At 68.6% G+C, this 54,417-nt stretch carries 56 protein-coding genes, 1 other RNA gene and 1 other annotated feature (2 of these 58 only partly in view); of the genes, 33 read left to right on the forward strand and 24 right to left on the reverse strand.

Features of this window, described 5'->3' with window-relative positions:
- A protein-coding gene (locus O5O54_RS00265; RefSeq protein ID WP_279477598.1) for a 3'-5' exonuclease crosses the window boundary here: on the forward strand, positions 1-219 show its end. The gene continues 639 nt to the left of window position 1, outside the view; the window shows 219 of its 858 coding nt (coding positions 640-858); its start codon lies beyond the left edge, outside the window; the stop codon is at positions 217-219.
- A 68-nt stretch (positions 220-287) separates the two neighbouring features.
- On the opposite strand, the gene O5O54_RS00270 is transcribed toward O5O54_RS00265, so the two are convergent.
- The 5 genes from O5O54_RS00270 to O5O54_RS00290 all read right to left on the reverse strand — a co-directional run bounded on the left by O5O54_RS00270 (position 288) and on the right by O5O54_RS00290 (position 5,116).
- Entirely contained in the window at positions 288-1,286 is a 999-nt protein-coding gene (locus O5O54_RS00270; RefSeq protein WP_279477600.1) for a TIM44-like domain-containing protein, read from the reverse strand.
- A 138-nt stretch (positions 1,287-1,424) separates the two neighbouring features.
- Positions 1,425-2,963, reverse strand: a complete 1,539-nt coding sequence (locus O5O54_RS00275) for a hypothetical protein (protein ID WP_279477602.1) — start codon at positions 2,961-2,963, stop codon at positions 1,425-1,427.
- A gap of 10 nt (positions 2,964-2,973) precedes the next feature.
- Positions 2,974-3,381: a GtrA family protein gene (locus O5O54_RS00280; RefSeq protein ID WP_279477604.1), complete on the reverse strand. Its 408-nt coding sequence runs from the start codon at positions 3,379-3,381 to the stop codon at positions 2,974-2,976.
- A complete protein-coding gene (locus O5O54_RS00285) occupies positions 3,378-4,376 on the reverse strand; it encodes a glycosyltransferase family 2 protein (protein ID WP_279477606.1) in 999 nt (332 codons plus the stop codon). The genes O5O54_RS00280 and O5O54_RS00285 overlap by 4 nt, the downstream gene beginning before the upstream one ends.
- An 86-nt stretch (positions 4,377-4,462) precedes the next feature.
- Entirely contained in the window at positions 4,463-5,116 is a 654-nt protein-coding gene (locus O5O54_RS00290; protein ID WP_279477608.1) for a DapH/DapD/GlmU-related protein, read from the reverse strand.
- 126 nt (positions 5,117-5,242) lie between these two features.
- Between O5O54_RS00290 and O5O54_RS00295 the strand changes: the two genes are divergently transcribed.
- Both O5O54_RS00295 and O5O54_RS00300 read left to right on the forward strand, forming a co-directional pair.
- On the forward strand, positions 5,243-5,833 hold the full coding sequence (locus O5O54_RS00295; RefSeq protein WP_407061644.1) for an SCO family protein: 591 nt from the start codon (positions 5,243-5,245) through the stop codon (positions 5,831-5,833).
- A 56-nt stretch (positions 5,834-5,889) separates the two neighbouring features.
- On the forward strand, positions 5,890-6,768 hold the full coding sequence (locus tag O5O54_RS00300) for a 50S ribosomal protein L11 methyltransferase (protein WP_279477612.1): 879 nt from the start codon (positions 5,890-5,892) through the stop codon (positions 6,766-6,768).
- Positions 6,769-6,866: 98 nt separating this feature from the next.
- On the opposite strand, the gene O5O54_RS00305 is transcribed toward O5O54_RS00300, so the two are convergent.
- Together O5O54_RS00305 and O5O54_RS00310 are read right to left on the reverse strand one after the other, a co-directional pair.
- On the reverse strand, positions 6,867-7,124 hold the full coding sequence (locus O5O54_RS00305; protein ID WP_279477613.1) for a hypothetical protein: 258 nt from the start codon (positions 7,122-7,124) through the stop codon (positions 6,867-6,869).
- A 118-nt stretch (positions 7,125-7,242) separates the two neighbouring features.
- Positions 7,243-7,725 carry a MerR family DNA-binding transcriptional regulator gene (locus tag O5O54_RS00310; protein WP_279477614.1) on the reverse strand — a complete coding sequence of 161 codons (483 nt, stop codon included), beginning with the start codon at positions 7,723-7,725 and terminating at the stop codon, positions 7,243-7,245.
- 267 nt (positions 7,726-7,992) lie between these two features.
- Here O5O54_RS00310 and O5O54_RS00315 point away from each other — a divergent pair, with 267 nt between their 5' ends.
- The 5 genes from O5O54_RS00315 (at position 7,993) to O5O54_RS00335 (ending at position 15,975) form a co-directional block, all read left to right on the forward strand.
- Positions 7,993-11,985, forward strand: coding sequence for a peptidoglycan-binding protein (locus O5O54_RS00315; RefSeq protein ID WP_279477616.1), 3,993 nt, complete (start codon positions 7,993-7,995; stop codon positions 11,983-11,985).
- Between the two features lie 97 nt (positions 11,986-12,082).
- Positions 12,083-13,015, forward strand: a complete 933-nt coding sequence (locus tag O5O54_RS00320) for a sulfite exporter TauE/SafE family protein (RefSeq protein ID WP_279477619.1) — start codon at positions 12,083-12,085, stop codon at positions 13,013-13,015.
- Positions 13,012-13,809, forward strand: coding sequence for a TIGR02186 family protein (locus O5O54_RS00325; RefSeq protein WP_279477621.1), 798 nt, complete (start codon positions 13,012-13,014; stop codon positions 13,807-13,809). The genes O5O54_RS00320 and O5O54_RS00325 overlap by 4 nt, the downstream gene beginning before the upstream one ends.
- A gap of 6 nt (positions 13,810-13,815) precedes the next feature.
- Positions 13,816-14,310 carry a DUF3429 domain-containing protein gene (locus tag O5O54_RS00330; protein WP_279477623.1) on the forward strand — a complete coding sequence of 165 codons (495 nt, stop codon included), beginning with the start codon at positions 13,816-13,818 and terminating at the stop codon, positions 14,308-14,310.
- Between the two features lie 120 nt (positions 14,311-14,430).
- Positions 14,431-15,975 carry a PAS domain-containing methyl-accepting chemotaxis protein gene (locus O5O54_RS00335; RefSeq protein ID WP_407061631.1) on the forward strand — a complete coding sequence of 515 codons (1,545 nt, stop codon included), beginning with the start codon at positions 14,431-14,433 and terminating at the stop codon, positions 15,973-15,975.
- Positions 15,976-16,018: 43 nt separating this feature from the next.
- On the opposite strand, the gene pdeM is transcribed toward O5O54_RS00335, so the two are convergent.
- Positions 16,019-16,732, reverse strand: a complete 714-nt coding sequence (gene pdeM, locus O5O54_RS00340; RefSeq protein WP_407061645.1) for a ligase-associated DNA damage response endonuclease PdeM — start codon at positions 16,730-16,732, stop codon at positions 16,019-16,021.
- Positions 16,733-16,864: 132 nt separating this feature from the next.
- Positions 16,865-16,917, forward strand: a sequence feature (sul1 is cis-regulatory element that is thought to sense ions involved in sulfur or methionine metabolism; They are found in Alphaproteobacteria).
- Positions 16,918-16,996: 79 nt separating this feature from the next.
- On the opposite strand from pdeM, the gene O5O54_RS00345 reads away from it, so the two are divergent.
- The 3 genes from O5O54_RS00345 (at position 16,997) to O5O54_RS00355 (ending at position 20,878) form a co-directional block, all read left to right on the forward strand.
- Positions 16,997-18,481 carry a SulP family inorganic anion transporter gene (locus O5O54_RS00345; RefSeq protein WP_279477625.1) on the forward strand — a complete coding sequence of 495 codons (1,485 nt, stop codon included), beginning with the start codon at positions 16,997-16,999 and terminating at the stop codon, positions 18,479-18,481.
- Between the two features lie 118 nt (positions 18,482-18,599).
- Entirely contained in the window at positions 18,600-19,169 is a 570-nt protein-coding gene (locus tag O5O54_RS00350) for a DedA family protein (RefSeq protein ID WP_279477627.1), read from the forward strand.
- Between the two features lie 167 nt (positions 19,170-19,336).
- Positions 19,337-20,878: a cryptochrome/photolyase family protein gene (locus O5O54_RS00355; RefSeq protein WP_279477628.1), complete on the forward strand. Its 1,542-nt coding sequence runs from the start codon at positions 19,337-19,339 to the stop codon at positions 20,876-20,878.
- An 837-nt stretch (positions 20,879-21,715) separates the two neighbouring features.
- Here the strand turns inward: O5O54_RS00355 and O5O54_RS00360 are convergent.
- From O5O54_RS00360 to O5O54_RS00370, 3 genes are all read right to left on the reverse strand, one after another.
- Positions 21,716-24,277 (reverse strand): ligase-associated DNA damage response DEXH box helicase, encoded by a 2,562-nt coding sequence (locus O5O54_RS00360; protein ID WP_279477630.1) that lies wholly within the window; start codon positions 24,275-24,277, stop codon positions 21,716-21,718.
- Between the two features lie 39 nt (positions 24,278-24,316).
- Complete coding sequence (locus tag O5O54_RS00365; RefSeq protein WP_279477632.1) at positions 24,317-24,994, reverse strand: YitT family protein; 678 nt, start codon at positions 24,992-24,994, stop codon at positions 24,317-24,319.
- Between the two features lie 85 nt (positions 24,995-25,079).
- Positions 25,080-26,024: a class I SAM-dependent methyltransferase gene (locus O5O54_RS00370; RefSeq protein ID WP_279477634.1), complete on the reverse strand. Its 945-nt coding sequence runs from the start codon at positions 26,022-26,024 to the stop codon at positions 25,080-25,082.
- A gap of 67 nt (positions 26,025-26,091) precedes the next feature.
- On the opposite strand from O5O54_RS00370, the gene O5O54_RS00375 reads away from it, so the two are divergent.
- Entirely contained in the window at positions 26,092-27,123 is a 1,032-nt protein-coding gene (locus O5O54_RS00375; RefSeq protein WP_279477635.1) for a ligase-associated DNA damage response exonuclease, read from the forward strand.
- Here O5O54_RS00375 and O5O54_RS00380 read toward each other — a convergent pair.
- The 3 genes from O5O54_RS00380 to O5O54_RS00390 are packed head-to-tail and all read right to left on the reverse strand — an operon-like array spanning position 27,102 to position 28,407.
- Entirely contained in the window at positions 27,102-27,596 is a 495-nt protein-coding gene (locus tag O5O54_RS00380) for a VOC family protein (protein WP_279477637.1), read from the reverse strand. The two genes, O5O54_RS00375 and O5O54_RS00380, sit on opposite strands and share 22 nt — an antisense overlap.
- A gap of 4 nt (positions 27,597-27,600) precedes the next feature.
- Positions 27,601-27,960 carry a DUF1428 domain-containing protein gene (locus O5O54_RS00385; RefSeq protein ID WP_279477640.1) on the reverse strand — a complete coding sequence of 120 codons (360 nt, stop codon included), beginning with the start codon at positions 27,958-27,960 and terminating at the stop codon, positions 27,601-27,603.
- An 18-nt stretch (positions 27,961-27,978) separates the two neighbouring features.
- A complete protein-coding gene (locus O5O54_RS00390) occupies positions 27,979-28,407 on the reverse strand; it encodes a VOC family protein (protein ID WP_279477642.1) in 429 nt (142 codons plus the stop codon).
- An 80-nt stretch (positions 28,408-28,487) separates the two neighbouring features.
- On the opposite strand from O5O54_RS00390, the gene O5O54_RS00395 reads away from it, so the two are divergent.
- Positions 28,488-29,255, forward strand: coding sequence for a winged helix-turn-helix transcriptional regulator (locus O5O54_RS00395; RefSeq protein WP_279477644.1), 768 nt, complete (start codon positions 28,488-28,490; stop codon positions 29,253-29,255).
- A 126-nt stretch (positions 29,256-29,381) separates the two neighbouring features.
- Here O5O54_RS00395 and O5O54_RS00400 read toward each other — a convergent pair whose 3' ends face one another.
- The 5 genes from O5O54_RS00400 to gap all read right to left on the reverse strand — a co-directional run bounded on the left by O5O54_RS00400 (position 29,382) and on the right by gap (position 34,928).
- On the reverse strand, positions 29,382-31,172 hold the full coding sequence (locus O5O54_RS00400; protein ID WP_279477645.1) for a glucan ABC transporter ATP-binding protein/ permease: 1,791 nt from the start codon (positions 31,170-31,172) through the stop codon (positions 29,382-29,384).
- Positions 31,173-31,368: 196 nt separating this feature from the next.
- Positions 31,369-32,097 carry an SGNH/GDSL hydrolase family protein gene (locus O5O54_RS00405; protein ID WP_279477648.1) on the reverse strand — a complete coding sequence of 243 codons (729 nt, stop codon included), beginning with the start codon at positions 32,095-32,097 and terminating at the stop codon, positions 31,369-31,371.
- 19 nt (positions 32,098-32,116) lie between these two features.
- Positions 32,117-33,310 carry a phosphoglycerate kinase gene (locus O5O54_RS00410; protein ID WP_279477649.1) on the reverse strand — a complete coding sequence of 398 codons (1,194 nt, stop codon included), beginning with the start codon at positions 33,308-33,310 and terminating at the stop codon, positions 32,117-32,119.
- A gap of 38 nt (positions 33,311-33,348) precedes the next feature.
- Positions 33,349-33,909 (reverse strand): putative glycolipid-binding domain-containing protein, encoded by a 561-nt coding sequence (locus tag O5O54_RS00415; RefSeq protein WP_279477651.1) that lies wholly within the window; start codon positions 33,907-33,909, stop codon positions 33,349-33,351.
- Between the two features lie 5 nt (positions 33,910-33,914).
- Positions 33,915-34,928: a type I glyceraldehyde-3-phosphate dehydrogenase gene (gene gap, locus O5O54_RS00420; RefSeq protein WP_279477653.1), complete on the reverse strand. Its 1,014-nt coding sequence runs from the start codon at positions 34,926-34,928 to the stop codon at positions 33,915-33,917.
- Between the two features lie 426 nt (positions 34,929-35,354).
- On the opposite strand from gap, the gene O5O54_RS00425 reads away from it, so the two are divergent.
- The 4 genes from O5O54_RS00425 (at position 35,355) to O5O54_RS00440 (ending at position 36,889) form a co-directional block, all read left to right on the forward strand.
- Positions 35,355-35,636 carry a DUF4164 domain-containing protein gene (locus O5O54_RS00425; protein WP_279478675.1) on the forward strand — a complete coding sequence of 94 codons (282 nt, stop codon included), beginning with the start codon at positions 35,355-35,357 and terminating at the stop codon, positions 35,634-35,636.
- Between the two features lie 25 nt (positions 35,637-35,661).
- A complete protein-coding gene (locus O5O54_RS00430) occupies positions 35,662-36,027 on the forward strand; it encodes a cell division protein ZapA (protein ID WP_279477655.1) in 366 nt (121 codons plus the stop codon).
- Between the two features lie 57 nt (positions 36,028-36,084).
- A non-coding RNA gene (ssrS, locus tag O5O54_RS00435) (6S RNA) lies at positions 36,085-36,243 on the forward strand.
- Positions 36,244-36,304: 61 nt separating this feature from the next.
- Positions 36,305-36,889, forward strand: a complete 585-nt coding sequence (locus O5O54_RS00440) for a 5-formyltetrahydrofolate cyclo-ligase (protein WP_279478677.1) — start codon at positions 36,305-36,307, stop codon at positions 36,887-36,889.
- Here O5O54_RS00440 and O5O54_RS00445 read toward each other — a convergent pair.
- A complete protein-coding gene (locus O5O54_RS00445) occupies positions 36,840-37,382 on the reverse strand; it encodes a CAP domain-containing protein (protein WP_279477657.1) in 543 nt (180 codons plus the stop codon). The two genes, O5O54_RS00440 and O5O54_RS00445, sit on opposite strands and share 50 nt — an antisense overlap.
- Positions 37,383-37,472: 90 nt before the next feature.
- Between O5O54_RS00445 and O5O54_RS00450 the strand changes: the two genes are divergently transcribed.
- The 3 genes from O5O54_RS00450 (at position 37,473) to O5O54_RS00460 (ending at position 39,194) form a co-directional block, all read left to right on the forward strand.
- On the forward strand, positions 37,473-38,093 hold the full coding sequence (locus O5O54_RS00450) for a glutathione S-transferase family protein (protein ID WP_279477660.1): 621 nt from the start codon (positions 37,473-37,475) through the stop codon (positions 38,091-38,093).
- Positions 38,090-38,911, forward strand: coding sequence for a TIGR00282 family metallophosphoesterase (locus tag O5O54_RS00455; protein ID WP_279477662.1), 822 nt, complete (start codon positions 38,090-38,092; stop codon positions 38,909-38,911). Before O5O54_RS00450 ends, O5O54_RS00455 begins: the two co-directional genes overlap by 4 nt.
- 70 nt (positions 38,912-38,981) lie before the next feature.
- Positions 38,982-39,194, forward strand: a complete 213-nt coding sequence (locus tag O5O54_RS00460) for a hypothetical protein (protein WP_279477664.1) — start codon at positions 38,982-38,984, stop codon at positions 39,192-39,194.
- A 3-nt stretch (positions 39,195-39,197) separates the two neighbouring features.
- Here O5O54_RS00460 and O5O54_RS00465 read toward each other — a convergent pair whose 3' ends face one another.
- Positions 39,198-40,010 (reverse strand): MBL fold metallo-hydrolase, encoded by an 813-nt coding sequence (locus O5O54_RS00465; protein ID WP_279477667.1) that lies wholly within the window; start codon positions 40,008-40,010, stop codon positions 39,198-39,200.
- Positions 40,011-40,183: 173 nt separating this feature from the next.
- On the opposite strand from O5O54_RS00465, the gene O5O54_RS00470 reads away from it, so the two are divergent.
- Positions 40,184-40,933 carry a YebC/PmpR family DNA-binding transcriptional regulator gene (locus tag O5O54_RS00470; protein WP_279477668.1) on the forward strand — a complete coding sequence of 250 codons (750 nt, stop codon included), beginning with the start codon at positions 40,184-40,186 and terminating at the stop codon, positions 40,931-40,933.
- Positions 40,934-41,004: 71 nt separating this feature from the next.
- Here the strand turns inward: O5O54_RS00470 and O5O54_RS00475 are convergent, their stop codons facing one another.
- On the reverse strand, positions 41,005-41,376 hold the full coding sequence (locus tag O5O54_RS00475; RefSeq protein WP_279477669.1) for a hypothetical protein: 372 nt from the start codon (positions 41,374-41,376) through the stop codon (positions 41,005-41,007).
- An 869-nt stretch (positions 41,377-42,245) separates the two neighbouring features.
- Positions 42,246-43,322 (reverse strand): serine hydrolase, encoded by a 1,077-nt coding sequence (locus O5O54_RS00480; RefSeq protein WP_279478680.1) that lies wholly within the window; start codon positions 43,320-43,322, stop codon positions 42,246-42,248.
- A 154-nt stretch (positions 43,323-43,476) separates the two neighbouring features.
- Between O5O54_RS00480 and ruvC the strand changes: the two genes are divergently transcribed.
- From ruvC to ruvB, 5 genes are all read left to right on the forward strand, one after another.
- Positions 43,477-43,995: a crossover junction endodeoxyribonuclease RuvC gene (gene ruvC, locus O5O54_RS00485; protein WP_279477671.1), complete on the forward strand. Its 519-nt coding sequence runs from the start codon at positions 43,477-43,479 to the stop codon at positions 43,993-43,995.
- A 66-nt stretch (positions 43,996-44,061) separates the two neighbouring features.
- On the forward strand, positions 44,062-44,331 hold the full coding sequence (locus O5O54_RS00490) for an AbrB/MazE/SpoVT family DNA-binding domain-containing protein (RefSeq protein WP_279477673.1): 270 nt from the start codon (positions 44,062-44,064) through the stop codon (positions 44,329-44,331).
- Positions 44,309-44,725, forward strand: coding sequence for a type II toxin-antitoxin system VapC family toxin (locus O5O54_RS00495; RefSeq protein WP_279477675.1), 417 nt, complete (start codon positions 44,309-44,311; stop codon positions 44,723-44,725). The genes O5O54_RS00490 and O5O54_RS00495 overlap by 23 nt, the downstream gene beginning before the upstream one ends.
- Entirely contained in the window at positions 44,722-45,342 is a 621-nt protein-coding gene (gene ruvA / locus O5O54_RS00500) for a Holliday junction branch migration protein RuvA (RefSeq protein ID WP_279477677.1), read from the forward strand. Before O5O54_RS00495 ends, ruvA begins: the two co-directional genes overlap by 4 nt.
- Positions 45,343-45,353: 11 nt before the next feature.
- Positions 45,354-46,397, forward strand: coding sequence for a Holliday junction branch migration DNA helicase RuvB (ruvB, locus tag O5O54_RS00505; RefSeq protein ID WP_279477679.1), 1,044 nt, complete (start codon positions 45,354-45,356; stop codon positions 46,395-46,397).
- 249 nt (positions 46,398-46,646) lie between these two features.
- Here the strand turns inward: ruvB and O5O54_RS00510 are convergent, their stop codons facing one another.
- Positions 46,647-48,851 carry an esterase-like activity of phytase family protein gene (locus O5O54_RS00510; protein WP_279477681.1) on the reverse strand — a complete coding sequence of 735 codons (2,205 nt, stop codon included), beginning with the start codon at positions 48,849-48,851 and terminating at the stop codon, positions 46,647-46,649.
- Between the two features lie 141 nt (positions 48,852-48,992).
- Here O5O54_RS00510 and ybgC point away from each other — a divergent pair, with 141 nt between their 5' ends.
- From ybgC to ybgF, 7 genes are all read left to right on the forward strand, one after another.
- On the forward strand, positions 48,993-49,460 hold the full coding sequence (gene ybgC, locus O5O54_RS00515) for a tol-pal system-associated acyl-CoA thioesterase (protein WP_279477684.1): 468 nt from the start codon (positions 48,993-48,995) through the stop codon (positions 49,458-49,460).
- A gap of 237 nt (positions 49,461-49,697) precedes the next feature.
- Positions 49,698-50,414, forward strand: a complete 717-nt coding sequence (tolQ, locus tag O5O54_RS00520) for a protein TolQ (protein ID WP_279477686.1) — start codon at positions 49,698-49,700, stop codon at positions 50,412-50,414.
- A 41-nt stretch (positions 50,415-50,455) separates the two neighbouring features.
- Positions 50,456-50,908 (forward strand): protein TolR, encoded by a 453-nt coding sequence (gene tolR / locus O5O54_RS00525; protein ID WP_279477688.1) that lies wholly within the window; start codon positions 50,456-50,458, stop codon positions 50,906-50,908.
- A gap of 10 nt (positions 50,909-50,918) precedes the next feature.
- A complete protein-coding gene (locus tag O5O54_RS00530; protein ID WP_279477690.1) occupies positions 50,919-52,040 on the forward strand; it encodes a hypothetical protein in 1,122 nt (373 codons plus the stop codon).
- A gap of 118 nt (positions 52,041-52,158) precedes the next feature.
- Positions 52,159-53,463, forward strand: coding sequence for a Tol-Pal system beta propeller repeat protein TolB (tolB, locus tag O5O54_RS00535; protein ID WP_279477692.1), 1,305 nt, complete (start codon positions 52,159-52,161; stop codon positions 53,461-53,463).
- Positions 53,464-53,559: 96 nt separating this feature from the next.
- Positions 53,560-54,108, forward strand: coding sequence for a peptidoglycan-associated lipoprotein Pal (gene pal, locus O5O54_RS00540; protein WP_279477694.1), 549 nt, complete (start codon positions 53,560-53,562; stop codon positions 54,106-54,108).
- A 202-nt stretch (positions 54,109-54,310) separates the two neighbouring features.
- A protein-coding gene (ybgF, locus tag O5O54_RS00545) for a tol-pal system protein YbgF (protein WP_279477697.1) crosses the window boundary here: on the forward strand, positions 54,311-54,417 show its 5' portion. The gene runs 832 nt beyond the window's last position; the window shows 107 of its 939 coding nt (coding positions 1-107); its start codon is at positions 54,311-54,313; its stop codon lies beyond the right edge, outside the window.

Here is a 54,417-nt window from a genome sequence, read left to right on the forward strand (position 1 = left end):
GCCGGCAGCCGGGGCACGCCCTACGAGATCGAGGCGGTGCGCGGCGCGCGGGGCGACATGCGTCTCGCCTGCACCTGCCCGGCGTCGCGCTTTCGGGCCGATTGCAAGCACCGTGCGGCGCTGCGGCTCGGCGATCTCAGCGCCGTGGTCGGGCTGACGCCGGACATCGAGGAAGTCCTCGGACGGCTCTTCCGCGCTCCGGTTCGCGGCGCGGCCTGAACAAACGAAAAGGCCCGCCGATCCTCTGGGATCGACGGGCCGATGGTGTGCCGTTCGGGGGAAGGCGATCAGGCTTCCTGGATCGCCGAGAGCTTCCATTCGTCCTTGAAGTCGCGCAGGAAGGTCCAGACCTCGGTGGATTCCACCGGCGCCGTGCCGCCTTCCTTGATCTCGCCGGTCTCGCGATCGCGGACGGTCTCGACCATCGAGTAGCGCATGGCGACGGTCGCATATTCGCGCGAGCCTTCCTTCCAGCTCTCGGCGACGTCGCCCTGAAGCAAGGTCACATCGCGCGCCTCGACGCGGATGCCCTTGGAAGCGTTGGTCGCCAGTTCCTCGGACAGGTAGGAGGCGACTTCCGGCGTCGTGATCTCGCGGAGCTTGGCGTAGTCCTCGCGGCTGAACGCGTCCTGCAGCGTCTGGAGGCGGTTCTCGAAGATGTCGAGGTCGGCCGCCGTGATGCGAAGCTGGTCGACGCCGGCCGCCGTCGGGGCGGCCGCGGCCTGCGGGCCGGTGTAGCCGCGCGCGCTGGCCGCCTGGCCGGCCTGCGGGCCGCGTTGGCCGAGGCCCTCGTACATCGTCCGGTTGCCGCCCTCGTTCGGACGCCCGCCGGCCATGGCCGTCTGCCCTTCCGAGCGGCGACGGAACATGCGGATCACGAACCACACCAGGAGACCGATCAACAGGCCCTGGACGAGGAGGCCGAGCATGCCCGCTAGTCCACCGAAGCCCGTGCCCATGAGGAGGCCGAAGAGGCCGCCGATCAGGAGACCGCGCATCAGTGCGCCGCCGAAGCCGCCGCCGAAGAGGCCGGAGCGTGCGCCGGGGCGCGCGGCGGCCGCGGCGCCGGCCGCCGGTGCGGCCGTGCTCGGCGAGGTCATGGAACGCTGCACGGGCGCCGCTGCGGGGGCCGTGTTCGTCGGCGGCGCGGACTGGTAGGTGCGCGCGCCGCGGCTTCCGAAGCTGCCACCGCGGCGCGCCTCGGCGTAGTCCACCGCTGCCAGCGAGAAGGTCAGCGCCAGCACGCTCATTAGAGCGAGGCCGCGCGTCTTGGCGGAGGTGCCCATGGGTTCGATCCTTCCGGAATGCCGCTTTTCGTCGGACCTCATATAGGAGGGCGCCGGTACGGCATGGAAGGATTCGACCCCGATCCGGACGGGCAGGGCGATCACAAGTTCGACAGGCTATCGTGCGGCGAGGCGCTCTCAGACGGGCGGGCAGGCCAGGGGGCCGGGACCCGCGCCCGCGATGCGGACCTCCGGCTTGCCGAAGAAGCGGGCGAGGTAGCGCGCATTGGGCGGCATGTCGGGACCGAGGACATAGGTGCCGTCCACCATGATGTGCTGCCAGCAGACGAAGCGCCCCGTCATCGGCACGAAGACCATGGAGGAACCGGGCGCCAGGCCCGCGTCCCAATTGGCCTCGGTCTGCGCGAGGCGCGCGCCGTAGGTCCTGTAGTCTTCCGCCAAGGCGTCGAAGGTCTTGGCGCCGTTGAGGCCGGCAGCCGAGGCGAGAGCCACGGGGGCGGCGAGCGTCCAGCGGCTTGCGCGCCGGCCGGTCGGCTCGTGGCGCCGCCAGCCCGCGGCGATCCAGGCGAGGCAGACCACGGCGAGCGCGACCATCGGATAGCGCGTCGCCGCATGGCGGCTGCAGCAATCTGCACCGAACTGGTAGAAGCCGGCAAAGAGCGACAGGAAGGCCGCGCCGACCAGCGCGACGGCGATGGCCGCGACGCGCACCGGCATCTCCGGGGCACGCGAGCGCCCGATCGCGCGGAAGATGCCGAAGGCGCCAAGCGCCAGCAGCGGCAGGATCAAGGCTCCATAGTCCAGGGCGTCGGACAGGTGGATCCCCTTGGCCGCCGAAAGCACCTCGTGCGGAAAGGCTTCCAGCGATGCCTGGAGGCCGATCGACGGACGATGGGCCACGGCCTTGTCACCGAAGGTCTCGAGCGTGGTGCCCAGTCGCTTCGAGGCGAGCATCAGGATGACGCCGAGACCGGCCGCGAGCGGAAAGGCGAACTCGGCATCGCGGCGCCGCAGGAGAGGATCGCCCCGACGGGCGGGCCAAAGCAGCATCGCAGCGAGCGTCGCGCCGGCATAGGCGGCCGCGAAGGTGGCGCCGACCTCCGACGAAAGGGCCGCCACGACCCCGGCGGCGGCGTTGCCCCAGCGGAGGCGGGACAGGTCGTCTGCGGTCGTGAATAGGTTGGACAGGACGAGATAGGCGATGGCGGCGATCGTCGGTACGTAGGCGACGGCGCCCTGCGTCCAGTAGAAGACTTCGTCCACCCGGCGCCCGCCGAGAAAGAGGGCGAGAAGCGTGGATACCAGCGCCGAGGCGAGAAGGAGTTCCCTCCCGCCGAAGCGGCGCTGCGGAAACACCGCCGCCGCCATCGCGATGCCAAGACCCAGCCAGAGAAGGGCGAGGAACGGCGCGATCAACTGCCGCTCCGTCAGGAAGCCGGCCTGCGCGTAGAGGTAGAGGAGCACTTCCGAGAGGGGGCGGAAGCTCCAGTTGATCGTGCGATGCCGGAGATAGCCGAGCCCGTGCTCCCGGAAGAAGGCGAACGTGTCCCATTCGTCGGCCCGCCATTCGCCGAGCGGGATCAGCGCGGCATAGGCGGCGATCCACGCGAGGGCGAAGGCGATGCAGGCGATCGGCAGCAGGAGGGCGGCGGGGCGGCTTGCGGGGCTAGGAATGTAGCGTGGATCCCGGGCGGTTCGTTCGAAGAGCGATGGCAAGAGACGGCCCTCAGGTCTTGGGACGCCCGGCCCCTTCGTCGAAGGACCAGCGCGCGTTGAGCACGAATGTGGCGAAGAGGCAGACGAGGGTGGCCGCGACCTGCGCCGCCAGCGGATGCCAGCCGGCCCACTGGTGAAGGATTGCGACGATCAGGAGGTTGAGCGCGAGGCCGAGCGCAGCCACGCCGAAGAAGCGGGGCGCGGCCTCGCAGTGCGGGCGCTGCGAGGCGAAGGTGACGGCATAGTTCAGCGCATAGTTGACGAGGGCGCCGAGCACGTATCCCGCCAGGGACGCAAGAAGGACGGCGGCGTCGAGCGCCAGCAGCGCGACGAACAGGAGATAGTGCGCCAGCGTCCCGGAGGCGCCGACCAAGGCATAGAGAATGAAGCGGGTCGGGAACCAGGCGGGAAGGGTCATCGCGGTTCCGGCGGCTGGTCGCCGCCGTAGCGGGCGCGCACGAAGTAGAGGGGGCGGCGCTTCGATTCCATGTAGATCCGGCCGACATACTCGCCGATCATGCCCATGCCCATCATCTGGAGTCCGCCGAAAAGCAGGATCAGCACGGCGAGCGAGGCGTAGCCGGGCACGTCGACGCCGAGGATCAGGGTGCGGACGGCGATCGCGGCGGCATAGAGGAGGGCTCCGGCTGCGACCAGGAACCCGGCATAGGTCCAGATGCGGAGCGGCAGCGTGGAGAAGCTGGTGATGCCCTCAAGCGCGAAGTTCCAGAGCTTCCAGCCCGAGAACTTCGACCTTCCCGCCGCGCGCGGCCGCCTCGTATAGTCGACGCTCGTGGTGCGGAAGCCCGCCCAGGCGAAGAGCCCCTTCATGAAGCGGCAGCTTTCGGGCATGGCGTTCAGCGCATCCACCACGCGCCGGTCCATCAGCCGGAAGTCGCCTGCGTTCTCAGGCAGGTCGATGTCGGTCAGCCGGCCGTGAAGGCGATAGAAGGCGTTGGCGGTCTCGCGCTTGAGAAAGCCGTCGCTGGAGCGGTCGACGCGCCGCGCGATCACCACCTCGAAGCCCTCGCGCCACCGCTCCGTCAGGAGGGGAATGAGGTCGGGCGGATCCTGGAGATCGGCGTCGAAGGGGATCACGGCGTCGCCGCGCGCTTCCGCGAGACCCGCGGATAGCGCGGCCTCCTTGCCGAAGTTGCGCGACAGGTCGATCACGCGCACTGCCGGATCAAGGCGCGCTTCGGCCGCGAGAAGGGGCAGGGTGCCGTCCGTGCTGCCGTCGTTGACGAAGACGAACTCGAAGCGGATGCCGGGAACGCTGCCGAGGATCGGACGCAGCTCCGCGAGGAACAGGGGCAGCACCTCTTCCTCGTTGAAGCAGGGCACGACGAGCGACACGAGCGGGGTCCGCGCGACGTCCGTCCCACCATGCCGAAGGCTGCCCGTCTCGCTCACGTCGTTTCCATCTCCTTGAAATCCGAGGGTCGAACGTCCTTGTCATTTTGCAATGCAACACGGCAAACGAAAAGTGGTAGGCGGGTTCAGCCCGCTTCGGTTTCCCAGCGGGCGAGGAAGTGCTCGGGCGAGAGCGCCTGCATGTCGGGGATGGCGTCGAAGAGCTTGGGCTTCGGCCAGTCCCACCAGGCGAGCGCGAGGAACCGGTCGGCCAGGGCCGGTGCGAAGCGGTCGCGCAGTTTTCGGGCCGGGACGCCGACGACGACCGTGTAGGGGGCGACGTCGCGCGTGACCACCGCGCCGGCCCCGATCACCGCGCCGGAGCCGACGCTCACGCCCGGAAGAAGGATGGCGCCATGGCCGATCCAGACGTCGTGGCCGACGGTGACGGCGCGGGCGAGGCGCCGCTCGCGGAAGGCGTCGTCCACGCCGTGCCAGCGGAAATACTCGTTAGGCCGATAGCTGATCTTGTGGGTCGTCACCCGTTCGATCGGATGTTCCAGCGCGTTGATGCGCACCTGGGCGGCGATCGAGCAGAACTTCCCGATCGTCGCGTGCGTCGCCTCGCCGCCGCGCTCGAAATAGGAATAGTCGCCGACCGAAACGTCTCGCAGCACGACGCGCGGGCCGATGTCGCAATGACGGCCGAGGCGGCTTCCCTTCAGCTCGGCGCTCGGGTGGATGCGCGGCTCGTCCGGCCGGAACCGCAGGTCGTCGCTCTCCGCCTCGCCGTCCGTCATGTCCTGGCCCCTCGTCTGCCGCCTCGCGCCGGCCTTGGAGCGGGCGGAGCATTGCTGTATCCGAGACCGCGACACCGGAGCAACGACATGACCGATCCGACCCCGCCCGAGAAAGCTCGCCGCCGACTGCCGGTGCTGCGCTACGCCCTCTGGTTCCTGGTGGCCGCCGTGCTCGCGCTCCTGGTTCTCGTCTGGACCTTCGGCCGCGCCGAGATGGAGGAGGTGTCGCAGGCGAGCGAGCCCTACGGCACCGCCTTCTCGCTGGTGGACCAGAACGGTGCGCCGGTGACGGAAGCGGCCTTGCGCAGCCGGCCGACCGCCCTGTTCTTCGGCTTCACCCATTGCCCGGACGTCTGCCCGACGACGCTCTACGAGCTGTCGGGTTACCAGAAGGCGCTGAAGGCGGAGGGCAAGGACCTCGGCATCGTCTTCGTGACGGTGGATCCGGAGCGCGACACGCCCGACATGCTGAAGACCTATGTCGGCGCGCTGTCGCCCGACATCACGGCGGTGACGGGCAAGCCGGACGACGTGGCCGCCATGCTGAAGGGCTACGGCGCCTATGCCCGCAAGGTGCAGCAGGGCGACGACTACACGATGGACCACACGGCCTCGGTGATCCTCCTCGACCGGAGCGGGCGCTTCGTCGGCACGATCGCCTATGGCGAGAATCCCGAAACGGCCAAGGGCAAGCTGGAGCGGCTCGTCACGCTGTGACCGGGCCGGGCGGTGCGCAAGCCGCCGCCATATAGAGAAGAGAACGAGGAACGATCTTGGGTCAGGTTCGATTTTTCGCGCAAGCCGACCGCGCGCGCGCGCTGGCGCTCTACGACCGGCTCGACGCCTGGTTCGGCGAGGGCGGATCGCCCGTCGCCCTGACGGAGATCGACGAGAAGGCCGACATCCACGAGGCCTCAGTCTATTTCGAGAACGCCGACGCGGTGGACGAGGCGGCGGTGCGCGAAGCCTTCGGCGACGCGGCGCCCGAGCGCGAGGACCTGCCCGACATCGACTGGATGGCCGAGGTGCTGGCGGGCCTCAAGCCCGTGCGCGCCGGCCGCTTCCTGGTGCACGGGGCGCACGACCGCGACAAGGTTCTGCCCAACGACCTGTCGATCGAGATCGAGGCCGGCCAGGCCTTCGGCACCGGGCACCACGGAACCACGGCCGGCTGCCTCACCATGATCGAGAGCGTGGTGCGGCGCCGCCGGCCGCGCAACGCGCTGGACCTCGGCACGGGCAGCGCGGTTCTGGCCATCGCCTTCGCCAAGCTGGCCCGCCGGCCCGTGCTCGCCACCGACATCGACCCGGTGGCGGTGGCGGTGGCGCGCGAGAACGTCCGAGCCAACGGCGTGTCGCGCCATGTGGCGCTCGCGACGGCCACCGGTTTCGCTTCGCCGGCCTTCCGGCGCTCGGCGCCCTTCGATCTCGTGATCGCCAACATACTGGCGGGGCCGCTGATGCAGCTCGCCCCGCAGGTGGCGCGGCATCTTTCCGACGACGGCGACGTGATCCTCTCCGGCATCCTGGGGCGGCAAAGGGACGCGGTCCTCTCGGCCTATCGCATCCAGGGCCTGTTCCACCGCCGCACCTTGCTGCGCGGCGAATGGGTCACCCTGCATCTCTGCCGCAACCGGGCCGGCGCCGTCTGAACGCGCCATCGTGGAAGGTGCAGATGAAAAAGGCCCGGCCATCGGCCGAGCCTTTCGATCGGGGGAATGGAAGCCGTGCCCGCCTCGCGGGCGGGGCCTCAGGGGCGCTGCGGCGCGCAGGCCTCGAACATCGAGCCGCGATGCGACAGCATGTGCGTCATGGGCTCGGTTTCGAGATACATCGGACGGGCCGTGCCATGCGCGTAGCGGCTGGACGGGCGGGACCGGTCGGCACCCGGACGACGGGCGTTGGCGCCGATTTGGGTCGGGAAGGACCCTGAACGTTCGGTGCGGACGTTGAGCATGCTGACCTCTTGGGACTTCTTTCCGTGGCTCCCGTCCTTCATATGCTGCATCGCGAAAGGTCCAGCTACCCCGCCGCGTGCATAGGTTCCCTGACGCCTATGCACGGCAAATGATCGAGTTTCTTCATCCTTCGTTCATAAATCGGCCGGCGACCCGACGGCCGACGTCTCAATCGGTCGGGCCGCCGTCCGACAGGCGCTTGCGAACGACGTCGAGGGCGACGTCCATCGCCTGGATCGACTCGTCGATCTCGCGGCGCTGGTCCTGAAGGATGACGCGCTGGTCCTTCATGCGTTCGAAAGCGACCTCGAGCTGGCGGCGCGCGCCGCCCGGCCCGTTGTAGATGTCGATGATCTGCTTGGCTTCCGTCAGGGAAAAGCCGAGGAGCTTGGCCAGGAGCACGAGGCGCAGACGCATGCGGTCGCGGCGCGAGTAGAGACGCGTCGTTCCCTGGCGCTCGGGTTGGAGAAGGCCGCGATCCTCGTAGAAGCGCAGGGTGCGGAGCGACACGCCGAACTCACGCGCAAGGTCGCAGATCCGGAAGGTGCGCTCGCCGGGCGAGGTGTCCCCCGCGCCGCAGTCGAGAAGGGCCGCGATGCCGATCCTGGCTTCCGGGTCCTCGGCGGGGTCGTTCGATGCAGGATGCTTCATGATGACTCACTCACCACCCGCGCTAACACACGGGCATAACTAGTGGCGACGTGATTTTCGTAAGCCTGCCGCACGAAAAAAGTTTAGCGGCCACCTTGTTCCCGGCACAAGGTTGAACGGCCGTGAATCCAGCCTCGCTCCCGCTTAGGTTTTTAAATCCTTAACCACGAGGCCCGCGCTTAACCTTCTGTTAGGGCGCCGGGTTGTGAACTGGGCAGAGCGGTCGCGCCCGCAGGCAGGCGGCGGCGGGGCGGAAGGAGCGAGGACATGTCGCACAAGGAAGCGAAAGTCAGGCAGCGGCTGGAGGACAGCGCACCGGCGTCCGACTCGTCCTTCTCCTCCTTGAGCAAGACGCTCGAGGACCTGGAGCAGCGCCTGAGCCGCCTGTCCTCGACCAAGACCGCCGCCAACGCGCCCCAGCCCCAGCCTCTGCCGGAGGCGGAAACGTCGCGCGCCCAGACCACGGAAGAGAAGATGCGCGCCGCCGTCGAGGCGCGTCGCGCATGGCGTCCCTCGCTGACGGCCGCCGTCTCCAACGTCGCCGTCGAGCGCGTCCTGGCGACGGAGGAGGACGAGCCGCGCCGCCGGGCCGCCGCGGGCCGCCGGATCGGCACGATCGCCGCCGAGGTCGAGCAGCTCCAGATGCAGAACGCCTCCATCGCGCTGATCAAGGATCTCGCCGCCGAGCTGACCCTCCTGCGCGGCGACATCCAGAACCGTGTCGGTCTCGACACGGACGCCCGCATCAAGGAACTGCAGGGCTCGTTCGCCGATCTCAAGCAGATGATCGCCGAGCGCGAGACGCCCGACCGGATCGGCGCCGAGATCTTCGAGATCATGGAGTCGCTTACCGAGCTGACGGCCGGCACGGCCGACCAGGCCTCGCTGGAGGCTCTGCGCCAGGAGCTCGACTCGGTCGGCGCCATGGTCGGCCAGATGGCGCGCGAGGAATCGCTCGAAGCCGTCCAGCGCCGCTGGGACACGTTCGAGGTCCAGATCGCCGACCACATGGCGCTGGACGCCGAAGCCAAGCGCAACCTCAAGGTCGAGCTGGAGCGCCTGCGCAGCTCGCTGCGTTCGCTCGCCACCGAGGACCAGGTTCTCGCCGTCCAGCAGCGCTGGGAGGAGTTCGAGGCGCGCTATATCGACACCGCCCGCGTTCAGGCCGAGGAGTCCGTCGCCAAGGTGCTGCGCGCGGAGCTCGGCGGCCTCCGCCAGAAGCTCGACGCGCTCGTCGCCGAGAGCGGTCCCGAGGCGATGGACGCCCGCTTCGACGCCCTGGCCAAGCGCCTCGGCTCCGACGTCCTGGCCAAGGGCATCGAGCGGCTCGCCGAGCGCATGAAGGAGGTCGAAGGCGCGCTGCTGCGCATGCCGGAGCTCCTGCAGATCGAGCAGCTCGAGGCGCGCGTCGCATCGCTCGCCGAAGGCATCGAGACGCTGACCGCCGAGGTCCGCGAGCCCGACCTGTCGCATTTCGCCCTCATCGAGGAGCGCCTCGACGAGATTTCGTCGGCGCTTGCCAACGCCCCGTCGGCCAAGGTCGGCGAGATCGACATGGCGCCGGTCGAGCGCATCGAGGCGCGCGTCGCCGACCTGACCGGCCGGATCGACAAGCTGGCCGACGGCAAGGACGTCGCCGCGCTCTCCACCCAGATCGCGGCCCTGGCCGAGCGCGTCGAGGACATCGGCGCGACCGCGCCCGGCGGCGACATCGGCCGCCGCATCGACACGCTGGCCGACCGGGTCGAGACCCTGTTCCGGCGCGCCGGCACGGCCGACACGGCCGCCTTCGAGCAGCGCCTCACCGCGATCGCCCAGCGCCTGGAGGACTCGGCCTCGACGCGCGGCGTCGATCCAGAGATCATCTCCGCGCTGGAAGCGCAGATCACCCGCATGACGCAGATCCTGTCCGGCGTGGCGGGCGCCTCCGTCGAGGATGCCGGCGCCGTGACGCAGCGTCTCGACGCGATCGAGCGCCAGCTCGACGAGAACCGCGACAACGTCGTCGCGGCCGCCCGTGCCGCGGCCGAGGAAGCCGTGCGCCGCATGCGGGTCGAGGACGCGCATCGCGAGACCGGCTTCGTCCAGGAACTCGCGCAGGACATGCGCAACCTCGAGGCCCTGTGCCGCGAGAGCGACGAGCGCACCTTCGGCGTCTTCGACGCGGTCCATGCGACGCTCCTCAAGATCGTCGAGCGCCTGACGCTGATCGAGACGGAAATGCGCGCTTACGGCACCGCGCCGGTGCCGGCCGCCGCGCCGAGCCTGCCGGCCGTCGCGCTCGTGCCGTCGGCCATCGAGGTCCCTGTCGCTCCGGTCCACGCCGAGCCCCCGGCGGCCCGCATCGAGCCGGCCGTCGAGGTTCCCGTGTTCGCCGACAGCGCCATGCTGCCTGGCCAGGTGTCGATGGAAGAGCCCAAGGGCCTGCGCGCCGCGCTGCACCGGCACATGGGCCGCCGCGGCACCCGCAAGGGCGAGACCACATCCGCCCAGGCGCTGGCCGAGCGGATCCGCCCGACCCCGATGATGGACGAGCCCGCGACGGGTGAGGCCAAGGTCGAGCCGGCTGCCTCCGCCCGCCTGGAAGCGCCCGAGCTCGACCCGGCCGACAGCCTGGTCTCGCGCGAGGCCAACCGTCCGCTGGAGCCCGGTTCCGGCGCCCCGGACATCGCGGCCCTCATCGAGCGCGTGCGCCAGCAGCAGCGCGGCGAGGACCCGGTTCCCGAGCCAATGGCCAAGGCCGACTTCATCGCCGCCGCCCGCAAGGCCGCGATGGCCGCCGCCGCCGAGGCGGAGGCCCTGCGCGACCGCGAGGAGCGGGGCGAGGACCTCAGCGCCAAGCCGGCCTCCAACCGCCGCAAGCCGATCCTGATGGGCGTCGGTGCCGTGCTCCTGGCCCTCATGGCCGTGCCGTTCGGCATCGACCACTTCCGCGGCGGCGAGCAGCAGGCCGCCGTCACCGACGACACGGCCGTTGGCACGGTGTCCACCGTCGCCTCCGTCCTGCCGACGGCCACGCCGGTCGATGTGAACGCGCTTGCCCGCCAGCCGATGCCGGCCGCGATGCCGAGCGTCGCGTCCGAACCGGCGATCGAGATGGCCGCCGCAGCCCAGCCGTCCGTCGCCGCTTCCGAGCCCGTGGTCGCGCAGCCCGAAGCCGCCGCCATGCCGGAACCGGTCGCCGAGGCGCCGGAGGCCGTCGCCGAAGCGCCGACCGCTCCGGTCGAGCCGGCCGCTCCGACCTTCGCCACCGCGCCGAGCAAGGTGGAGATGACCAGCGCCGAGCCCGCCGCCGCGCCGACTGATGCCGTCGTTGCCGCGCCGGCCTCGGAAGCGATGGACGCCGCCGCGCTCCTGACGGCCGCGCGCTCGCAGTTGCCGCAAGCCGCGCAGGGTACGGTTCCGGCCCTGCCGCAGGGCATGGCGTCCGAGCCTCTCGCCAAGGCCGTGTCGGCCGAGAACCCGATGGCGCTGTTCGAGATCGGCCTGCGCCTGATGGAAGGCCGCAGCGGTCCGAGCGATCCGGTGGCCGCCATGAACTGGTTCGCCCAGTCGGCCGTCCGGGGCTTCGCACCGGCGCAGTACAGCCTCGGCACGCTGTACGAGAAGGGCAACGGGGTGGAGCGCAACGCCGCCCAGGCCCGCGACTGGTATCTCCTGGCCGCCCAGCAGGGCAACGTGCGCGCCATGCACAACCTGGCCGTGCTCTACGCCACCGGGATCGACGGCAAGTCGGAGCCGGAGGAAGCGGCCCGGTGGTTCATCCAGGCCGCCGACCACGGCATGCGCGACAGCCAGTACAATCTCGGCATCCTCTATGCTCGCGGTGCCGGCGTCGCGCAGGACATGGCGTCGTCCTATCGCTGGTTCGGCATCGTCGCCGGAGCCGGGGACAAGGACGCCGCGTCCAAGATGCAGGAGGTCGGCAAGACGCTGACCGCCGAGCAGCGCACGACGCTCGACGCCGCGATCGCCTCGTGGAAGGCGCAGCCGCGCGTCGAGGCCGCCAACACGGTGGAGATCCCGTCCGACTGGTCCGAGGCCGCCGGCCGCACGGCCTCGGTCGACATGACCCGGGCGATCCGCAACGTGCAGGCGATCCTGATCAAGCTCGGCTACGACCCCGGCAAGCCGGACGGCGTGGTCGGCGCCCGGACCGAGGCGGCCATCCGCGAGTTCCAGGGCAAGGCGGGCCTCGATGCCACCGGCAAGGTCGACGAGCCGCTGATCCGCGCCCTTCTGGAGCGCAAGGACGCCTGATCGGACCGTCCGTCGGTTTGACTTGGGGGAGGGGTTCGGGCCAAGAGGTCCGGACCCCTTTTCCGATCCGGCGGATCGGCTCTGCGGAACCCGGCCCGTGACCCTTTACCTTCCGATCGCCGAGATCACCGTCAATGTCTTCGTCATCATCGGGATGGGGGCGGCGGTGGGGTTCCTGTCGGGCATGTTCGGCGTGGGCGGCGGCTTCCTGATCACCCCGCTCCTGATCTTCTACAACATCCCCCCGGCGGTAGCCGTGGCGACCGGCGCCAACCAGGTGATCGCCGCCTCATTCTCCGGCGCGCTCGCCCATTACAAGCGCGGCACGGTGGATCTCAAGCTCGGCGGCATGCTGATCGGGGGCGGCGTCGTCGGCTCGGTGGTCGGCGTCGGGCTCTACACGCTCCTGCGCCGGGTCGGCCAGCTCGATCTCGCCGTCTCCATGCTCTACGTCGTGATGCTCGGCACGGTTGGCGTCCTGATGATGAACGAAAGCCTGCGCGCCATGCGCCGGGTGCGCAGCGGCGGCTCGGGCGAACTGCCGCGCCGCGCCGGCCACCAGGGCTGGATCCACCGCCTGCCGTTCAAGACCCGCTTCAAGCGCTCCAAGCTCTACGTGTCGCTGGTGCCGGTGCTCGGTCTCGGCTTCATCATCGGCCTTCTCGGCTCGGTGATGGGCGTGGGCGGCGGCTTCATCATGGTGCCGGCGATGATCTATCTCCTCCGCGTGCCCACCAGCGTGGTGATCGGGACGTCGCTGGTCCAGATCATGGTGACGGCGGCGGCCACCACCGTCCTGCAGGCGGCCACCAACGAGACCGTCGACGTCGTCCTGGCCTTTCTCTTGATGATCGGGGGCGTGATCGGCGCGCAGTTCGGGGCGGAGGCGGGGCGCAAGCTGCGCGGCGAGCAGCTCCGCGCGCTTCTCGCGCTTCTGGTTCTCGCCGTCGCCGGCCGGCTTCTGGTCGAGCTGGTCGCGGTCCCGAGCGAACTCTATTCCATCACGCTGCCGAGCGGAGAAAGCGGGTGAGGGGGCTGCGAGCGCCCTTCCTCGCCGGCCTCCTGGCGCTGGCGCCCCTGCCGGCCCCGGCGCAGGAGAACCCCGCGCCGATCGCCGAGACCTTCGAGATTGGCCTGTCGACGGAGACGATTTCCGTCGGGACCAATTTCGGCGGTTCGCGGCTCGTCGTGTTCGGGGCGCTCGACAACGCCGATCAGCGGCTTCTGCGCCAGGGTCGCTACGACATTGTCGTCATCCTCGAAGGGCCACGTCGCGACGTCGTGGTGCGCGAGAAGGAGCGCACGCTCGGGCTATGGATCAACCGGGCGGCCGAGCGCTTCAACGCCGTGCCGAGCTCCTACGCTTTGGTCGCGACCCGGCCGCTGCGCGACATCGCGCCCGCCGTCACCCTGCGCCAGCTCGACATCGGCATCGAGAACCTTGAGTTCGAGGCGCCGAGCCTTCGCACCGTGCGACCCGAACGCAAGGCGGAGTTCTCCGACGCCTTGAAGCGCCTGGGAGAGCGCGGTGGTCTCTTCACGCAGGTGACCGGCGACATCGAGTTCGTCAGTGCGACCCTGTTCCGCGCCAATCTCCAACTTCCGCCCGATCTTCCCGTGGGGCGCCACGTGGCCCGCGCGATCCTCTTCCGCGAGGGTGTGTTCGTGCGCGAGAGATCGGAGGATCTATGGGTGGTCAAGACGGGGATCGAGAGCCAGATATCTCGCTTCGCGGCAACCAGCGGCCTCCTCTACGGGCTGCTGGCCGTCGCCGTGGCAGTGTTCACGGGCTGGTTCGGCCGGCTCGTCTTCAAACGGGACTGATCTGACATGCATGACGACGTTTCCGCCGCCCCGCCGCGCAGCCGGGCCGAGCAGATGGTCCGCGCGGCCTGGATCCTCGGGCTCGCCGGCCTCGTGCCTTTCGTGGTCGGGGCGTGGATGATCGTCACGGGGTCGGAGGTGATCCCGCTGCCGGACGTTCCCTTCGCGGTGCTGACCTACGGTGCGCTCATCCTGTCGTTTCTCGGCGGCATCCGCTGGGGCGCCGCGTTGAACGAGCCGGGCCGACAGAGCCCGACGACGCTGGCCCAATCGGTCATTCCAGCGCTTGCTGCCTGGGTCTGCGCGCTGCTGCCGTCGCCCTGGTCCTTCGTCGGACTGGCGGCGGCCTTCGCCGTCCAGGGCGTCTGGGACGTTGCGGCCATCCGCGCCGGGCGCATCACGACGCCCTGGTTCGCCCCGCTGCGCCTCGCGCTCACCGTGGGTGCCGTCCTGTCGCTCGCGGTGATCGCCTATGCCTCGGCCCAGCCCGTGGCCTACTGACCGACGTTGCTCCCGACCGGAAGGTGCGCGGCCAAGCCGCGCCGCGATCCCACAGCAAGGTCCTGTGAAGGTTAGATGGCTAAACTTGCAGCGAATCACCTCCTGCTCGGATCGCTGTCGATGATGAATCTGTTTTCCAAGGACAAGGAAAAGCTCCAGAAGGTGGAGGCCGATCTGGACGATCTGTGCCAGCGCTGGGCACTGCTGGATCGGGAGTGCGGCATCGGTCTGTGGGAATGCGTGCTCGACAACGGCGACACGGCGTCGAAGGCGAGCCGCTGGACCTGGTCCGCGGAACTCGCGCGCATTCTCGGTTTCACGCCGGCGGAATTTCCCAATGTCCTCGAATCCTGGTCGGAGAAGGTCCATCCCGACGACGCGACACGTGTCTTCGCCACTTTCGGCGAATTCCTGGCCGATCGCACCGGCCGGCTGAAGTACAGTATCGAATACCGCATCCGAACCAAGGACGGCTCCTATCGCTGGGTGAACGCGACGGGCGGCGCGACCCGGGACGCCAGCGGCACGGCGATCCGCACCGTCGGCTCGATCAGCGACATCCACGAGCGCAAGATGGCGGAGGAGCGCGACCGGTTGCGCAACCAGGGGATCGACGTCTTCGTGGCGTCGATGGGCCGGGCGCTCGGCCAGCTGTCGCAGGGCGACCTGACCGTGCAGATCAACGACACCCTGCCGCCCGAGTTCGAGACCATTCGCGGCCATTTCAACGAAAGCGTCACCGCGCTCGGCACCACGATCGGTGCCGTGGTCAGCGCCGTCGGCTCCATGCGCGTCGGGCTCGGCGAGATCGCCACGGCGGCGGGCGACCTGTCGCACCGCACCGAGCAGCAGGCCGCGAGCCTCGAGCAGACCGTGGCGGCGCTCGGCGAACTGGTGCGGGGCGTCGATCGGACGGCGAAGACGGCGGACGAGGCCCGCACCGCGGCGACCACGGCGCGCAACGAGGCCGAGCGCGGTGGCGCGGTGGTCTCGCAGGCGGTGACGGCGATGTCCGAGATCGAACAGTCCTCGACCAGGATCGGCAACATCATCGGCGTCATCGACGAGATCGCCTTCCAGACGAATCTCCTGGCGCTGAACGCAGGCGTGGAAGCCGCGCGGGCCGGGGAAGCCGGCCGGGGCTTTGCGGTCGTGGCGCAGGAAGTGCGGGGTCTTGCCCAGCGCTCGGCCGAGGCGGCCAAGGAGATCAAGGACCTGATCTCGACCTCCTCCACGCAGGTCGAGCGCGGCGTCGAGCTCGTCTCAGCCTCGGGTCGTTCGCTGGAGCAGATCGTCGCCCAGGTCGGCGGCGTCGCCGACGTCATTTCCCAGATGGCTGCGACGGCGCGCGAGCAGGCGATCTCGCTGAAGGAGGTCTCGGTCGCCGCCGACCAGATGGACAAGTCCACCCAGCAGAACTCGGCGATGGTCGAGGAAACGACCGCCGCCGCCTCCTCGCTGTCGCAGGAAACGGAACAGCTCGCCGAAATGGTCGGCATTTTCCGCACGGCCGGCGGGCACGGCGCTCCGGCCGCCGCGCACTCGCGGAAGGCCGCTCCGACACCGGCTTCGCGCCCGGTGGCGCAGATGCGCACGCGCGGCTCGGGCGGTGCGGCGCTCAAGGCAGCGCCGGCTCCGTCGAGCGACAGCTGGGAAGAGTTCTGATCGCGACGATCGGTCGACAACCCAAGGCCGGCCTGCCTTCGCTCTAGCCCCGGCTCAGCGCGCCGAAGGCTATCGGATAGATCCGCGCCGTGCCGATCACGTAGGCTCGGGCCGTCTCCGGCCGGAACAGGCCGGCAAACGGCGGGCTCAGGACATTGAGCCCGCCGGTGGTGACGCCGAAGGACGGCATGACCATCCGCGAGCCGTCGCTGGCGAAGCATGGCCCCCGCACGCTCCGCCCGTTGCCGCTGACCCGAGCGCACGGGTGGAGGTGGCCGGCGACCTCGCCGTTCCGCCCGCCCGGCGACGGCTCGTGGCGGAAGTGCCAGAGGCCGATCGAGACCTCCTCGGCGCAGGTCCCGCCGAGGCCGGCCGGAGGCTCCGGGTCGTGGTTGCCCTCGATCCAGATCCAGTCCCGGCCTGCCATGGCCGCCTTCAGGCGCTCGCGCGGGGCATCGGGCATCAAGCCGGCGCCGTGCCGATCGTGGAAGCTGTCGCCGAGCGCCACGACGACATGCGGCTGGTAGCGGTCGAGCGCCGCCTCCAGAAGCATCAGCGTCGCCTCCGTGTCGTAGGGCGGCAGGAACATGCCGCGCCGCGCGAAGGCGGCGCCTTTTTCGAGATGGAGGTCCGAGACCACCATCAGCCGCTCGTCCGGCGCGAACAGGACGCCCGAGGGGTCGCAAACCACGGCCCCGCCGTTCAGCGCCGTTTCCAGCCCCGGCGCCTCGCCCTGCCGCATCCGCCGATGGATCATGTTCATGTGGTCGCGGTCCGGGTCTTCCATGTTCCTGAAGCGTTCTTCGAATCCAAAATGGCGGCGAAGGCAAGGCGGTGCGACGATCGGCACTTGATTCCCGAGCGCAATCAAGACATGAACCAGATGCACAATGGACCCGGCGCGCCGGGTGGCTATGCCGGGCGCCTATCCCTCGGCCAATCCAGACGACGTCAGACTTCCAACGACAGCGCCCTGCGATGAGGGCCGCCGACGTCGTCCAGATCCTCGTTGTTTCCATCCATGTTCTCGACCGAAAACCTCCGGGCCGAATGGCTCGGCAATGTCCGTGGCGACCTGCTCTCGGGCCTCGTTGTGGCGCTTGCACTGATCCCCGAGGCGATCGCCTTCTCCATCATCGCGGGCGTCGACCCGCAGGTGGGCCTCTACGCGTCCTTTTCCATCGCGGTTCTCACCGCCATCTTCGGCGGGCGGCCCGGCATGATCTCGGCCGCCACCGCCGCCACCGCGGTGCTCATGATCACGCTCGTGCGCGACCACGGCCTCCAATACCTCTTCGCCGCGACGGTGCTGGCAGGCGTGGTGCAGATGGCGGCCGGCTTCCTCCGGCTTGGCGACCTCATGCGCTTCGTCTCGCGCTCGGTGATGACGGGCTTTGTCAACGCGCTCGCGATCCTGATCTTTCTCGCGCAATTGCCCGAGCTGATCGGCGTGCCGAACATGACCTATGTCCTGGTCGCGGCCGCGCTGGCGATCATCTACCTGCTTCCGTACGTGACCAAGGCCGTGCCGTCGCCGCTGGTCGCCATCGTCGCGATTACCGCCGCCGCACTCCTCTTCGGCATCGACGTGCGCACCGTCGGCGATATGGGGCAGCTTCCCTCGAGCCTGCCTGTCTTCCTCCTGCCGGACGTGCCGTTCGACCTTGAGACGCTGCGCATCATCCTGCCCTATTCGGTCGCCATCGCGCTCGTCGGCCTTCTGGAATCGCTCATGACGGCACAGGTCGTGGACGACCTCACCGACACGGGTTCCGACAAGAACCGCGAGTGCTTCGGCCAGGGGGTGGCGAACTTCGTCACCGGCTTCTTCGGCGGCATGGCGGGTTGCGCGATGATCGGCCAGTCGGGCATCAACATCCGCTCCGGCGGGCGCGGGCGTCTGTCCTGCTTCTTCGCCGGCGTCGCGCTCCTGGTGCTCATCGTGGGCCTCGGCGACTGGGTCGCCGTGATCCCGATGCCGGCGCTCGTCGCGATCATGATCATGGTCTCGATCGGCACCTTCGACTGGGGATCGCTGAGGAGCCTCGTCACGCACCCGCGCCGTTCCTCGATCGTGATGCTGACGGTGGTGGTAATCGTGGTCTGGACCCACAACCTCGCGCTCGGCGTCTTTGCGGGTGTCCTCCTATCGGGCCTTTTCTTCGCCTCGAAGATCGCCCAGATATTCGCCGTCACGAGTACCGCCTCGGATGACGGCAGGGCGCGGACCTACGTGGTCGAGGGCCAGGTGTTCTTCGCCTCCGCCGGCCGCTTCCTCGAAAGCTTCGACTTCCGCGAGCCTCTCAGCCACGTGACGATCGACGTTTCCCGCGCCCATATCTGGGACCTCACGGGCGTCGGCGCGCTGGACAAGGCGGTGCTGAAGTTCCGGAAGGCGGGTGTGGCGGTCGAGGTCGCCGGATTGAATGCGGCCTCGCAGACGATCGTCGACAAGCTGACGATCCAGAACCGGGCGGACGCGCTGGGACTGCCGGCGGGGCACTGACGGCAGGCGCCGATCTTTGGATCGGATCGGCGCGATCCGCATTGTCGGGGCGCCGGACGTTACGCCGGGACGGCGGTCGTCTCGGCAGCCCCGTTCGCTCCTTGATGCCGGAGGCTGCGTGAACATTGAGACCTTCGTCGCGCAGTATGGGCTGCCCGCCATCTTTCTCGGTGCGGGCCTCGAAGGCGAAACGGTCGCGATTCTTGCCGGCATCGTCGCCCACGCGGGAACGCTGGGTTTCTGGCCGGTCGTCGTCACGGTCGGCCTCGGTTCCTTCGCCGCCGACCAGATCTTCTTCATCTGCGGGCGCTTCTTCCGCAATGCGCGCTTCGTCCGGCGTGTCAGAACCAGACCGTTCTTCGCGAAGGCCTTGGCCTCGTTCGAGAGGCGGCCGCTCCTGTTCACCTTCGGCTTCCGCTTCGTCTACGGATTTCGGACCGTCAGCCCGATCGCGATCGGAACGACGCGTCTGTCGACCATCCGCTATGTTCTGATCAATGCGGTCGCCGCGGCGACCTGGGCCATCATCTTCGTTTCGGCCGGGTTCTGGTTCGGAAACGGCATCGAGGCGGCCTTCGGCCATCTGCGCGCGCACCACCGTCTCATCGTCGCCATCGCGGGTGCGTTGCTGTTCGTCGGCGCTCTCGGGGTCTGGACGCGCCGCAGACTGATGCGAAGCCCGACGTGATGTCGCCTCGCATCTTCGTTCCTTCCGAGCGGCACAGGTGGTTATGCGCCAAAGCACGACGGGCGCATCGCGGTGCGGCCTAGCGGCACGTGCAGCTTGAAGCGAGCGCCGTCCCCGTCATCTAGCCGATCCTGTAGCCGTCACCACGCGTTCCGGGAGTCGCCGCGATGAAGCCTACCGTGCGGTTCGTCCTCGGCGATCAGCTTTCACGCGACCTCTCCAGTCTTTCCGACATCCAGCCCTGCGACGTGGTGCTGATGGCGGAGGTGGACGAGGAGGCGACCTATGTGCGCCATCACCAGCGCAAGATCGCCTTCCTGTTTTCCGCCATGCGCCATTTCGCGATCGAACTGGAGGCCGATGGAATCGCGGTGGACTACCTCCGGCTCGACGGCCGGCGGCGTGCGACGAGCTTCACCCAGGCGCTGACGCAGGCGGTCGAGCGGCACAAGGCCGCCCGGGTCGTCGTCACCGAGCCGGGCGAATGGCGCGTCCTGGAAATGATGCGGGGCTGGGAGGCCGCGCTCGGTGTGCCCGTCGAGATCCGGCCCGACGACCGGTTCCTGTGCGGGCGCGACGAATTCGCGATGCTTGCCGGCACGGGCGAGACGCTGCTGATGGAGACCTTCTACCGGCGCATGCGCGAGCGCACCGGCCTCCTGATGACGGACGAGGGCAAGCCGGAGGGCGGGCGGTGGAACTTCGACGCGGAGAACCGCAAGCCGCTGCCGAAACGGATAGACGTGCCGCCGCGGCCGGACTACGCGCCGGACGAGACGACGCGGCAGGTGCTCGACCTCGTCGCCCGGCGCTTCGGCAACCATTTCGGCTCGCTGGAGGATTTCGACTATCCCGTCACGCGCCGGGACGCCCTGCAATATCTCGAATGGTTCGTGACGACCGCCTTGCCGGACTTCGGCACCTATGAGGACGCGATGCGCCAGGGCGAGCCCTTGCTGTTCCATTCGCACCTTTCGGCGCTGATCAATTGCGGACTGCTCGGCCCCCGCGAATGCTGCGAGGCGGTGGAGAAGACCTATAGGAACGGCCGGACGCCGCTCAACGCGGCGGAGGGGTTTATCCGGCAGATCATCGGCTGGCGCGAGTTCGTACGGGGCGTCTACTGGCGGGAGATGCCGGGCTACGGGACCCGCAATGCGCTCGGTGCCGACCGTCCGCTCCCCGATTTCTTCTGGACGGGCGAGACGGAGATGAACTGCCTCGCCCAGGCGATCGGCGAGACCGCGGCTTCCGCCTATGCTCACCATATCCAGCGCCTGATGGTGATCGGCAACTTCTGTCTCCTGGCCGGCCTGGATCCGGTGGAGGTGCAGGAATGGTATCTCGTGGTGTACCACGACGCCTATGAGTGGGTGGAGATGCCCAACGTCGTGGGCATGATCCTCTATGCGGACGGCGGCGTCTTTGCGACCAAGCCCTACGCGGCGTCGGGCAACTACATCAACAAGATGTCGAACTACTGCGGCCAATGCCGGTTCGACGTGAAGCAGCGGACGGGCGAGGACGCCTGTCCGTTCAACTACCTCTACTGGGACTTCGTCGCCCGCCACGCCGAGCGGTTCGCGGACAACCGCCGCATGGACCGGACGCTCTTCACGCTCGGACGCATGGACGAGGAAAAGGTCGCCGCCATGCGGCGGGACGCGGCCTACTTCCTGGACGGGCTGACGCCGGCCGGAACCTACTGAGCCGTCGGGCTCTGCCGAGACGGCTTCAACCGGCGAAAGAGCGATGAGGCAGGCTGCCGCCCTTCCGCTTACGACCCTTAAACGCCGCTCAAATGCTCAATTCAACACTTACTAAAGCGGACGGTCGTGTGAGCCTAAAACTCACCAACGATGGTTGAGAGTGACAGATACCTTGACGTAGCTCGACCTATTTGCAGCCTTTCTCAGTGACGATACGAGATAGGCGGTTCTGGATTGGAAACATATTCTCGAACCCTCGGTAGTGGCCGACAACCACAGTCTCATAGCGGCACCCAACCTGAAGCTTGTCAAAAATCTGCTCTCGGCCGTCGTCCCATATCGCCCAGGTATTCGACTCTGGTAACTTGAAGGTGCCGTATTCGGTTTCGATATGTCCGCAATACAGTCCGGTCCCGATGGCCTGTGTCGGCGCTGAGCTGCGGTGAGGCGAAGCGGAGAAAATTCCAAATATTCCCCTTGACCGTCGACTTACACAAGTCCTCGGAGCATCAATGACCTTTACAGTCATCACCTCAATTCGCCGAGTGCTGAACTCTCTATATAAATTGCTTGATAACGCCCACAAGCCGCCAACGGATATAATCAAACAAGCGAGAAGCTTCAGCTCTCGACCGGCAATTGGTTTTTTGTTCGTCGCGTGGACCATTCTCAATGGATAGCGGCTGATTGCTACCGAAGATTAAATTCAAATGCTTGATTGAGTGATCCCAAGGTTTATAATGAAACAGGAGCACAGGAAACAGTCGCTGGCGACTGGTTCTGACAACCATAAATTCAAAAGCCGACATTCTGCTTTCCACCCACTTCACGTGCCCATCACCGCAGGTAGTTCGACCGGAAGTCCGTCATCTCGCCCAGCGCCTTGATGATGAGGTCCTGCTCCATGGCCTCGGCCAGGAGATCGTCGCGCGCCTCGCCCTCGACGCGCTCACGGCCGGCCTCGAGCATGATGGGAACGGCCAAGGGCGAGATTTCGTCCAGGTTCTTGTGCAGGATGTGGCGCTTGATGCGGGCGAGAAGGTCGGAGACGCGCTTCACGTCGAGAAGGCCCGTCGCCGCGTCCGCCCAGGTCGCGCGCAGAAGGATGTGGTCGGGCTCGTGCGCGCGCAGGACGTCGTAGACGAGGTCGGACGAGACGGTCATCTGCCGCCCGGTCTTCTCGCGCCCCGGCTGGCGCTTCATCACGAGCCCGGCGATAACCGCGCATTGGCGGAAGGTGCGCTTGAGGAGCCAGGAATCGGCCATCCAGGTTTCCAGGTCGTCGCCCAGCATGTCCTCGTCGAAGAGATCCTCAAGCGACAGCTTGCCCGATCCGATCATCTCGCCCATGTCGGCGCGGCCCCAGATCGAGAGCGCATAGTCGGTGGCGACGAACCCCAGAGGCTTGGCGCGGGCGCGCTCCAGCCGGCGGGTCAGGAGCATGCCGAGCGTCTGGTGGGCAAGGCGCCCCTCGAACGGATAGGCCACCATGAAGAAGCGGTTGCCGTTCGGAAAGGTCTCGATCAGGAGATCGTTCGGGCCAGGAATCGCGGATTTCCGCTTCTGGATCGCCAGCCACTCGCCGACCTGGGAGGGCAGGGCGCCCCATTGCGTTGGGTCGGCCAGCATCTCGCGCACCTTGGCGGCGAGGAAGGTGGTGAGCGGGAATTTCTGGCCGCCGTAGTAAGGCACCTTCGCCTCGTCGTCCCGCGTCTTGGTGACGAGGCACTCCATCTCGTGGATGCCCTCGAACTTCAGCACCTGGCCCGAGAAGAGGAACGTGTCGCCGATGGCGAGGGTCTCGAGGAAGTTCTCCTCGATCTTGCCGAGCACCGGGCCGCCCCGCGCCATGCCGCTCTTCGTCTTGGCGCGGATCAGGCGCACGAGGAGAGCTTCGGACTCGATGATCGTGCCGGCGTTCATCCGGTAGCCTTGGACGACGGACGGGTGCGTCACCCGCCACGTGCCGTCCTCCGTCAGGCGGATCTTGGCATAGCGGTCGTAGACGCGGAGCGAGTAGCCGCCGGTCGCGACGAAATCCACCACTTGATCGAACGTGTCGCGGTCGAGGTCGCGGTAGGGCGAGGCCGTGACGACCTCGGCATAAAGGTCGTCGGAGCGGAAGGGCGCGGCGCAGGCCATGCCGAGGACGTGCTGGGCGAGCACGTCGAGGCAGCCCTCGCGCATGGGCGGGGAATCCTGCGCGCCGAGATAGTTCGCGTCGAGCGCCGCCTGGCACTCCATGACCTCGAACCGGTTGGCCGGCACGAGGATGGCGCGGGACGGCTCGTCCATCCGGTGGTTGGCGCGGCCGATGCGCTGGGCGAGGCGCGAGGCGCCCTTCGGCGCGCCGACATGCACCACGAGATCGACGTCGCCCCAGTCGATGCCGAGGTCGAGGGTGGAGGTCGCGACCACGGCGCGCAACTCGTTGGCCGCCATCGCGGCCTCCACGCGGCGGCGCTGCGACACGTCGAGCGAGCCGTGGTGAAGGGCGATCGGCAGCGTCTCCTCGTTGATGCGCCAGAGTTCCTGAAACAGCAGCTCGGCCTGGGAGCGCGTGTTGACGAAGAGGAGGGTCGTCCTGTGCGCCTTGATCGCCTCGTAGATCTCCGGCATCGCATAGCGCGCCATGTGGCCTTGCCAGGGCACGCGCTCGCGCGACTTCAGGATGGTGATTTCGGGCTTCGCGCCGCCGTCCACCACGATCAGGTCGGCCATCGGGGAGGCGTCCGGTCCCTGCGCCACCAGCCATTCGCGCAATTCGTCCGGGTCGGTCACCGTGGCGGAAAGGCCGATCGTCTGGATCGCCGGGCGCAACATGCGCAGGCGCGCGAGGCCGAGCGCCAGGAGATGGCCGCGCTTGGAGGCGACGAGCGAGTGCAGCTCGTCGAAGATCACGTAGCGAAGGTCGGAGAAGAAGCTTTCGGCATCGGGCGCCGAGATCAGGAGCGCCAGTTGCTCCGGCGTCGTCAGCATGATGTCCGGGGGCTTCAGCTTCTGGCGCTGGCGCTTGGACTGCGATGTGTCGCCGGTTCGCGATTCCAGCGTGATCGGCAGGCCGATCTCCTCTACCGGCTTTTCCAGGTTCCGGCGGATATCGGTCGCGAGCGCCTTCAAGGGCGAGATGTAGAGCGTGTGGATGCCGGGCGGGCGCGTGCCCGGGCGGCGCTTGCCGCGACGTGAGAGATCGACCAGCGAGGGCAGGAAGCCCGCCAGCGTCTTGCCGGCGCCGGTCGGCGCGATCAGGAGGACGGAGGCGCCGTTCTCCGCGCGTTGGAGAAGGTCGAGCTGGTGCGGGCGCGGCGACCAGCCCTTCTGCGCGAACCAGCGCAGGAAGGGTTCCGGCAGGTCGAAGCCGGGCAGAGCAAGGGGCGGGACGGAGAGCTGTGCTGTCACCTTCGGGAGGTAAGGCCGCGCTGCCCCTTCGCCAAGGGATCAGACGGCGAGATAGCGGTCGGTGCGGTGGTTGATGGCCAGGAAGAGGTTGAGCACCAGCGCGCCGAGCACGGAATAGGCGACCGCCATCGGTGGAACGGCGGCAAAGGCCGTGACCAGCACCAGAAGGTCGACGCCGAGCTGCGTCAGCCCGGCGCGCCAGCCGAACCGGTCCTGGAGATAGACGGCGAGGATGCCGACGCCGCCCGCCGAGGACCGGTGGCGGAACAGGGCGAGAAGGCCGAAGCCGAGCATCAGCCCGCCGAGGCAGGCGCCGAGCAGCGGATCGACATAGGAAAAGCGGAGGACGTCGCCGCTGAAGGCCGTCATCAGCGACAGGAGCGCCACGGCGAAAGCCGTCTTGATCGTGAAGGCGCGGCCCATGCGCCTGACCGCCAGCGCATAGAAGGGAAGGTTCGCGACGAAGAAGACGAGGCCGAAGTTCCAGCCGGTGAGGTAGTGGACCACGAAGGCGAGGCCCGCCATGCCGCCCGTGAGGAAGCCGAGCGAGCCAAGGATGGAGATGCCGACGGCCGTCAGCGTCACCCCCGCGATGACGCCGAGCGCGTCTTCCCAGGGGCTGTGGCGCGTCGCGGTCGAGGCCCAAGAGCCGAAGCGATGGGCGCGGCGCGTGGTCTCGCGCTCCTGCCGGTCGGCCGAGAGTTCGGTGGCGCTCATGGACGGGCTCCGCTCGCGTCGAAGCCGGGAGAATATCCGGCCGGAGCGCCCCGACCAGCGCGGCTTTCGCATGGGTGCCATGCCGTCAGGCGCGCCGTGCGACGATCAGGGTGCCGGCGATCGCCTCGCCCCGGTCTCGCCGCAGCGTCTCGGCCGCCTCGAGCACGACGGCATATCCAGACTCCGCCAGCGCGGCGCGGAGATAAGCCGGCGCGTGCGCATAGCGCAGCGACGGACGGAGCACGAAATCCTCCGCCTCGTCCGCGAATTCGGTCGAGAAGGCGAGCATGCCGCCGCTTTCTTGCAGCGTCGCCGCATGGGCGAAGACCGGGCGGAGGTCGCCGAGATAGGTGAGCACGTCCGCGGCGGTGACGAGGTCGTAGTCGCCGTTCTCCGGTCGGGGCGCGGCGAGGATGTCGCCCTCCATCAGCGTGTCGTAGAGGCGCTTGCGGCGGGCCTTGTCCAGCATGCCGGCGGAAAGGTCGATGCCGTCGAGCCGGTCGCACAGCGGCTTCAGCCGCTCGCCCATCAGCCCCGTGCCGCAGCCGAGGTCGAGCGCCGCGCGGAAGCGGGCGCCGGGCGCGGCCTCGCCGAGGAGGCCGAGCAGGAGGTCGGGTACGCGGTAGTCGAGCCGGCGCACCAGCGCATCCTCGAAGCCGTCGGCGTACTGGTCGAAGAGGCCGGCGACGAAGGAAGGCGAGGGCGCGTCGGGTACGGGCTCGGCGCCGAGCCGCGCGAGCTTCAGCCGGGCGCCGTAAGGGTCCGCCTCGTCCTGCTCCAGCGCCTCGCGGAAGACGGCGCCCGCCGCCTCCGCCTCGCCCGCCTCCGCCAGGAATTCGCCCCAGCGCACGCGCCCGAGCAGCCAGCCCGGCGCCCGCTCCATCGCCTGCGACATGAGGTCGGCCGCCGCCGCGAGATCGCCCGCCTTGGCATAGGCCTCGGCATATTCGGCGCGGCGGTCGGCGAGGTCGTCGCCGGATCGATGGAGGCTGTGGCGCAAGGGCGGCGTTCCGAGAAGGGGCTCGCGCATATGCGGGCGCGAGGCCCGCGCGCGCAAGGGCTTTCGAGCCTCTCGCGGAGCCCTATCTCACGGCGTGATGGCGCGCTTCGAAGACCTCCTCCGTCCGACCCCCAAGGGCCTCTACTGCCCGCCCGGCGACTTCTACATCGACCCCGTGCGTCCGGTTGAGCGCGCACTTGTCACCCACGGCCACGCCGACCACGCGCGGCCCGGAAACGACAAGGTCCTGGCGACGCGCCGCACGCTCGCCATCATGGCGCTGCGCTACGGCGAGGACTTCTCCACCAGCCGGCAGGTCGCCGACTGGGGCAAGCCGCTCGACATCAACGGCGTGACCGTCTCCTTCCATCCGGCGGGGCATGTGCTCGGTTCGGCGCAAATCCTGGTGGAATGGGGCGGCATGCGGATCGTCGCGAGCGGCGACTACAAGCGGCGAGAGGACCCGACGGCCGAGCCTTTCGAACCCGTGCCCTGCGATGTCTTCATCACGGAGGCGACCTTCGCGCTGCCCGTGTTTCGCCATCCCGATTCGCGCGGGGAGGTGCGCAAGCTGATCGCCTCGACGCGGCAGTTTCCCGAGCGCGCCCATCTGGTCGGCGCCTATGCGCTCGGCAAGGCGCAGCGGGTCATCCGCATGCTGCGCGAGGAAGGATACGACGAGCCGATCTTCATCCACGGCGCCTTGAAGCGGCTCTGCGAGTTCTACCAAGAGGAGGGGATCGACCTCGGCGAGTTGCGCCCCGCCACGGTCGCGCGCGGCAAGGATGCCGAAGGAGCGGCCAAGGCGGAGTTCGTCGGCGCCGTCATCGTCGGCCCGCCGTCCGCCTTCGCCGACAAGTGGGCGCGGCGCTTCCCCGACCCGGTCTCCTGCTTCGCCTCCGGCTGGATGCGGGTGCGGCAGCGGGCACGCCAGCGCGGCGTCGAGCTGCCGCTGATCCTGTCGGACCATTGCGACTGGGACGAGCTGGTCGAGACCATCGCCGAGATCGCGCCGCAGGAGGTCTGGGTCACGCACGGGCGCGAGGAAGCCCTCGTGCGTTGGTGCGCGCTGAAGGGCGTGCGCGCCCGCCCGCTCCACCTCGTCGGCTACGAGGACGAGGGCGACTGACCGGCCCACGCCGCCTCCAGGGCGGCGATGTCGAGCTTCACCATCCGCGTCATCGCCTCGAAGGCGCGCTGGCGCGGTTCGAGATCGCGGCTCTTGAGCATCTCTAGCAGGCGCTGGGGCACGATCTGCCAGGACAGGCCGTAGCGGTCGCGCACCCAGCCGCAGGCGACCGCCTCGCCGCCGTCGGACGACAGGGTGTCCCAGAGGCGATCGACCTCGGCCTGCTTTTCGCAAGGCACGATGATGGAGACGGCCGGCGTGAAGGCGTATTGCGGGCCGCCGTTCAGCGCCGAGTAGGGCTGCTCCTTCAGCGTGAAGTCGATCATCAGGGCCTCACCCTCCGCGCGGCCGGGCGTGCCTTTCGGGGCCAGCACGATCGTGTCGATCGCCGAGCCGGGCAGCAGCGAGACATAGAAGCGGACGGCCTCCTCGGCCTGCCCATCGAACCACAGGCAGGGTCGCAGCGCACTCATGGCCTTACCCCGCATCCTTCAGCATGACTTCGAACCCGCCGAAGATCATCCGCTGGCCGGAGAAGGGCATCTCCGTCTCGTCCATCTTCATGCGAGGATCGGTGAAGACCTTCTGCACCGCCTCGTCGCGCACGGCCTTGGACGGATAGACGATCCAGGAGAACACGACGTTCTCGCCGGGCTCGGCCTTCACCGCCATCTTGAAGTCGGTCACCTTGCCGTCCGGAATGTCCGAGCCCCAGCATTCCACGACTTCCAGCGCGCCGAACTCGCGAAACAGCGGCGCGGCGCGGGCGGCGAGTTCGAGATAGGCCTCCCGGTTGGCTTCGGGCACCGGAATGAGAAACCCTTCGACATAGGCCATGTTCGGTCTCCTCTCGCTTCAGGCCGCTTGCGTCTCGGCTCCGGCGGTCATGCCGGCCGGGTCCATCCACATGACTTCCCAGATGTGGCCGTCCGGATCCTCGTAGGACCGCCCGTACATGAAGCCCCATTCCTGCGTCGGCGTCGGATCGGCGACGCCGCCGGCAGCGACCGCCTTGCCGACCTGCGCGTCCACCGCCTCGCGGCTGAGGGCGGAAAGGCACAGCAGCACCTGCGCTCCCGCCCTGGCGTCGGCGATCGGGCGCGGTGAGAACTGCATGAACTTCTCATGCGTCAGCAGCATCACGTGGATCGTCTCCGAAAGGACGATGCAGGCGGCGTTGTCGTCGCAGAACTGCGGATTTCTCGCGAATCCCAGTGCCTCGTAGAAGGCAATGGAGGCGGCGAGATCCCGGACGGGGAGATTGACGAAGATCAGCGTCGGCATGGTGTCCTCCCGAAGGCGTCGCGGCGTGCGGCGCGGTTTCGATTGACCCAGGCTGACCGACTAAGTTATGAATTGCAACCATGAAGTCAGAAAAAATAACTGAAGGTGCGCAATCGACGATCGCCGAGCGGCGCTGGCCCTATCGGGACGCCTGCGCCGCCGCCCATGCGCTGGAGCTTCTGGGCGAGCGCTGGACGCTGCTCGTCATACGCGAGCTGATGACCGGGCCGCGCCGCTTCGGTGACCTGCGCGCCGGCCTGCCGGGGATCAGCGCCAATGTCCTGACGCAGCGGCTGGAATGGCTGGAGGAGGCCGGCGTCCTTGTCCGTCGTGAATTGCCGCCGCCCTCGGGCGCCAAGGTCTACGAGCTGACCGAATGGGGCTACGAGGCGGAGCCTATCTTTCGCGTCGTCGGTCGATGGGGCGCACGCTCGCCCTTCCACGACCCGACGGCCGCCTTCTCGGTCGCCTCGCTGATGCTGTCGCTGCGGACCATGTTCGACGGCCGGCGGGCGGCCGGCTTCTCGGCGCGCATCGGCTTCCGCCTCGGCCGGGAGACGCTGCTGGTCGAGGTCGCGGACGGTGGGATCGACGTCAGGGCCGGGCCGATCGAAGGCGCCGGCGCCGTGCTGACGGGCGAGCCGCGCACGGTCGCCGCCGCGATCTACGGCGGGCAGAGCTTCGAGGCGCTGGAGGCGGCCGGGGCGCTTGCGGTGGAGGGCGACCGCGAGGCCGCCCGGCGCTTCACGACGTTCTTCCCATTGCCGGACAAGGCGCCCTTGCCGGGGCCGCCGAGTTCGGAACTCCATGTTCCTTCCCCCGCACCACGCCGTCATCCTCGGCCTTGAGCCGAGGATCTACGACGGTTCGGCTGCTTCGACGTGGCAGACCCTTGGGTCAAGCCCAAGGGTGACGCTGGTGGGTGGGTTTGGCGTCTCGCGAGACGACGTGGCCCGCTATTTTGCTGCCGCCCGCTATTCGGCCGCTTCCAGAAACGCCGTCGGCTCCAGCGGCTCGGGCAGGCGGCGCGGCGACGAGACGCCTGCGTCCCGCGCGAGGCCGGCGAAGATGCCGCCCTGGGCGACCAGCTCGTCGAACGTGCCGCTTTCCGCAATCGCGCCTCGGTCGAGCACAATGATCCGGTCGGCCGAGCGGATGGTCGAGAGGCGGTGGGCGATGACGAAGGTCGTACGACCTTTGCGCAGGCGTTCCAAAGCGCTTTGAAGGCGGGTTTCGGTGGCCGTGTCGAGCGCTGAGGTGGCCTCGTCGAGGATCAGGATCGGCGCGTCCTTCAGGAGCGCGCGGGCGATGGCCAGGCGCTGGCGCTCGCCGCCCGAGAGGCCGAGGCCGCGCTCGCCTACCATCGCCTCGAAGCCTTCAGCCTTGCGCGCGATGAAGTCCGCCGCGCCCGCGAGCTCCGCCGCCGCCTCGATCTCGGCCATCGTCGCCTCCGGCCGGCCGATCGCGATATTCTCGCGGATGGTACGGCTGAAGAGGCCGGCCTCCTGAAACACGACGCCGATCGCGCCGCGGAGCGACGTCAGGGTCACGTCGCGGATGTCCTGCCCGTCGATCGTGATGCGCCCGCATTCCGGGTCGTAGGCGCGCTGGAGGAGCGATAGGGCGGTGGACTTGCCCGAGCCCGTCGGCCCGACGATCGCGATCGTCTCGCCCGGCCGCGCCTCGAAGTCGAGGCCGCGCACGGCGCCCGAGCCTTGCGGATAGCGGAAGGTGACGTTCTCGAAGCGCACGCGCCCTTCGGCGATGACCAGCGGCTTGGCGTCGGCACGCTCCACCACGTCCGTGCGCTCGCTCAAGATCGCGAAGAACTGCACCAGCATCGGCGCGCGCGAGAACAGGCCCATCAGGAAGCCGGTGAGCTGGTCGAGCCGGCCGATCAGGAGCGTCGCGAAGCCGACGAAGGAGACGATCTCGCCGACGCTGGTCTGCCCGCGCGAGGCGAGGAAGGCGCCGTAGGCGAAGATCGACACGATGGAGATGGACGAGGCGCCGCGCGTCAGCACCGCCATCACCGCCCACCAGTTCAGGACCGGATACTGCGCGGCGAGAATGCGGTCGAGCGCCGAGCGCACCGAGCCGATCTCGCGCGGCACGGCGAGAAAGCTCTGGAGCATCGGCACGTTGCCGAAGAGTTCGCCGACCGTGCCCGACACGCGGGTGAAGTGGCCCTCGACCTGCGCCTGTCCGCCGGAGGTGCGGCGGACGACCGCGAGGTTCACCAGCGTGTAGACGACGATCAGGACACCGAGCAGCGAGGCCAGGCGCCAGTTCATCCAGAAGGCGACCGGCAGCAGCACGGCGAGCGCCACGACGTTGCCGATCTGCTCGCGGAACAGCGGCAGCCAGAACGAGAAGAGCGTGTCGACGCCCGACACCATGACCCGCATCAGCCCGCCCGACTGGGAGCGCGCGTGGAACGAGGCGGGCAGGGCCAGGACGTGTTCGAGAAAGGTCGCCATGGCGGCGAGGCGACGGCGGTGCATGAGTCGGTCTGCGAGAAGCGAGATCGTCATCGCCGACAGGAACGAAACGAAGCTCGCCGCGCCCCAGAGGAGCACGAGCCGGAGCGCGTCGCCGCCCGATAGGAGCGCATTGACGGCATGGCCGAAGAGCACCGGCTCGGCCACCTGGATGCCCGCGACGGCCATGCCGGCGAGGACGATGCCGGCGACGCGCCCGGCCTCGGGGCGCAGGAGCGCGATCGCCCGCGCATAAGCTTGGAGAGACTGGGAGGCGGCGGGCATGGGCGGGGCATCCAGGAGCGCGGTCCGGCCGGCGGAGCGCATGCGATGAAATCGGCGCGCGGGCCTTTCCTCCGCTTTTCCGTCCGAATTGGGGCAGATGCCCCTTGAAACGTTGGATGACCGCGCCAGTCCACGATGTCACGCGAGGCTTGTGGCGAAATGGACGCGCGCGAGAGGATCGCCTGGTGTGGATGCCTCAGCTTCGAACCGTACGATCCCCGAGGAGATACGGCGCGAGGTGGCCGGCCGTGTAGGCGGCGCCGTCGGCTGAGGCGTGGAAGCCGTCGCGCGAGAAGCCGGCGGGTTCGACGCGCGGCAGGGTGGTGGCGGGCACGACGCCGCGCTCCAGGCACAGGCGGGCGCCGAGGCGGGCGAGGACTCGCTCGCGCAGGGAGAGGACCTTCGCGAGGCCGCGCGGCAGGGCGGGGACGCGGAGCATGTCGACCGGCGGCGACCAGACGATGCGCGCGTCCGGCCAGCGGGCGCGCAGCGCGTAGAGCAGCCCCCCGAAGCCGCGCTTGAAGCGCCGCGCGGTGTGGAAGTTCTTCACGTCGTTGGTGCCGATCGACAGGAGGATGTGCGTGAAGCCTTCCGGCGCGACGTTCGGCACGATGAAGTCGCGCACGTCCGCCGAGACGGCGGAGTTGGAGCCGATCGCGCGCCAGCGCACGGCTTCGCCGGTCAGCGCGTGCAGCCGCTCGGCGAGGCGGGCGGCGAGCCCGTCCTCGGCGCGGTCGACCCCGACGCCGGCCGCCGAGCTGTCGCCGAGCACGAGGAGCCGGATCGGCGCCTCCTCGCCTCGCGCGCCCGCCGTCCCGTGGAACGGCCCGGCGGGCGGCAACATGCGCTCGATCGAGCGACGGATGCCGACGCCCTGCCAGATATAGACCGGCAGCATGAGCCAGGAGAGGAAGGCGGTTCGCATGGGCTCGTCGTCCGGTCGTTCAGGCCGTCAGCGCATCGACGCCCGGCAGCGGCTTGCCTTCCATCCATTCCAGGAAGGCGCCGCCGGCGGTCGAGACGTAGGAGAAGCGCTCGGAGACGCCCGCCTGGTTGAGCGCGGCCACCGTGTCGCCGCCGCCGGCGACGGAGACGAGCTTGCCCTCGTCGGTGCGGCCTGCGGCATGGCGCGCGGCGGCCATGGTCGCCGTGTCAAAGGGCTCGATCTCGAAGGCGCCGAGCGGGCCGTTCCAGACCAGCGTCTTGGACTTGTCGATCCATTCGGCGATGGCGCCGACCGAGGCGGGGCCGACATCGAGGATCATCGCGTCGGAGGGCACGCGGTCGACAGGCACCGTCTCGTTGGCGGCGTTGGCCTTGAACTCGCGCGCGACCACGGCGTCCACCGGCAAGAGGATGGTGCAGCCGCTCTTGGCAGCGGCCTCGAGGATCGCCTTGGCGGTGTCGGCGAGGTCGTGCTCGCAGAGCGACTTGCCGACGTCCTTGCCTTGGGCGGCCAGGAACGTGTTGGCCATGCCGCCGCCGATCACGAGACAGTCCACCTTGGTCACGAGGTTCTGCAGGAGGTCGATCTTGGTCGAGACCTTGGCGCCGCCGACGATGGCGATCACCGGCTTCTCCGGCTTGCCGAGGCCCTTTTCCAGCGCCTCCAGCTCGGCCTGCATGGTGCGGCCGGCATAGGAGGGCAGGTGATGGGCGAGCCCTTCCGTCGAAGCGTGCGCGCGGTGCGCGGCCGAGAAGGCGTCGTTGACATAGACGTCGCCGAGCGAGGCGAGTGCCGAGACGAAGGTCTCGTCATTCTTCTCTTCGCCCGCGTGGAAGCGGGTGTTCTCGAGGAGAAGGACGTCGCCGTCCTTCATGTTGGCGACGATCCCGTCGGCGACCGGACCGACGCAGTCCTCGGCAAAGCCGACCGGTTGGCCGAGCTTCTCCGCCAGGATCGGCGCGATGGGCGCGAGGGACTGCGAAGGGTCGGCCTTACCCTTCGGCCGGCCGAAATGCGCGAGCAGGATCGCGCGGCCGCCCTTCTCGGCGATCTCGCGGATGGTCGGCAGGATGCGCTCGATGCGCGTCGTGTCGGTCACGACGCCGTCCTTCATGGGAACGTTGAGGTCCACGCGCACCAGGACGCGCTTGCCCTGGAGGGCGGCGTCGTCGAGCGTCTTGAACAGGGTCATCGCGTGGCTCCGTCGTTGAAAAGGGGCGCGGTCGAAGATCAGGCGCGCCAGAAAAGCGTGGGATAGTCGATCACGAGCCCGTCCTCGTCCACCGGCAGCTCCGCCGAGAAGCTGCCGTCCGCCGCCTCGTAGCGGAACAGGCGCGGCGAAAGCGCGGTGTAGCGCTGCTCGTCCACGAAGGGCGCCAGCGTGTCGAAGGGCACATAGACCATGCGCAAGGCGGCCGCGCCATCGAGACGGCCGTCGAGGCGCCGGATGGGCAGCGTGTTGGTGAAGGGCGTGGCCGACAGGTCGATGTCGATGCAGCCGTCGAGGTCGGCGCGGTGCGTGCCGTCGGCACCCGTCCAGCGGCCCGCCCCGCTGCGCGCGAGCGCGAGCCGCTTGCCGTCCACCGTCTCGACCTCAACGTCCCGGACATGCCAGGCGGCGTCGAGGCGGATGGCGTAAGTCGCGCCGAAGGCCCGCCCGTCGCGTTCGCCGATCACGACGGAGCGGGCGAGAATGTCGCCCGTCTCCGTCGTCAGGTGCAGATGCTCCAACCCCGCGCCGGCCACGGGCGTCCATCGGACGTCGCGCGGGGCGAGGGGCTGGAAGCGCATGGGGCTCAGCCGGCGTTGTGCATGGCGATCGCGGTGTCCGACATGCGGTTGGAGAAGCCCCACTCGTTGTCGTACCAGGACAGGATGCGCACGAAGGTGCCGCCGAGGACCTTCACCTGATCCATCGCGAAGATGGAGGAGTGCGGGTCGTGGTTGAAGTCCACCGAGACGTTGGGGTCGAGCGTGTAGCCGAGGACGCCCTTGAGCGGGCCTTCGGCGGCCGCGCGGATGGCGTTCTGGACTTCCTCGACCGAGGTCGCACGCTTGGCGGTGAACTTGAGGTCCACGACCGAGACGTTCGGGGTCGGCACGCGGATGGACGAGCCGTCGAGCTTGCCCTTGAGCTGCGGCAGCACGAGGCCAAGCGCCTTGGCGGCGCCGGTCGAGGTCGGAATCATCGACAGGGCCGCGGCGCGCGCCCGGTAGAGGTCCTTGTGCATCGTGTCCAGCGTCGGCTGGTCGCCGGTGTAGGAGTGGATCGTGGTCATGAAGCCGGTCTCGATGCCGATGGCTTCGTCCAGCACCTTGGCGACGGGCGCCAGGCAGTTGGTGGTGCAGGAGGCGTTCGACACGATCCGGTCGCTCGCCTTCAGCGTGTCGTGGTTGACGCCGAACACCACGGTCTTCTCGTCGGCCGCGTTGGTCAGCGGGCCGGAGATCAGCACCTTCTTGGCGCCGGCTTCCAGATGCGCCGAGGCCTTGGCCGGATCGGTGAAGATGCCGGTGCACTCGAAGGCGATGTCGACATTCAGCTCCTTCCAGGGAAGGTTCTTCGGGTCGCGCTCGGCGGTCACGCGCATCGGGCCGCGGCCGACGTCGATCGTGTTGCCGTCGACCTTCACGGTGCCGGGGAAGCGGCCATGGACCGAATCGTAGCGGATCAGGTGGGCGTTGGTCTCGACCGGGCCGAGGTCGTTGATGCCCACCACCTCGATGTCGGTGCGGCCGGACTCGACGATGGCGCGCAGGACGTTGCGACCGATGCGACCGAAACCGTTGATGGCGACGCGGACTGCCATGATCTTTCTTCTCCTCAAGGGGCAAGGCCGGAATGGCCACGCCCAGTGCCGCCCGCAAGGCGGTGGCGGCGGATGCGGCTCGTCCGGCCCGAGATAGGGCCGGGGCGAGAAAATGTCAGCCGAGGCGGGAGCGGGGTGCGATCGCGGACTGGCGCTCCAGGGGCCGATCGCGCGCGGAGCGCGTCGGGCGTCGGTGCGTGCCGGCGGTGCATCGGGTCCGCTTTTCTCCAGGACTCGGACGGCGGGAAAGAGGCTACATCGTTCGCCACGGCACACATCATAGGTGGCTCGCGCCTGTCAATCGCACGGCGCCCGCGTGCATCGCGCCGCCTCCCGCTTTCCAAACCCCGCGATCGCGCGATAAAGCAGGGCGGAGGCGCGTTGCGGGCGATCGCTTCGTCGCGAACCTTCGCAGGAGGCAGGATGATGGATGCGGCAAGTCCGCTCGGCGATGCGACCCTTCGACTGCAGAGGGCCCTGGAGCGGCTCGAGACCGCGGTAGACGCGCGGCTCTCGCGCGACGAGGTGGTTCTCTCGGTCGAGGAGGAGGTGCAGCGCATGACGGCCGACCGCTCCCGGCTGGCGAGCGAGCTGGATACCGCGATGTCCCGCGCCCAGCGCCTGGAGGCGGCCAACCGCGAGGTGTCGCGGCGGCTGGTCAACGCCATGGAATCGATTCGCGACGTCCTGGCCGAACGCCGCGCCTGACCCGACGAGGATTGGAAGCCGACCCATGCCCCAGATTGCGGTCACCATCGACGGCAAGACCTACCGCATGGCCTGCGCCGACGGCGAGGAGGAGCATCTCCTCGGCCTTGGCGCCGGGCTCGACGCGCGCGTCTCGCAGCTCCGCGGCAGCTTCGGCGAAATCGGGGATCTGCGCCTGATGGTGATGGCCGCCCTCATGGTCGCCGACGAGCTGGACGAGGCGCGGGCGCGCCTCGCGGCGGCCGAGGACGAGATCGCCGAGCTGTCCCGGCGCGAGGCCCAGGCCGCGACCGGCGTGCGCGCGGGCGACGCGCGGCTCACCGAGCACCTTCTCGGCGTCTCCGAGATCGTGGAGCGCATCGCCGCCAAGCTGGAAACCGGCCGGCCCTGATCCTTGGCGGTCTCGCGGCCATGGAAACACCGAGAGGGGAGTGCTATATTCCCTGTCGGCGGGCTGCGCGGTTCGACAGGGATAACTTATTCCCCGGGGCCTTACGCATCCCTAAGGGAGCTGTTCCTGCCTCGGCCCGTGGGCTGGGGCATACGGCGCCCACCTACTCTGTAGGTTCCCGGGATCGATCTTCTCATCGGCCGAGGTGGCTCGCCACTCCTCTCCCAATCCGGTATGGCCGAGCCCGCTTCGAGCGAAGGGGGAAGCCATGTCCGATATCGTCGCCCGCAAGGCCGAGCTTCGCCGCATTGCCCGCGCCCGGCGCGAGGCGATCCCACAGGCCCAGCGGATCGAGGCGGCCTTCGCGCTTGCCGAGCATGTCGCCGACGATCTGTCCTTCGACGCGGTGGACGTCGTCGGCGCCTATCTTCCCATCGGTTCCGAGATCGACCCGCGCCCGGTCATGACGGCGCTCTCCGACCGCAGGCTTCGGCTGGCGGCGCCCGCCATTGTGGACGGAGAGCTGGAATTCCGCGAACTGCTGCGCGACGGCGAACTCGTGGCCCAGGGGCTCGGCACCGTGGCGCCGGGGGCGGGTGCCCGCATCCTCCAGCCGGACGTGCTCCTCGTGCCGCTTCTCGCCTTCGACCGGCGCTGCGCGCGCATCGGCTACGGACGCGGCTTTTACGACCGCGCCATCGCCCGGCTTCTCGTGCCCAAGCCGAGGCTCCTGACCATCGGCCTCGCCTTCGATGCCCAGGAGGTGGACGAGGTGCCGAGCGAGCCGCACGACCGGTTCCTCGACCGCATCCTTACGGAAAGCGGAGTGCGGGTCCCCAGCGCATCGGCCTGCCCGCCGTAGGCTGCGCCGCGTACTTCGACGGCGAGGCCAGGATCTGCGCCCAGTAGGGGCGGGGGTTGCCGGGCGTTCGCGCGCCGGCGAAGCCGATCTGCGTCACGTCCGGGTTGAGGAGGTTCTTGCGGTGGCTCGGCGAGTTGATCCAGCCCACCATGGCCTCGTCGTAGTCCTTGTAGCCGCGCGCGATGTTCTCGGCCGTGGTGCCCCAGCGGTAGCCGGCGCTCTCGACGCGGCCGGGCAGGGCGCCTGCCACCATGTGGTCCATCTTGTCGCGCCTCGCCATCGCCTCGCTCTGGGCTGCGGCGGCCTGCATAAGGCGGTCGTCGACGGTGAGCGGCTTCAACCCGTGCTCCGAACGGAAGGCGTTGACGAGCGCCAGCCCGTGGCCCCGGTCGATCGAGATGTCCGCCGTCCTGGCAGCCGGCACCTGCGTCGCGCAGGCTCCCAGCAGCCATGTCGCCAGGAGAGCGGCGGTCCCTTGCAGTCTCGTCTTCATTCGTCGGGTCGTCCTGCCTGTCGTCTGCCCTCGCAACGCGAGCCTGCCCGCGCTACGTCGTTCCAACCTTGTCCATCGGGAATCAGCGCAATGATCGAGCTCTATACCTGGACCACGCCGAACGGCGAGAAGCCGGTGATCATGCTGGAGGAGCTCGGGCTCGACTACGCGCTGCGCCTGATCGACATCTCGACGGGCAAACAGAAGGAATCGGACTTTCTTGCGATCAACCCGAACGGCCGCATCCCGGCGCTGACCGACGACGGTGTGCGGGTCTTCGAGTCAGGCGCGATCCTCCTGCATCTCGCCGAGAAGACCGGGCGGCTGATCGCCCAGAGCGGCGTGGCGCGGGCCGAAGCCCTCGGATGGGTCTTCTTCCAGGCCGGCGGCACGGGGCCGATGATCGGGCAGGTCCACTATTTCCGCAACGCGAGCGAGCGCAGCGACTTCGCCATCCGCCGGTTCGAGAAGGAGGCGGAGCGGCTCCTCGGCGTGCTCGACGCCCGCCTGACGGAAGCCGAGTACCTTGCCGGCGACTATTCGGTCGCCGACGTGATGAACGTCTCCTGGGCTCGCGCCGGGCTGAAGGCGCTGGATGCCCATGAGCGCTTTCCCGCGCTGGCCGCCTGGGTGCGCCGCGTGGACGCGCGCCCGGCGGTGGTGCGCGCGCTCGAAAAGCTCAAGGCCGCCAAGGACGCGCTCGCGTCATGAGGTTCCTGTTTCTCGGCGACATGGTCGGGCGCACGGGTCGTGTCGCGGTACGGGAGCGGCTTCCCGGCCTCGTGTCCGACTGGCGGCTCGATTTCGTCGTGGTCAACGGCGAGAACGCGGCCGGCGGCTTCGGGATCACGGAGGATATCTTCGAGGAGACGCTGGCGGCCGGCGCCGACGTCGTGACGACCGGCAACCACGTCTTCGACCAGCGCGAGGCGCTGACCTTCGCGCCGCGCCACGACCGCTTCCTGCGCCCCGCCAACTACCCGAAGGGCACGCCCGGGCGCGGCTCTTGCCTCGTCGAGGCGCGGAACGGCGCGCGGGTGCTGGTGGCCAATGTCATGGGCCGGGTCTTCATGCATCCCGAACTCGACGACCCGTTCCGCGCTGCCGAGGATATCCTCGCCGCCTGTCCGCTCGGCGAGCAGGCGGATGCCGTGATCTTCGACTTCCACGCCGAGGCGACCAGCGAGAAGCAGTGCTTCGGCCATTTCCTCGACGGACGCGCCTCCGTCGTCGTCGGCACCCACACGCATGTGCCGACCGCCGACCACCAGATCCTGGCCGGTGGCACGGCCTATCAGTCGGACGCCGGCATGTGCGGCGACTACGATTCCTCCCTCGGCATGGACAAGGAGGAACCGATCAACCGCTTCGTCACAAAGGTGCCGCGCGGCCGCTTCGAAGCGGCGGCCGGCCCGGCGACGATCTGCGGTCTGGCGGTCGAGATTTCCGACCGGACGGGACTGGCGGAAAAGGTCGGTGCCGTGCGCATCGGCCCGCGGCTGGAGGGATCGGTCCCGAACTTCTGGTGAGGCCGGATAACCGCCGCAATCGCACGGTGGTCTTCCGGCTCCAGACCGTGCGGCAGGGGGCCTCCAGCATTTGCGGACGATCCGTCTTCATCTCGTCGGCATTCTGCTGGCGCTGGTCGGCCTCGCCACGTCGATGCCGCAGCCACCGCTGCGCCATCACGCGCACGCCCTTCGCAGCCCCGCGCAGATCCAGCTCGACGACGACGACCAGCGCGACGACACGGTGGCGATCCTGGAAGATGAGGACAGCGAGGACGAGCGGGACGACGGGCGCCCCGCCTGACGATCACACTCCGTCGAGAAGCACAACCGTCGGCTGGCGCGGCAGACTGCGCACCGAGAGCGTGATCGAGGACTCGTTGCGCCGCTCCACCGCGAAGTCGGGGATCTGCTCGAGAAACCGTTCGATCGGGGTGCGGAAGCGGTGCATCGGCAGGACCACCGAGGAATGGAGACGCTGGGCGATCTCGCCCATGCCGCTCTGGCTCATGGTCCAGGACCCGTCCACCGGCACCATCAGGACGTCGAGCCGCCCGATGGCGGCATAGTCGTCCTCCGTCAGCTTGTGATGGAGGTGGCCGAGATGGCCGATGCACAGGCCCGAGGCCTCGACGATAAAGATCGAGTTGCCGTCCGGCTCGAACGTGCCGAAGCGGTTGATGTCCGTCGGCACGTTGCGGATCAGGACGTCGCCCACCGTCACCGCATGTTTGGCCGGACCGCCCTCCGGGTTCCAGCCGCGCAGCACGGTGCCGATGCCGGGATCGGGGTGGTCGGTGTAGTGGGTCGAGTGGGCCTTGTTCATTGTCACGACGTCCGGCGCTTCGCCGCCGCCGTGAGAGCCGGAATAGTCCGTGGCGATCCGAACTCCGTCCGCGCTCTCGATCATGTAGGTCGCGTGGTGGACGAAGGTGATCGTCACCTCGTCCCGCCCGTTCTGCGCGAGCCTCACGGGTGGGGCGGCGCCGTCGAGCGAGGCGTAGCGCGCGCCGGACAGCCCGTTTGCGATGGCAAGGCAGGTGCTGACGGGCGCACCTTCCGCCTGCGCAAGGGAGACGCCGAAGAGCGCCAGGAACAGGGCAGGGAACAGCCGTCGCATTGCTTGGGCCCTCGTCCGGTTTCGCCGATGGGGGAAGCCTGCGCCCCTTTCGCCGCCGCCCCAAGTCACACTCGCGTCATCCGCGCCCCGGTGCTTCGTCTGGACGCAGGGCGCGGCGGAATTTATACGGACGGCCAAAGCGATCCCGATCAGACAAGAGAACAGGTGCCGCGATGGCCGGTCATTCCCAATTCAAGAACATCATGCACCGCAAGGGCCGGCAGGACGCCGTGCGCTCCAAGATGTTCTCCAAGCTCGCGCGCGAGATCACGGTGGCGGCCAAGAGCGGCACGCCCGACCCCGACATGAACCCGCGCCTGCGCCTGGCGATCAACAACGCCAAGGCGCAGTCCATGCCCAAGGACAATATCCAGCGAGCCATCTCGAAGGGCTCGGGCGCCGACACCGAGAACTACGACGAGGTGCGCTACGAGGGTTACGGGCCGGGCGGCGTCGCCGTCATCGTCGAGGCGCTGACCGACAACCGCAACCGCACGGCCTCCAACGTGCGCTCCTACTTCACCAAGTCCGGCGGCGCGCTCGGCGAAACCAACTCGGTCTCGTTCCTCTGGGACCGCGTCGGCGAGATCGTCTATCCCGCCAAGGCGGGCGACGCCGACAAGGTCATGGAAGCGGCCATCGAGGCGGGTGCCGACGACGTCCAGAGCGACGAGGACGGCCACCGCATCATCACCGCCTTCGCCGACATGAACGACGTGGCCGCAGCCCTGGAGAAGAGCCTCGGCGAGGCCGAGAGCGTCAAGATCATCTGGCGCCCGCAGACCACGACCCCCGTGGACGAGGAAAAGGCGCAGAGCGTCCTGCGCCTCATCGCCAACCTCGAAGACGACGACGACGTGCAGAACGTCTACGCCAATTTCGAGGTGGACGAGGAGACCATGGCCAAGCTCTCGGCGGCTTGAGCCGGACAGTGGAGTCAACGTCAAAGGGCCGCGCGGAGATGATCCGCGCGGCCCTTCTGCGTTTGGGGTCGTTAGCCTAGCGCGATGATCACGTCGTCCGGCTCGGTCTTGTGATTGGTCCAGATGCGCACGCGCGTGTGAACGGAGGGCACGGCCATCGTCAGCATGTCCGGCGTAATGGCATCGGAGATCACGACCCGATACTCCGGCGTATCCAGCATGCGGTCGAACCTGGGTAGCGTCTTCTGCGGTGGAAGCTCGTCGAATGGCCCAAGCGTGATCGTCGTATCTCCGTCATTCCAATAGAGGCAGCCGACATTGATGCACTGGTCGGTTGCGACGATGCCGACCCTGTCGTGATCCAGGGGGACGGTAATCTTGTGGACACCCGCGATATAGAAGCTGAGATACTCGGGAGCTACGGAAACGGTCTTGATCGTCATTCCGATGGCTCCTTCAGATATGGCCTCATGAGGCCCCCTTGGCTTGAACTGCATGTGGCGCAGTGAGGGTAAATCCTCGTTGGTGTTCCCATAGATTTTGGTACTTGGTGGTCGCCGATGAAAGAGCCGCGTCGCGTGCCGGACTCTTGCTTGCCGCAACGGCGACACCCGTTTTCCCGGCCGATCCGATCGATCTCCCGCTGCTCGGCGCGGTTCAGGCGGCGGTTGGTCGGCGGTGCCGGTATCCATTCGCTGGCATAGGGCCCAGGCCCGACGTGCGTCCCCGATAGCTCGTAGATCCGAAACCGAGCCGCATGTTCCACTGCTCGATTGGCCGAGATCAAGCCTTCCACGGTCTCGTAGGCCTGTGGCGGTGCCTTCCATTTCGGATCGACGCGCCGCACGGCCCGGATCGCCTGATCCCTGGCGGCGGCTGACTGCGCCAGCAACACCTCCTGCGCCGGCGATACCGGCCGCCAGCGGCCGTTGATCCTGACCTGACCGCCCCCGCTTCTGCGCCGCGAAACGCGGTGGACCTGCGCGCCGCGAGGCCCGCGCACCCATTGTCCGCCATCCGACTGACCCCGCGGGGCTCGCGGTTGGTCCGGCCGGTAGCCCGCTCTCAGGGTCAGCGCTAGACTGCCGGCCGCCGCCTGAAAGCGTGCCACCGCCAGCCGCCATTTCAGGGCGGACAGTCTGTTGTCGAATGGTTCCACCTGCCGCGAACTCCCTCGTCTCGATGCGACGAGTGTCCGGCGGTGCGGAGAGTGGGGAGAAATGGGGGATAGCTGGACCGTCAGTGCAGCGACGGCCCAATCACCCCGGGATACGTCCGAGACGGCTCGCTCCAGGCAGCAGAGGGTGGACGATCAGCTCTTGCCTTCGGTCGCCCGCCGCGCCTCGGCCGCTGGCACGATCGTCTCCGACACCAGCCGGTGCAGGTCCTGCACGTAGCCGGAGCGGGCGGAGGGCTGGTCCTCCGCCGAGGTGATGGCGACGGTGAGGGCGAGGTCGGGGATGACGTAGATCATCTGACCGCCGTAGCCCCAGCCGTAGCGGCCCTCATGGCCCGCGAACGTGTCGATGAACCAGCCGTAACCGTAGCGCCCGTCGTGGAAGCGGGAGGTGGTGCGTGGGGTCCAGGACTGACGGATCCAGTCTTCGGAGAGGATGCGCGTGCCGTCGGCCGCCGTTCCGCCGCGACGGTAGAGTTCGCCGAAGGCGAGGAGCGAGCGCGGCGTCATCGCCATTTGGTTGCCGCCGAGATAGACCCCTTGCGGATCGCGCTCCCAGTCGGTGACGCGCACGCCGGCCGGTCCCAGCCACTCGCGGGCGAGTGCGAGCGTCGACTGGCCGCTCGCCTTCGTCAGGATGGCCGACAGAAGATGCGTAGAGCCGGTGGAATAGAGCATCGGCCCGCCGGGGTCGGTCACGAAAGGCCGGGCAAGCGCGTCGCGCACCCAGTTGCGCGAGGAGATCCAGGCGCCGTAGTTGCCGCCGGATGTGCGCTCCAGGCCGGCCTGCATCGACAGGAGGTTGCCAACCGTCACTTGCTCCAGACGTGGGTCGGCGTCGGCGGGGAAGTCGGCGCGCAGGAAGTCGGCGATCGGCTGGTCCGGCCCCTCAATCATACCCTTGTCGATCGCGATGCCGACCAGCGCCGAGACCACGGACTTGGAAGCCGATTTGATGTTGGTGGCGCGATCCGTCCGGTTGCCGCGCAAGCCTTCGTCCACCACCGTCTCGCCGCCTTGCGCGATCTGCAGCGTTTCCAGCGGCTGGAACTCGCGGGCGCGCTCGACCGCGGCGTCGAAGCTCGCCGGAGCCGCCGTCGCGGCGGGTGCGCGCGCGTCGGGGGGCACGGGTGCGGCAGCGTCCTGCGCGAAGGCGGGCAGCGGTGCCGCGAGAAGGGCGACGAGGGCGGCGAGGATCGGGCGGCGGTTCATGCCATTGGAAATGGGAGCGGGCGCCACGTAGCTCCAGCGCCATCACGGCGAGTTGCGCGGAGGCCGTTCGACCGACGTTCGCCTGCGTTTCCGATCCGTTCACTCTTTGTCTTTAGGGCGAGGCTCGGATAGGCTAAACGAAGGCTGAACGAGCATGCTTCAGGAGCGCACCATTCGCATCATCGGCATCGATCCGGGTCTCCGGCGCACCGGTTGGGGCGTGGTGGAAACGGTCGGCAACTCGCTGCGCTTCGTGGCGAGCGGCACCGTCACCTCCGACAACAAGCTCGACCTCGCCACGCGTCTGCGCCAGCTCCACGACGGGCTGACGGACGTGATCCATCGGCTTCAGCCGGACGAAGCGGCGGTCGAGCAGACTTTCGTCAACAAGGACGCCGTCGCGACGCTCAAGCTCGGCCAGGCGCGCGGTATTGCCATGCTGGTGCCCTCGCTCGCCGGACTGCCGGTGGCGGAATACGCGCCGAACGCGGTGAAGAAGGCCGTCATCGGCGTCGGGCACGGCGAGAAGGCGCAGATCCACATGATGGTGAAGGTGCTGATGCCCAAGGCGACCTTCGACACGGACGACGCCGCCGATGCGCTCGCCATCGCCATCTGCCACACCCATCACCGCCAGTCTGCACAGGCGATGGCCGCCTATGCCCGGCTCTGATGTTCTTGACTTGTTCCCATTCTGCGAATAGGTAATACCCATCCGGTATTACTTGCGGAGGCTGCCATGCGCGTGACCGAGAAGGGGCAGGTGACGATCCCCAAGCCGATCCGCGACAAGCTCGGGATCGGGCCAGGGAGCGAGGTGGATTTCGTGGAGCGCGGTGATCGCGTCGAACTCGTCCGCGAGGATCTGCCCAGCGATCCGAAGCTCCGACGCGAGGAGATCCGGCGTCGTCTGGACGCCTTGCGCGGAACGATCGACACCAATGGCATGGACGGCAAGGAGTTCGTCGACTGGCTGAGAGGACCGCGTGACGACCTCGACCCTCGTTGATTCGAATATCTTCATCGACGTCTTCGGAACGGGACCGTTGCGCGACAGCGCGCTGGATGCGCTGACGGATGTCGCCGATGAAGGCGTCATCGTGCTCTCGCCGATCGTCTGGGCGGAACTCGCCTTCTCCCCGATGGCGGAGCCGCTTCTCTACCGATCGATTTCCTGGCTGTCCCTGAAGCGCGAGCCGCTCCCCTTCGAGGCCGCCTATCCCGCCGGGCAGGCCCATCGGCTCTACCGCCAGCGCGGCGGGCGCCGTGATCGCACGCTGCCCGACTTCCTGATCGGCGCCCATGCCACCGTCGCGGGCCACCGCCTCCTGACCCGCGACGCCTCGCGATACCGCGAGTACTTTCCCGACCTCCATATCATCTGCCCGGAGACGCATCCTTGATCGGCAAGCTGAAGGGCACCGTGGACACGGTCGAGGAGGACTGCGTCACGCTCGACGTCCACGGCGTCGGCTATGTCGCCTATTGCGGCGCGCGCACCCTGGCGAACCTGCCGGCGGCGGGGGAGGCGGCCTCGCTCTTCATCGAGACCTATGTGCGCGAGGATATGATCCGGCTCTACGGCTTCGCATCGGCCGCCGAGCGCGACTGGTTCCGCCTGCTCCAGAGCGTGCAGGGCGTCGGCGCCAAGGTGGCGCTGGCCGTCGTCGGCACCCTGTCGGCCGGCGATCTCGCCAACGCCATCGCGCTCCAGGACCGGACGATGGTGGCGCGCGCGCCGGGCGTCGGGCCGAAGGTCGCCGCGCGCATCGTCGCCGAGCTCAAGGACAAGGCGCCGGCCTTCTCGGGCGCGGCGGCGGTCGAGAGCTTCGGGCTGAAGCGCGACATCGGCGAGGGCGTGGCAAGCGCGCCGATCGCCGACGCGGTGTCGGCCCTCGTCAATCTCGGCTATTCGCGCGAGCAGGCGGCGGGCGCCGTCGCCGTCGCGGTGAAGGAGGCGGGCGAGGACGCACCGTCCACGACCCTGATCCGCCTCGGCCTCAAGGCGCTCAGCCGGTAAGGCGATAGATCATGAGCAACACACGCCTCATCACCCCCGAGAAGCGCGGCGAGGATGTCGACGCCTCGCTCCGCCCGCAGCGGCTCGACGACTTCGTCGGCCAGGCGGCGGCGCGCGCCAATCTCAAGATTTTCATCGAAGCGGCCAAGACGCGCGGCGAGGCGCTGGATCACGTGCTCTTCGTCGGCCCGCCGGGCCTCGGCAAGACGACGCTGGCGCAGATCATGGCCAAGGAACTCGGCGTCAACTTCCGCTCGACCTCGGGTCCCGTGATCGCCAAAGCCGGCGACCTCGCGGCGCTGCTGACCAATCTCGAAGAGCGGGACGTTCTCTTCATCGACGAGATCCATCGCCTGTCGCCGGCGGTGGAGGAGATCCTCTATCCCGCGATGGAGGACTTCCAGCTCGACCTCATCATCGGCGAGGGGCCGGCGGCGCGCTCGGTGAAGATCGACCTGTCGAAGTTCACGCTGGTGGCGGCGACCACCCGCATCGGCCTCCTGACGACGCCGCTGCGCGACCGGTTCGGCATTCCGGTGCGCCTCAACTTCTACACGATCGCCGAGCTGGAACACATCGTGAAGCGCGGGGCGCGGCTGATGAGCCTGCCCATGGGCGACGACGGCGCGCGCGAGATCGCCCGCCGCGCGCGGGGCACGCCCCGTATCGCCGGGCGCCTTCTGCGCCGCGTCCGCGACTTCGCGACCATGGCGGGATCGGAAGTGGTGGACCGGCGCATCGCCGACGAGGCGCTGACGCGGCTCGACGTCGACAGCCTCGGCCTCGACCAGCTCGACCGGCGCTATCTCGACCTGATCGCCCTCAACTTCGGCGGCGGCCCGGTCGGCATCGAAACCATCGCCGCCGCGCTCTCGGAGCCGCGCGACGCGATCGAGGACATCGTGGAGCCGTATCTTCTCCAGCAGGGCTTCATCCAGCGCACGCCGCGCGGCCGGCTCCTGACCCAGCATGCGTTCAAGCACCTCGGCCTCGCCGTGCCCTCGACCTACCAGGGCATTCAATCCAGCCTGTTCGAGGGCGATGACGACGAGTGAGGCAAGGCGTGGAGGATGCTCGCGGCTCCGCTCGTCGTCCCGCCCCCTCTTGGTAATCAACGCTGGGATGCGAAACTTCTTCCCGCGCCGTCATCCTCGGGCTTGACCCGAGGATCTGCGACTTAGCAGCGCTTCGACGTGAGTAGATCCTCGGGTCAAGCCCGAGGATGACGGCGGAAAGAAATGCGTCGTCTGGAAGGAGGGGCAAAATCCGAAGGGTCCGCCCCTTCGTTCATCGTAGAGTGAGCGTCAGTTGCCGAGCGCCGCCGACTGCTCGTCCAGCTTGCCGATTTCGAAGCACAGCGTCTCGCCCGACGAATCGTCCACGCCGTCATTGTCGGTGACGACGAAGGCGGTGCCGTCCTTGTCGATGGCGAGGCCTTCGACTTTGTCCACGACATAGCCGGCCGTCTGTGCCTTCAGGTCGGGCAGGAGGTCGCGCACCACGGTCTTGGTCACGGTCGGCAGCTCGCCGCCGAGGGGGGCGGGCTTGAGCTGGTCGAGCGACACGCGGGTGATCTGCTTCAGCCTGGCGGCGTCGCCGATCAGGTTGTCGCGCTCGATCAGGTAGGCGCTGTCGCCGGAGACGGTGATCTCGGACAGGCCGACCCAGGCGCCCTCGGCCGACGGCGCCTCCAGCGGATAGCGGACGGCGCCCCACGTCTTGGCGTCGAGGTCATAAGCGAGGAGCTTGGTCGTGTTCTTCGGGTCGTCCTTCCATGGGCGCTGGACCGCGATCCAGAGCGTGTTGTCCACCTTGGCGATGCCTTCCGCGCCGAAGCGCGTCTGGTGCTCCAGGAGCGCCGCGGGGAAGGCGACCTTTTCGATCACCGCGCCCTCGGCATCGATGCGCACGAGCTGGTGCGGCACGTCCTTCTCGGGATTGCCTTCGCTGGCCAGCCAGAAGCCGCCTGCACCGTCGAGCGTGATGCCCTCGATGTCGAGCTTCTCGGCCGGTGCGCCGTTCTCCGTCACCACCATCGCGTCGGTGATGCGGGCGGGCTTTTGCGTGGCGTCGATGGTGAAGATCGTCGGCGCCTTGCCGTAGACGCTGTCGCTCGCAGCAAAGAGGTGCTGCGGCTTCTCGGCGTCGGCCACCAGCGCGCCGAGCGCACCCCAACCGATCGGCACGCCGTCCTTTTCGACGGAGACGAGCTGCGGATAGGCGGCGGTTCCCTCCGCCCGCTCGTAGATCATGACATGGCTGCGCGCCGCGCCGTCCTCCACGAGGTCCGCCTCGTTGGCGGTGGCGAGGAGGTTGCGGCCGGGAATGGCGACCGCGCCCTCCGGCGAGATGCCGGACGGCAGGAGTTGGAGGAACTCGGGGGCCGCGCCGGTGTCGCGGTAGACGCCGACGGCGGAGCCGCGCTCGGACAGGACGAAGAAGAGGCGTTGGCCATCGAACTCGGCGACCTCCAGGCCCTCCGGCTCGACGCCCTTGGCGTCGGAGCGCTTGTCCGGATAGTGCCCGGCCTTGGCCACCTCCATCTCGAACGCGGCGCCCGCTTCGTACGACACCGTGCCGTCGCGATTGAAGATGGTGAAGCCGCGCGTGCCGCCCTTCCAGTCGCCCTCGTTGGCGGTTATCAGGCGATCGAGCCCAAGCCACTTCACCGCGTCGGGCTCGCGCGGCCGAGCCTCGATCGTGTCGGTGAAGGCGATCCGGCCGTCGTCCTGCGCGTCTACCTTGTCGAGCGCCACGGTGCCGGCGCTGAAGTGGCCGGTCACTTCACCCGTCTTGCCGTCGATCAGGACGATGTGATTGTTTTCCTGAAGCGTGACCGCCAATTCGTTGTTCGCGTTGAAGGAAACGAACTCCGGTTCCGGGTCCTCGCCGCCGATCTCCGCGAGGCCTGTCAGTTCGACCTTGCGGAGTGCGGCGCAGTCCGGGGTGCCATCGTTCAGTGGAAGCAGCACGACGAAGCCGGCCGGCATCTGCGGAAGGGCGCCGTCGTTCGCGTCCTCGTCGCGCTCGTTCTCGATGGCCACGGCTGCGAGCGTGCCGTCCGGCGAGACGGCGACGGAGTCCGGCTGGCCGCCGAGGTCGCAGCGCGCGGTGACCGTGCGGTCGGCCATGGAGACCACGGCGAGCTGGCCCGACGGGTTGGTGAAGCTCTCCGACGTGTTGACGCCGACGAGCACGTTGCCGCTGCTGACGGCCACCGACGTGGGCTCGCCGCCCTCGAAAGCGACGTAACCGGCGGCCTTCGGAGCGCGGGCGTCCGTGATGTCGACGAAGCCGATGCCGCCGTTCGGGCTGTCGGAATAAACCAGCGTGTTTCCGTCGGCCGAGGCCGCGATGATCTCGGCCGAGGTCTCGCTGCCGCGCTCCGCCTCGGGCAGGTTCAGCGCGACGGGAAAAGAGGCGATGCGGTTGAACACCGGCTCGGCCGTGGCGGGAAGGGCGGTGGACGCCAGGAGCGCGAGCGCGGCAGGCAGACGGATCGGACGCATGGAAGGTGCTTTCCCGGATTGGTCGGACACGCCCTCCAATCAGCCGGGCATCACGACGGGATGACAGAGGAATGACGGATCGATGACGGCGACCGCCGGCGGCGGTGGCGGCGCGGCCCGTGACGGTCTATGAGGCGCCCCATGACAGACCAGCTTTCCGGCCGTCTCATCGAGGGCGGCCACCGCCTCGACGTTCGCGTCTACTTCGAGGACACCGACTTTTCAGGTGTCGTCTATCACGCCCGCTACCTTCACTTTCTGGAGAGGGGGCGAACCGACTTCCTGCGCCTGCACGGGATCGGCCACCGCGCCCTGATGGACGGCGCGTTCGGCGAGCCGATGGCCTTCGCCGTCCGCTCGATGGAGATCGACTTCCGGCGTCCGGCCCGGATCGACGACATCCTCGGCGTCGAGACGCGCACCGTCCTCCTCGGCGGCGCACGGGTCGTCCTTCAGCAGCGGATCCTGTGCGGGACCGAAGTGCTGGTGGAGGCGAAGGTGAAGGTGGCCGTGGTCTCGCCGGACGGACGCCCGCGCCGGATGCCGCCGGCCGTCGCCGAGCGCCTGGGCGGTCCAGCGGCTGCCGACGAGGATGCCGCAGCGCGGTAAAACACGGCACGAAAACGATTTGTTAACCCTAACGATGCTTCATAGCGTCGGAGGGATCAGCCTCTCCATGCCATTCTTTCACCGGATTCAAACGGTCAAAGAGCGCCGTGGACGACGTTTTGCGCCGACGGTTCGGCGGGGGCGTCGTTCCTGTCGTGGCAGGGGGTGATCAGCCGGGGGCGCCGTGCGTCCCGAGCCACCATGACGATCCGACGGATTCGAGGGACGCAAGAGGAAATGAACGAGGTCGCTCAGACTGCGCTGGCCGCGCCGGCCCACGACATGTCGCTCATGGGGCTTTTCTGGCAGGCCGGGTTCATCGTCAAGTTCGTGATGATCGGGCTGCTCGCGGCCTCCGTCTGGACCTGGGCGATCATCTTCGACAAGTGGCAGCGTTACGCCCGCTTCCGCCGTCAGCTCAACCAGTTCGAGAACAACTTCTGGTCCGGCCAGTCGCTGGAGGAACTGTACCACACGCTCTCGGACCGCAAGACCAGCGGCATGGGCGCGCTGTTCGTCGCCGCCATGCGCGAGTGGAAGAAGAGCTTCGAGAAGGGCGCCCGTTCGCCAATCGGCCTTCAGACCCGTATCGAGAAGGCGATGGACGTGACCATGGCCCGCGAGATGGAGGGGCTGGAGTCGCGCCTCGGGTTCCTCGCGACCGTCGGCTCGGCCGCGCCCTTCGTCGGCCTCTTCGGCACGGTGGTCGGCATCATGACCGCCTTCCAGTCGATCGCCGCCTCCGAGCAGACGAGCCTTGCGGTCGTCGCGCCCGGCATCGCCGAGGCGCTGCTCGCCACCGCCATCGGCCTCGTCGCCGCCATTCCGGCCGTCGTCGCCTACAACAAGCTCTCGGCGGATGCCGGCAAGCTCGGGGCCCGGCTCGAAGCCTTCGCCGACGAGTTCTCGTCCATCCTGTCGCGCCAGATCGACGAGCGCTCGGCCGCGCGCTGAGCGCCGCGCCGGCTCGTTCCAATTCTTGAGGGGTCGTTTCCATGGGCATGTCGACGGGAGCTTCGTCTGGGGGCGGATCGCGCCGCGGGCGTCGCGCGCGCAAGGCGCCCATGGCCGAGATCAATATGACGCCGATGGTCGACGTCATGCTGGTGCTGCTCATCATCTTCATGGTGGCGGCGCCCTTGATGACGGTCGGCGTGCCGCTGGACCTGCCCAAGACCAACGCCAAGGCGCTCTCGGCCGACAAGCAGCCGATCACCATCTCCGTCCAGAAGGGTGGCGAGGTGTTCCTGCAGGAAACGCCGGTCGCGCCGGACGCCATCGTCGAGCAGCTGAAAGCCATCGCCGAGGCGGGCTACGAGGAGCGCATCTTCCTGCGCGCCGACAGTTCTGCCGACTACGGCACCGTGATGAAGGTCATGTCGCGCATCTCGGCCGCCGGCTTCAAGAACATCGGTCTCGTGACCTCGCAGGAAACGGCGGGAAGCTGACGCGCGGCCGATGAAACCCCTTGCCACCTCCACGATCCTGCACACGGCCATCCTCACCTGGGGGCTGTGGCATTTTGGGACGCCGGAAAAGCTCGAAATGGGCGGCGAGGCGCTGCCCGTCACGCTGATCACGGACGTCAGCCAGGCGACGCTCGGCGCAGAGGACGCGCCGGAGGCGGAAAAGTCCGCGCCGACGCCGACCAAGACGCCAGAGAAGCTGCCGATGCCGGCCGAGAACGTCGGCGACAACGAGGTGGACCTCAAGACGCCCCCGGCGCCCAAGCCCTCGCCGCATGAGAACGTCTCGACGGCCGAGGCGCCCCCGCCGCCTCCGCCCCCGGCCGTGACGCCGCAGGCGCGGCCCGAGCCGGCGCCCGCGCCGCCGGAGCCGACGCCGCCCCAGCCGCCGGCCGAGGTCGCGGAAGCGCCGCCCGAGCCGACGCCGGCCGAGGCTGCGCCCGAGATCGACCCGCTCGCTGCCGAGATCGCCAAGGCAGAGGCCGAGACGCCCGCGCCCCCGCGCAACGTGCCCCTGCCGCAGGTGAAGCCGAAGCCGCCCGAGCCCGTGAAGGCGCCGGAGCCGGTGAAGGTCGCCGAGGCGAAGAAGCCCGAGCCGGTCAAGGAGCCCGCCAAGGAACCGGCGAAAGAGGCGTCGAAGTCCAAGGAGAAGCCGAAGGAGACCAAGAAGCCGGCGGCCCAGACCTCTTCGGAGAAGCAGTTCGACGCCGACGCGATCGCCGCGCTCCTCAACAAGCAGGATTCCTCCGGCGGCGGTGCCAAGCGCTCGACCCAGCAGGCGGCGCTCGGCGCCACGCGCCAGACGGGCGGCTCGCTGTCGCAGAGCGAGATGGACGCCCTGCGCGGCCAGATCTCCAAGTGCTGGAACCCACCGGCCGGCAACGTGGACGCGGGCAGTTTCCGGGTGAAGATCTCCATGCAGCTCGGCCCGACGGGCGAGCTGGAGGGGATGCCGGAAATCGTCTCGGGCGGCGGCGCCTCCACCGCGGAGCGGGCGGCGAGCGAAGCGGCGATCCGCGCCGTGCGCCGCTGCGCGCCCTACAACCTGCCGGCCGAGAAGTACGACACCTGGGCTCAGGTCACCGTCAACTTCGATCCGAGCCAGATGTTCTGATCCTCAAGCCTTTCGCGGCGGCGTGCCGTCGCCGCCTCGTCATTTTCTCATGCGAACAACGGGTTGCCGCAGAACGCTGCGGCATCGAGCCCGACGCCCAAACGGGAAGGTCCCGCCCATGACGCGCTTCATCCGATCCCTGGCCCTTGCTCTCGCCACCGCCACCGCCGGCCTCGCGCTGGCGACCGGCGCTCATGCCCAGGTCGAGATCGACGTCACCCAGGGCAACGTCCAGCCGCTGCCGATCGCCCTGCCGAACTTCCAGTCGCGCGACGCGCTGGGCGCCAAGCTGATCGAGGTGGTCACGGCCGACCTCAAGCGCTCGGGCCTCTTCGCGCCGATCAACCCGGCGGCCTTCATCCAGAAGGACGTCACGCCGGACGCGACGCCGCGCTTTCAGGACTGGACCGTCATCAACGCCCAGGCGCTCGTCACGGGCCGCGTGACGCCGGAGGCCGACGGTCGCCTGCGCGTCGAGTTCCGCCTGTGGGACACCTATGCCGGGCAGCAGCTCGACGGGCAGCAGTTCTATGCCAGCCCGGACAACTGGCGCCGCATCGCCCACATCATCGCCGACGCGATCTACGAGCGCCTGACGGGCGAGAAGGGCTATTTCGACACGCGCGTCGTCTTCGTGGACGAGAGCGGGTCGAAGACCGACCGCAAGAAGCGCCTCGCCATCATGGACCAGGACGGCGCCAACGTGCGCTATCTCAGCCAGGGCAACGACCTCGTCCTCACGCCCCGCTTCTCGCCCAACCGGCAGGAGATCACCTACATGTCCTTCGGGCAGGGCGAGCCGCGCGTCTACCTCCTCCAGCTCGAGACCGGGCAGCGCGAAGTGGTCGGCAACTTCCCCGGCATGACCTTCTCGCCCCGCTTCTCGCCGGACGGGCAGAAGGTGGTGATGAGCCTCCAGCAGGACGGCAACTCCAACATCTACGCGATGGACCTGCGCTCGCGCGCCACGACGCGCCTGACCTCGACCAACGCCATCGACACCTCGCCCTCCTATTCGCCGGACGGCTCCAAGGTCGTGTTCGAGAGCGACCGCGGCGGGCGCTCGCAGATCTACGTCATGGGCGCCGACGGTTCGGGCCAGACCCGCATCTCCTTCGGCCAGGGCACCTACAACACCCCCGTATGGAGCCCGCGCGGCGATCTCATCGCCTTCACCAAGCAGACGGGCGGCCAGTTCCAGATCGGCGTGATGAAGCCGGACGGCTCGGGCGAGCGCATCCTCACGTCGTCCTTCCACGCGGAAGGGCCGACCTGGGCGCCGAACGGGCGCGTCATCATGTTCTTCCGCGATCAGGGCGGCGGTCCGCAGCTCTATTCGATCGACCTCACGGGCCGGAACGAGCAGAAGGTCGCCACCCCGAACTACGCGTCGGATCCGGCCTGGTCGCCGGCTCTGGAGTAGGATTCGTCAGCCTTTTCAATCCCCTGTTGACCACTCGTTAACCCACAACATGGTAAACGAGGGCCATACGGAATTCACATACGCAAGGAGACGGCCATGCGCCGCATCGCTACTGGGGTCCATGGTCGTATCGCCCTCGCGCTGGTCGCGGCGCTGGCGCTCTCGGCCTGCGCCAAGAAGAACGCCGGCCTGCCGGACAACGCCGCGGGCCTCGGCCTCGGCGGCGCGGGCGGCATGGGTGGCGCCGGCGGCATGGGCGGCGCGGGTTCGGCGGCGCCGGGCACCAGCCAGGACTTCACCGTCAACGTCGGCGACCGCATTTTCTTCGACACGGACTCCTCGTCGATCCGCGCCGACGCGCAGCAGACGCTCGCCCGCCAGGCGCAGTGGCTGAACCAGTACCGCAACTACTCCATCACGGTCGAAGGCCATGCCGACGAGCGCGGCACGCGCGAGTACAACCTCGCCCTCGGCGCCCGCCGCGCGGCTGCCACGCGCGACTATCTCGCCAGCCAGGGCGTGGCGGCGAATCGCATGCGCACCATCTCCTACGGCAAGGAGCGCCCGGTGGCCGTGTGCGACGACATCTCCTGCTGGTCTCAGAACCGCCGCGCCGTCACCGTCCTGTCGGGAGCTGGCAGCTGATCTGCGGCATTTCTGCAACATTCATCATTTGGAAGCGGCCCTGCGGGGCCGTTTCGCGTCTCTGCGCCCCTGTCTGTGCTAGCACCGGCCAAACTTTGGACGCCTTCCGCCTATCCAAGCTGAACGGTCGACAGGTCGTCGCCCGATCGGCCGCAGAGCCTTGACGGCGACGGGCCTCCAGCGATCCCGAGGGGATTTCCGCATGGCCAGCATGAAGCTCGCAACCGTCTCCATTCTCGCACTCGCCACGCTGGCCGGGCCGGCCGCCGCGCTGAACCTGCCGTTCGGCCTCGGCGGATCGGGCGACCG

This window comes from Aureimonas sp. SK2 (assembly GCF_029813115.1).
Lineage (GTDB): Bacteria > Pseudomonadota > Alphaproteobacteria > Rhizobiales > Rhizobiaceae > Aureimonas.

Excerpts from the sequence above, each read along its gene's own strand:
- gap (WP_279477653.1), bottom strand. The coding sequence starts at position 34,928 with ATGGCAGTCCGCGTCGCCATCAACGGTTTCGGTCGCATCGGTCGCAAC.
- O5O54_RS00305 (WP_279477613.1), bottom strand. The coding sequence starts at position 7,124 with ATGCAGCATATGAAGGACGGGAGCCACGGAAAGAAGTCCCAAGAGGTC.
- tolQ (WP_279477686.1), top strand. The coding sequence starts at position 49,698 with ATGAACGAGGTCGCTCAGACTGCGCTGGCCGCGCCGGCCCACGACATG.
- O5O54_RS00270 (WP_279477600.1), bottom strand. The coding sequence starts at position 1,286 with ATGGGCACCTCCGCCAAGACGCGCGGCCTCGCTCTAATGAGCGTGCTG.
- O5O54_RS00355 (WP_279477628.1), top strand. The coding sequence starts at position 19,337 with ATGAAGCCTACCGTGCGGTTCGTCCTCGGCGATCAGCTTTCACGCGAC.
- O5O54_RS00365 (WP_279477632.1), bottom strand. The coding sequence starts at position 24,994 with ATGAGCGCCACCGAACTCTCGGCCGACCGGCAGGAGCGCGAGACCACG.
- tolR (WP_279477688.1), top strand. The coding sequence starts at position 50,456 with ATGGGCATGTCGACGGGAGCTTCGTCTGGGGGCGGATCGCGCCGCGGG.
- O5O54_RS00415 (WP_279477651.1), bottom strand. The coding sequence starts at position 33,909 with ATGCGCTTCCAGCCCCTCGCCCCGCGCGACGTCCGATGGACGCCCGTG.
- O5O54_RS00395 (WP_279477644.1), top strand. The coding sequence starts at position 28,488 with ATGAAGTCAGAAAAAATAACTGAAGGTGCGCAATCGACGATCGCCGAG.
- O5O54_RS00530 (WP_279477690.1), top strand. The coding sequence starts at position 50,919 with ATGAAACCCCTTGCCACCTCCACGATCCTGCACACGGCCATCCTCACC.
- O5O54_RS00335 (WP_407061631.1), top strand. The coding sequence starts at position 14,431 with ATGATGAATCTGTTTTCCAAGGACAAGGAAAAGCTCCAGAAGGTGGAG.
- O5O54_RS00410 (WP_279477649.1), bottom strand. The coding sequence starts at position 33,310 with ATGACCCTGTTCAAGACGCTCGACGACGCCGCCCTCCAGGGCAAGCGC.
- O5O54_RS00470 (WP_279477668.1), top strand. The coding sequence starts at position 40,184 with ATGGCCGGTCATTCCCAATTCAAGAACATCATGCACCGCAAGGGCCGG.
- O5O54_RS00290 (WP_279477608.1), bottom strand. The coding sequence starts at position 5,116 with ATGACGGACGGCGAGGCGGAGAGCGACGACCTGCGGTTCCGGCCGGAC.
- O5O54_RS00280 (WP_279477604.1), bottom strand. The coding sequence starts at position 3,381 with ATGACCCTTCCCGCCTGGTTCCCGACCCGCTTCATTCTCTATGCCTTG.
- O5O54_RS00480 (WP_279478680.1), bottom strand. The coding sequence starts at position 43,322 with ATGAACCGCCGCCCGATCCTCGCCGCCCTCGTCGCCCTTCTCGCGGCA.
- O5O54_RS00430 (WP_279477655.1), top strand. The coding sequence starts at position 35,662 with ATGCCCCAGATTGCGGTCACCATCGACGGCAAGACCTACCGCATGGCC.
- O5O54_RS00465 (WP_279477667.1), bottom strand. The coding sequence starts at position 40,010 with ATGCGACGGCTGTTCCCTGCCCTGTTCCTGGCGCTCTTCGGCGTCTCC.
- O5O54_RS00510 (WP_279477681.1), bottom strand. The coding sequence starts at position 48,851 with ATGCGTCCGATCCGTCTGCCTGCCGCGCTCGCGCTCCTGGCGTCCACC.
- pdeM (WP_407061645.1), bottom strand. The coding sequence starts at position 16,732 with ATGATCCATCGGCGGATGCGGCAGGGCGAGGCGCCGGGGCTGGAAACG.
- ybgC (WP_279477684.1), top strand. The coding sequence starts at position 48,993 with ATGACAGACCAGCTTTCCGGCCGTCTCATCGAGGGCGGCCACCGCCTC.
- O5O54_RS00380 (WP_279477637.1), bottom strand. The coding sequence starts at position 27,596 with ATGAGTGCGCTGCGACCCTGCCTGTGGTTCGATGGGCAGGCCGAGGAG.
- tolB (WP_279477692.1), top strand. The coding sequence starts at position 52,159 with ATGACGCGCTTCATCCGATCCCTGGCCCTTGCTCTCGCCACCGCCACC.
- O5O54_RS00310 (WP_279477614.1), bottom strand. The coding sequence starts at position 7,725 with ATGAAGCATCCTGCATCGAACGACCCCGCCGAGGACCCGGAAGCCAGG.
- O5O54_RS00405 (WP_279477648.1), bottom strand. The coding sequence starts at position 32,097 with ATGCGAACCGCCTTCCTCTCCTGGCTCATGCTGCCGGTCTATATCTGG.
- O5O54_RS00390 (WP_279477642.1), bottom strand. The coding sequence starts at position 28,407 with ATGCCGACGCTGATCTTCGTCAATCTCCCCGTCCGGGATCTCGCCGCC.
- O5O54_RS00385 (WP_279477640.1), bottom strand. The coding sequence starts at position 27,960 with ATGGCCTATGTCGAAGGGTTTCTCATTCCGGTGCCCGAAGCCAACCGG.
- O5O54_RS00445 (WP_279477657.1), bottom strand. The coding sequence starts at position 37,382 with ATGAAGACGAGACTGCAAGGGACCGCCGCTCTCCTGGCGACATGGCTG.
- O5O54_RS00345 (WP_279477625.1), top strand. The coding sequence starts at position 16,997 with ATGTTCTCGACCGAAAACCTCCGGGCCGAATGGCTCGGCAATGTCCGT.
- O5O54_RS00425 (WP_279478675.1), top strand. The coding sequence starts at position 35,355 with ATGGATGCGGCAAGTCCGCTCGGCGATGCGACCCTTCGACTGCAGAGG.
- O5O54_RS00330 (WP_279477623.1), top strand. The coding sequence starts at position 13,816 with ATGCATGACGACGTTTCCGCCGCCCCGCCGCGCAGCCGGGCCGAGCAG.
- O5O54_RS00370 (WP_279477634.1), bottom strand. The coding sequence starts at position 26,024 with ATGCGCGAGCCCCTTCTCGGAACGCCGCCCTTGCGCCACAGCCTCCAT.
- pal (WP_279477694.1), top strand. The coding sequence starts at position 53,560 with ATGCGCCGCATCGCTACTGGGGTCCATGGTCGTATCGCCCTCGCGCTG.
- O5O54_RS00455 (WP_279477662.1), top strand. The coding sequence starts at position 38,090 with ATGAGGTTCCTGTTTCTCGGCGACATGGTCGGGCGCACGGGTCGTGTC.
- O5O54_RS00400 (WP_279477645.1), bottom strand. The coding sequence starts at position 31,172 with ATGCCCGCCGCCTCCCAGTCTCTCCAAGCTTATGCGCGGGCGATCGCG.
- ruvC (WP_279477671.1), top strand. The coding sequence starts at position 43,477 with ATGCTTCAGGAGCGCACCATTCGCATCATCGGCATCGATCCGGGTCTC.
- ruvB (WP_279477679.1), top strand. The coding sequence starts at position 45,354 with ATGAGCAACACACGCCTCATCACCCCCGAGAAGCGCGGCGAGGATGTC.
- O5O54_RS00490 (WP_279477673.1), top strand. The coding sequence starts at position 44,062 with ATGCGCGTGACCGAGAAGGGGCAGGTGACGATCCCCAAGCCGATCCGC.
- O5O54_RS00315 (WP_279477616.1), top strand. The coding sequence starts at position 7,993 with ATGTCGCACAAGGAAGCGAAAGTCAGGCAGCGGCTGGAGGACAGCGCA.
- O5O54_RS00475 (WP_279477669.1), bottom strand. The coding sequence starts at position 41,376 with ATGACGATCAAGACCGTTTCCGTAGCTCCCGAGTATCTCAGCTTCTAT.
- O5O54_RS00375 (WP_279477635.1), top strand. The coding sequence starts at position 26,092 with ATGGCGCGCTTCGAAGACCTCCTCCGTCCGACCCCCAAGGGCCTCTAC.
- O5O54_RS00450 (WP_279477660.1), top strand. The coding sequence starts at position 37,473 with ATGATCGAGCTCTATACCTGGACCACGCCGAACGGCGAGAAGCCGGTG.